Here is a 54406-nt window from a genome sequence, read left to right as displayed (position 1 = left end):
GGGCGGCCGGAGCCGAGCGCGGTCCTTGGCACCGGCGGCTGACGGGCGCTCGATGCCCGGACCACGGATGCACGCCTTAACCCGACGCACGCCCTCGCCGAGCCATCGCTGCCATGCTGGGTTCCGCGGGCAGCGCGCGGGGGACGAGGACGCGCCGGCCCGACCGCACCGCCGACGATGCCGACCCGACCGGGCGCATCGACAGCCCCGATCCGCACCCGTTGCGCCGGGGCGAGAGCGCCCTCCTCATGCGCCTCGCCCTCTAGGCCGGGGATATCGGGATCTGGGACCACGATCCCGTCTCGGATCGGCTGGAATGAGACGGGCGCACGCGTGCCCTGTTCGGCCTGGGGCCGGACGAACCCGTCAGCTATGCGAGCACCTTCCTGCCGCGCCGGCACCCTCAGGACCGCGAAGCGGTGGACGCGGCGCTCCGGACGGCTGTGCAGCCCGGGGGGAGTGGCCTGCTCGAGGCCGAGTAGCGCGTCTGCCTGCCGGCGGCACCGGAGCGCGGGCCGCGCTGGCACGCCGCTCGCGGACGGCTGGTGGTCTCGGACGGCCGCGCGACCCGCTTCGTCGGCACGATCCGCGACATCACGCACCGCATGCGGGCAGCCCGCGCCGAGCAGGCCGTGCGCGAGCGCTACCGCCTCGTCATCCGCGCCACCAAGGACGCGATCTGGGACCGGGACGTCGTCTCCGACGCGGTGGCGTGAAACGAGGCGATGACCACCGCCTACGGTTGGGGGCCGCACCGGATCGAGCCGACGGGCGCGTGGTGGCTCGCCCAAGTCCACCCGGGTGATCGGGATCGGGTGGAGCAGGACATCCGCGCCGTGATTGCCGGACAGGCCGCCGGGTGGGGCCACGAATACCGCTTCGGGCGCGCGGACGGCTCATACGCGGAGGTGCTCGATTGCGGCTACACGGTGCGCGACGCGGACGGGCGCCCGCTACGCATGATCGGCGCGATGCTCGACGTGACCGAGCGCAACCGCAGCGAAGCGCAGTTCGGGGCGATCTTCGAGGGGGGCGAATCCCGGTATCGTCCAGCTCGACCCCCGCGGCCTGATGGTGCTGCACGTCAACCGGAAGCTCTGCGCGATCTGCGCTGCGCCGGCGGAGGCGATCGTCGGCCGCTCCGTAGCCATGTGGACGCCGGAGGAGGACGCGGAGGTCCGCGACCGGTTGCACCGCCGCCTCGCGGATGGCCAGATTCCGCCGGAGGATCTGGAGATGCGCTACAGGCGGGCGGACGGGCGCATCATCTGGGCGCGGGGCAACCTCGTCTCGCATGTGCTCGGCGACGAGGCGCTGACCACCGCGATGATCGAGGACATCACGCAGGAGCGCCTCGACGCGGCGTGCCGGCAGGCGCTGGTCGAGATCAGCGACGCCCTGCGCGAGGCGCGCGGCCGGCCGGCCGTGGTGGCGGCGGTGGCGGTGATCGGCCGGACCCTGCGGGCCCGCTGGGCCGGCTTCGGCGGGTTCGACGGGAGCGTCCTCGCGCCGGCCGCGGCGTTCTGGCACCGACCGGGCGAACCCGGCCTACCCGGCGCCGGGGGCGCGTGCCCCTGCCCCGCCGCTTCCGCGTCTCCTGCGCGCCGGCGCGGGGCTGGCGATCGCCGACGTCGCGCTCGACCCGCGGGTGCCGCGGACGCGGCCCCCTTCGCGGCGCTCGGCACCCGCCCGCCGATCCTGGTGCCGGTGGGCGCGCACGGGCGCGTCGCCAGCGTGCTCTCTGTCCACGAGGCTGCGCTCAGCACCTGGACGCCCGACGAGATCGACTTCGTGCGCGAGGTCGCCGAGCGCGTCCGCGACGACCTCGGCCGGATACAGGCCGAGGACCAGCAATCCTTGCGCAACCGCGAGCTCAGCCACCGGCTGAAGAACACGCTGGCGATAGGCGCTTGCCCGGTCGGGGCCATGGGGCGCGAGAGGCCCGAGAAGGGCCGTTCAGGCCGCCCGAACGGTTGCCAGGAACCCGCCGACCGCGGCCCGGAGGTCGCTTGCCTGCCGGGCGAGGTCGCCGGCCGCGGCCAGCACCTGGGCTGAGCCGGCGCTCGCGGTCGCCGCGGTCTCGCTGACGCCGGCGATGTGTGTGGAGACGGTGCGGCTCCCCTGCGAGGCTTGCGCTGTGGTGCGGGCGATCTCGACGGTCGCCGCGCCCTGCTCCTCCACCGCCGCGGCGATGTCCCCACCGATCCGCGAGAGTCGCTGGATCGCTCCGTTGATGCCGCCGATCGCCGCGACCGAGGCGTTGGTGGAGCTGGTGATCTCCGAGACCTTCGCGCCGATCTCGGCGGTTGCCCGCGTGGTCTGGCCGGCGAGGTTCTTCACCTCCGCCGCCACCACTGCGAAGCCGCGTCCCGCCTCTCCGGCGCGGGCCGCCTCGATGGTGGCGTTCAAAGCCAGCAGGTTGGTCTGGTCGGCGATCTCCGAGATCAGACCGACGATCTGGCCGATGCTGCCGGCCGCCGTTGCGAGGCGCTGGACCTCGCCGGCCATCTCCGCGGCGTCGCGCTCGGCCTCGGCCGAGAGACCGGCCGAGGTCGAGGCCTGCGCGGCGATCTCGCGGACCGAGGCCGACAGCTCCTCGGTCGCCGCCGCGACGGTGTCGGCGGAGAGCGCCGCTTCCTGGGAGACGCTGGCCACCTCGCGGCTCAGGGCCGTCGTGTCCTGTGCGGCCTGCGCCATCGCGGTCGCGGCGCGCTGGAGCTGGCCGGCAGCCTCCGAGACCGCCTCGACGATGCCGCCGACCTGCGCCTCGAAGCCCGCCGCCAGATCGAGCACCGCGCGGCGCTGGGCTGCCGCGGTCTCGGCCGCCGACCGCTCCCGCTCGGCCCGGTGGGCCCGGCTCTCCGCGACGCTCGCCTGGAAGGCCTCCGCGGCCTGCGAGAGGGCGCGGACCTCGCGGGGGCCGCGCTGCGGGATCACCACACCGGCCTCGCCGCGGCCGATGGCGCCGAGCACCTGCGCCATGCGGGTCAGCGGCCGGGCGATGGCACTGCCGAGGCCGAGCGCGAGGCCGACGGAGAGCCCGAAGGTGGCCAGCCCCGCGGCGAGCCACAGCGCGAGCGCCCGGTCGGCCCTGGCCCGGATCGCGGCCGCGGACGACACGAGATCGGCGCTCAGCCGGTCCTCGACGCCCTTCAGCCCGTCGATCCGCTGCGTGGCAAGGTGGAACCACTGGGGCGCGTCGCGGAAGGCGAGCGCCTCGCCCGGCGCCGTATCGAGGGCGAGCCGACGCAGGCGCGCGACCTCGCGCGCTGGCTCGGTCGCCTCTGCGGCGTCGAGGAGCGCCGCCTGCTCGGGGGCAGCGCCGGCCCGGAACTGCGCGTCAGCGCCCGTTTGACCCGCGACGAGCGCGGCGAGCCGCACGAGGCCCGCCTGATCGAGCCGGCCCGCCGCGAAGGCGGCGGAGGCCGCCGCCCGCTCCTGGCCGGCATTCTCCTTCAGGGTGAGGAAGGCTGCGTAGGTCGCCGCGCGACCGGCGATGTCTGCCTCGCTCACCAGACCCGACATACCCCGCACGATGCCGAGGCCGTCGGCGATGACGCCAGTGTAGTAGGCGGTGGCCTGGGGCGGGGCGAGCCCGAGAGAATCGATACGTTGGCGCTGCGCCGCAATCCCGCTCAGGGCCTGCACGAAGCCCCTTCCCCGCCCGGCCAGTGCGGGAGCTTCCGCTGCCTCGGCGAGGCCGCGCAGGGTCGCGTCCGTTCGTTCACGCTGGGCAGCGAGTTCCGCGCCGAACTGGGTCCCCTTCGAGCCGACGAACAGGCTCGACGCGCCCCGCTCCCGCTGAGCCTCGTGCACGAAGGCGCTGATGCGCGTCGCGAGGCCGGTCAGATCTCCCACCCGGACCATCTCGGTCCGCTGCGCCGCGCGCTCGAACACCGTGATCGTCGTCACCGCACCGAATGCGAGGCAGGGCGCCAGCGCCACGGCAACGATGCGTCCGCGCAAGGACCCCAGAAAACCCCCACCCATGGCTCGCCCGTCTTGTTCTCGTTGTCTTGCGCGCAGTGTTGTGGTGTTGCGCCTAAACAAAGAGTTGCCTTTGCCGAGGTTGCTCAACTTCAATGCAGTATGCGCCTTTCATAGTCACTCCTTGCGCCCTTACGGCTAAGGGCGGGGTTGTCGGGGCCTGACGGCGTCCGGTTGCACGGTTCCGGCGGACGGATGCTCTTGAGTCAGGGGACAGGGTTCCACTCCAGCTGTTCCCGGAGCGCGACCTTTTGCTTTGGGCAGAATGGCCGGCACTTCGCTCGTGAATAGGGAGCCCGTGCCTGGGCCGGCACGCGACATCGGCCACCACGGAGCGCCGGCCACTATCAGTCCGTAACCCCGCACTGCGTGAACCCGGTGGCCGTCGGGAATTTGCACGCCGAGGCCGGCCTCGGTCGCAGCGCCGCGGGATTGTGGCTGTACTCTTTTCGTTCTAAGCAAGCCGCTCGGATTCGGGTGAGGGGCTTGCATCGGCCCGTCTTGTCCCGGGCGCGGCGCGTCCGACATGAGCGGTGCGGACCGTTCCGCCGCCTCGCCCGTTACCGCTGCACGAAGACGCTCCGAAAGACTGCCCGCCCATGGCCAAAGCCAACGTCGCCGCGAAGAACACGGCCGGCAAGACCAGCGCCGGCAAGGTGACCCGCAAGACGGGCGATGCGCCGGCCAGGAAGACGGACGCGGACAAGGCGACGAAGACCGCTGCGGCGAAGACGCGGCCCGCAGCCTCCGCGGCGGAGGCGGAGAGCCGGTTCGACCGTCTCTTCGAGGGGGCGCAGGCCGCGCGCGACCAGCGCGTGATCTCGGTGCGCGGCGCGCGCGAGCACAATCTGAAGAACGTCGACCTGACGATCCCGCGCGACAAGCTGGTCGTGTTCACCGGCCTGTCAGGCTCCGGCAAGTCGTCGCTGGCCTTCGACACGATCTATGCCGAGGGGCAGCGCCGCTACGTCGAGTCGCTCTCGGCCTATGCCCGCCAGTTTCTGGAGATGATGGCCAAGCCCGACGTCGATCAGATCGACGGGCTCTCGCCGGCCATCTCGATCGAGCAGAAGACCACCTCGAAGAACCCGCGCTCGACCGTCGGCACCGTCACGGAGATCTACGACTACATGCGCCTGCTCTGGGCGCGGGTCGGCATCCCCTACTCGCCGGCCACCGGCCTGCCGATCGAGAGCCAGACGGTCAGCCAGATGGTCGATCGCGTCCTGGCGCTTCCGGAGAAGACCCGGCTCTACCTGCTCGCCCCCGTGGTGCGCGGACGTAAGGGCGAGTACCGCAAGGAGATCGCCGATTTCCAGAAGAAGGGCTTCCAGCGTCTCAGGATCGACGGCGAGTACTACGCCATCGACGACGTGCCCAAGCTCGACAAGAAGCTCAAGCACGACATCGACGTGGTGGTGGACCGCATCGTCGTGCGCGACGACATCGGCTCGCGGCTGGCCGAGTCCTTCGAGACGGCCCTGGACCTCGCCGACGGCATCGCCGACATCGAGTTCGCGGACGCCCCCGAGGGCGAGGCGCCGCGAAAGATCACCTTCTCGTCGCGCTTCGCCTGCCCGGTCTCGGGCTTCACGATCCCCGAAATCGAACCCCGGCTGTTCTCGTTCAACAACCCGTTCGGCGCCTGCCCGACCTGCGGCGGCATCGGCCACGAGATGCGGATCGACCCCGAACTCGTGATCGGCGACGGGGCTCTGAGCCTCAAGCGCGGCGCGGTCGCGCCCTGGGCCAAGTCCACCTCGCCCTATTACGGGCAGACGCTCGACGCGCTCGCCAAGCATTTCGGTTTCAAGACCACGGTGGCCTGGGACGAGCTTCCGGCCTCGGCCCGCGCCGTCGTCCTCTACGGAACGGGCGAGCAGGCGGTACGCTTCGCCTACGACGACGGCATGCGGGCCTACGGAGTCTCGAAGCCCTTCGAGGGCGTGATCCCGAACCTCGAGCGCCGCTACAAGGAGACCGACAGCGACGCGACCCGCGAGGAGATCGGGCGCTTCATGAGCGAGACGCCCTGCGCTGCCTGCGGCGGCAAGCGGCTGAAGCCCGAGGCGCTCGCCGTGAAGATCGACATGCGCGACATCGCCGAGGTGACCGCGCTCTCGGTCTCGGACGCGCATCGCTGGTTCTCGGAGCTTCCCGAGAAACTCACGCCGAAGCAGAACGAGATCGCCGTCCGCATCCTGAAGGAGATCCGCGACCGCCTGACCTTCCTGGTCGATGTCGGCCTCGAATACCTGACGCTTGCGCGCGGCTCCGGTTCGCTGTCCGGAGGCGAGAGCCAGCGCATCCGTCTCGCCTCGCAGATCGGCTCGGGGCTCACCGGCGTGCTCTACGTGCTCGACGAGCCCTCGATCGGCCTGCACCAGCGCGACAACGAGCGCCTGCTCGGCACGCTGAAGCGCCTGCGCGACCTCGGCAACTCGGTGATCGTGGTCGAGCACGACGAGGACGCGATCCTGCAGGCCGATTACGTGGTCGATGTCGGGCCGGGCGCGGGCATCCATGGCGGGCGGATCATCGCGCAGGGCACGCCGGCGGAGGTGCTGGCGCACCCCGACTCGCTCACCGCCAAGTACCTGACGGGGGAGCTCTCGGTCCGGACGCCGGCCAGCCGCCGGAAGGGCCGCAAGGGCAAGCTCGCTCTCTTCGGAGCCCGCGGCAACAATCTCCAGAACGTCGACGTCGAGATTCCGCTCGGCACCTTCACCTGCATCACGGGGGTGTCCGGCGGCGGCAAGTCGACGCTCATCATCGACACGCTCTACAAGGCGGTGGCGAAGAAGCTGAACGGCGCGCTGGAGCACCCGGCGCCCTACGGGCGGCTGGAGGGGCTGGAGCACCTCGACAAGGTCATCGACATCGACCAGTCGCCGATCGGGCGCACGCCGCGCTCGAATCCGGCGACCTATATCGGCGCCTTCACGCCGATCCGCGACTGGTTCGCGGGTCTGCCCGAGGCCAAGGCCCGCGGCTACCAAGCGGGGCGCTTCTCCTTCAACGTGAAGGGCGGGCGCTGCGAGGCCTGCTCGGGCGACGGCGTCATCAAGATCGAGATGCACTTCCTGCCCGACGTCTACGTCACCTGCGATGTCTGCAAGGGCCGGCGCTACGACCGTGAGACGCTGGAGGTGAAGTACCGCGAACGCTCGATCTCGGACGTCCTCGACATGACGGTCGAGGAGGCGGCCGAGCTGTTCAAGGCCGTGCCGTCGATCCGCGACAAGATGGAGACGCTGAAGCGCGTCGGCCTGCACTATGTCCGGGTCGGCCAGCAGGCGACGACCCTGTCCGGCGGCGAGGCGCAGCGCGTGAAGCTCTCGAAGGAGCTGTCGAAGCGCGCCACCGGCCGCACCCTCTACATCCTGGACGAGCCGACGACGGGCCTGCACTTCCACGACGTCGCCAAGCTCATGGAGGTGCTCCACGAACTCGTCGACCAGGGCAATACCGTGGTGGTGATCGAGCACAACCTCGAGGTGATCAAGACCGCCGACTGGGTGATCGACATGGGCCCCGAGGGCGGCCGCGGCGGCGGCCGGGTCGTCGCGCAGGGCACGCCGGAGCAGATCGCCCGCAGCACGGCGAGCCATACCGGGCGCTTCCTGCGCGAGGTCCTGGCGCGCCGTCCTCTCGCTGCCCGTCGCGACGCGGCCGAGTAGAGGTCTCCGAGCGAGCAGCCTGCGGAGATGATTCTGTCCGCAGGCTCTCCCGGTGGGGCTCGATTCGGCTTTCCTTGTGAGCGTGGAGGCACGCCGCGATCGTCCGACGATGCCCCTCGGGCGGGCAGCGACCCGCGCCGAGCGCTGGCTCGCCTGCCCGGTCCCCGGTCGCCGTTGCCGGATTCTCCTAACCGGTCCCCCACGCAACAGCTTGACCATTCTGCGTTATTTTGCCGGGTGACCCGTTCGGGCTCCGCCAGAACAGGCAAGAACAGGGCTCGCCGCGCTGCAGCAGGAATGCGACTTTTGCGCAACGCTGCTGCGGCTTCTGCCTGCGAGGCAGGCATTCCACTGTCCTTCTGCAGCGTCGTGTAGAATAGTCCCAATCGTTGAGACTTGGGGTGGCGCCGTAAGGGGGCACCTGGCACCGGGCGATTCGGGGGCTGCACGGCAGCGGACCGGAACCGAAGTGCCGGGGCTGCGGGACGGAAGGCCAGGGATCCTTGGGAAGGAACGATAACATGATGAAGAAGTGGCTCGCAGCCGGTGCGTTCGCGCTCACGGCCGCGGCGACGGCGACGCCGGCGCTCGCGCAGACCACCACGGTGCCCGGCGAGCAGGTCGGTCTCGCCACCGGCGCTCCGCTGCCCGAGGGCATCTACGCGCTGAACACCTTCACCTACCGCCGCACCGACGCGCCGTTCTCGCCCGACACGGCCGTGAACATCCCGGTGCTGGTCTGGTCGACCCCGCTGGTTCCGCTCGGCGGCCGCATCGAGCTGCTCGTCGCGCCCCCGACCGTGTTCGCCTTCACCCGCAACCGCGCCGGCGTTGCGAACCGCGACATCTCGATCAACGTCGGCACCTTCGTCGGCGGTATCTGGGCGTTCGATCTCGGCGGCAACTTCGGCGCCAGCTTGCTCGGCGGCGCATACCTGAACGACCTGAACGGCGACCGCGGCTCGCTCGGCATCGGCCTTGCCGGCACGCCCGTCCTGCCGCAGCTCTCCTCGAACACCTACCGCTTCGGCGTGGCCGGCAGCTACACCGGTGACGGCTGGAACATCACCGCGAACCTGACCGCCAACATCTACGACTCGCCCGGCCGCTTCCCCGGCCTGGTCGGCGCCGCCATCGGCCCGATCAACCTCTCCGACTCGCTGAACATCGACCTCACGGCGACGAAGAAGTTCGGCAAGTTCGAGTTCGGCGCCGTCGGTTACGGCACCTTCAACTTCGACATCGGCCCGCTGTCGGCCGCTGCCGGCAACCGCGGCCGGTTCGCCCTCGGCGGCCTCATCGGCTACGATTTCGGGCCCTTCACCGCGCAGCTCTACGTCGCCCGCGACGTTGCCACCGGCGCCCGCTACACGGACGCCCTCGGCCGGAGCCGCGAGAACTACTCGACCGACGGCTGGTTCCGCATCATCGCCCCGCTCTACACCGCGGCGGCCCCGGCGGCTGCGGCCGTGCCGGCCCCGCTCATGCGCAAGTACTGATCGTCGGTTCGGGCGTCTCCGGACGCCCGGCCACGACCATCGTCAGAGCCGCCCGGCACACGCCGGGCGGCTCTCGCGTTTTCCGGACGTATCGCGTCCCGATGTCATCGCGGCGTCATCCATGCGCCATGGCCGGCTGTCGGTGGCGCGGCGGCGTCCTATCTCAGCGCGGATCCCCGGGCCGGGACCGTCCCGGCCGATCCGGGGCGCGGGCGGCGGGTTGAGCGCGGGTGAACGGTATGAGTGGGCAGGGCGACTGGAAGATCCCGGCATCCGTCCAGCCGAAGGCCGCCGATTACCGCTACGATCTGGAGCGGGCCGTCTCGGCCGTGGTGGCGCTCTCGACGCGCATCCCGGAGGGAGCCTTCACCGCGGAGGTGCTGGGCACGGAGCGGGCCGGGAACGGCGTGGTGATCCGCGAGGACGGTCTCGTCCTCACCATCGGTTACCTCGTCACCGAGGCCGAGAGCGTGTGGCTGACCACCCATGACGGCCGGTCGGTGCCGGGCCACGTGATGGGCTTCGACGCGGCTACCGGCTTAGGTCTCGTCCAGGCGCTCGGGCACCTCGACGTGCCGGTCCTGCCGCTGGGCGATTCCCGCACGCTTCAGGTCGGCGACCGCGCCGTGCTGGCCGGGGCCGGCGGACGCACGCGCGCGGTCTCCGTCGAACTCGTCGCCCGCCAGGAATTCGCCGGCTACTGGGAATACGTACTGGACGAGGCGCTCTTCACGGCGCCCTCCCACCCGCACTGGGGTGGCACCGCTCTGATCGGGCCGGCGGGCGATCTCCTAGGTATCGGATCGCTGCAACTGCAGCAGGGCGGCGGCAACAGCCGGGCGATCAACATGGTGGTGCCGATCGAGCTCCTTCCCCCGATCCTCGACGACCTTTCCGCGCGCGGTCGGCCGAACAGGCCGCCCCGCCCCTGGCTCGGCCTCTATGCCACGGAGAGCGAGGAGGGCATCGTGGTGATGGGACTGGCCGATCGCGGGCCCGCCGAGAGTGCCGACCTGCGGGTCGGCGACCTGATCGAGGCGGTGGCGGGCGAGCCGGTCGGCGATCTTGCGGGGCTCTTCCGCAGCGTCTGGGCGCTCGGCGAGGCCGGCGTGCGCGTCCCGCTGACCGTGCGGCGGGATGGCCGTGTCCTCAAGCTCACCCTGGTCTCGGGCGATCGCGAGCGCTTCCTCATCAGCCCGCCCCTGCACTGAGGGTGCTGGACCGAACCCGTCGGACGGTCCCGCGTTGAGGGCCTGGCGGACCGGTTCCTGACGGAACGCTGGCACCGCCTATCAGCGCCGGTTCATCCGGCCGGACGCAGGCTCATCAGCGCCCGTCCGGAGCCGCCGGCCCGGATATGAAGGAGATCCGTCATGACGCATGTGAACGCGCACCGCACGCGCGTGCTCGGTCTGGCCGCGCTCGTCGCGGGCGGCCTCGGTCTGACCAGCTCTGCCAACGCCGCACCGATCACCCCCGCCCCTCTCGCCGGCGAGGCGACGGTGCAGACGGTCGCGGGTGGGTGCGGCCCCGGCTTCCACCCCAATCCCTGGGGCGTGTGCCGCCCGAACTGGGGTCCTCGTCCCTACTGGGGACCGCGTCCGTACTATCGACGCCCGATCGGCTGGGGTCCCTACGGGCGTCCCTATCCCCGTCCGTATCGCCCCTACGGCTTCTACGGCCCGCGCTGGTAGGACGATCCGGGACGGCACGCGCCGAAAGGCACCCTGCGACGCAGGGTGCCTTTTTCTTTGGCAAGCTCAGAGGTGCGGCACCGTTGCGTCCGTACCCGCACGCGGTTTCTGGCGTACGCTTAGCCATCTGTCAGGCTTGCCGAAACCTTAAGCGGAACATGCTCTTGCTGCATATCAGCCGCTCACGAGGCCGACTCCTGCTGCGCTGCGACAGGCCATATATGCGTTGCATCAAAGACAGGCAGCGCTGCCCAAGCGGTGGTCTGCGCTGCCGCAACAGAGGTACGTTTTTCCCATGGCCGCCGCCCGCAGCGTTCTGAACCGTGTCCGCGCCTACCTGCGCTACCGGGACACCGTCACGCAGCTCTCCCGCCTCAGCGACCGCGAGCTCGCCGATCTCGGCATCAGCCGCTACGAGATCCGCGGTCTCGCCCGCCTCTGAGCCGGTTTGTCATCCGCACCGGGCGGGCTTGTTGATCGAGCCCCCCCGCCTCCGGTATGCCGACGCATGACCGAGGCAAGCACCATCCATATCGTCGGCGGCGGGCTCGCGGGCTCCGAGGCCGCTTGGCAGATCGCCGAGGCCGGCCATCGCGCCGTGATCCACGAGATGCGGCCGGTGCGCCGTACCGAGGCTCATCAGACCGAGGGCCTCGCCGAACTCGTCTGCTCGAACTCTTTCCGCTCCGACGATCCGAACGGCAACGCCGTCGGCCTGCTGCACCAGGAGATGCGCACCCTCGGCTCGCTGATCATGCGGGCCGGCGACGCGCATCAGGTGCCGGCCGGCGGCGCGCTCGCGGTCGACCGCGACGGCTTCTCCGAGGCCGTCACGGCGGCGCTCGCGGCGCACCCCAATGTCGAGATCCGGCGCGAGGCGATCGACGAGCTGCCCCCGGAGAGCTGGGGCTCGACCATCGTGGCGACCGGACCGCTCACCGCGCCGGGCCTCGCGGAGGCGATCCGAGGCCTCACCGGCGCCGAGTCGCTCGCCTTCTTCGACGCCATCGCGCCGATCGTGCACCGCGATTCGATCGACATGGACAAGGCGTGGTTCCAGTCCCGCTACGACAAGGCGGGGCCGGGCGGCACGGGCGCGGATTACATCAACTGCCCGCTCGACCGAGAGCAGTACGACGCCTTCATCGCAGCGTTGATCGCGGGCGAGAAGACCAGCTTCAAGGAATGGGAGGCCTCGACCCCCTACTTCGACGGCTGCCTGCCGATCGAGGTGATGGCCGAGCGCGGTCCCGAGACCCTGCGGCACGGCCCGATGAAGCCGGTGGGGCTCACCAACCCGCACAACCCGACCGTCAAGGCCTGCGCCATCGTCCAACTCCGCCAGGACAACGCGCTGGGCACGCTCTACAACATGGTCGGCTTCCAGACGAAGCTGCGCCACGCCGAGCAGGTGCGCATCTTCCGCACCATCCCGGGTTTGGAGAACGCCGAGTTCGCCCGCCTCGGCGGTCTGCATCGCAACACCTACCTCGACAGCCCGCGGCTCCTCGACGCCACGCTCCGCCTGAAGGCGCGCCCCGCGCTGCGTTTCGCCGGCCAGATCACCGGCTGCGAGGGCTATGTCGAGAGCGCCGCGGTCGGGTTGATGGCGGGCCGTTTCGCGGTAGCCGAGGCGGAGGGGCGTCCGCTGGCACCTCTGCCGCAGACGACCGCGCTCGGCGCCCTCATCGCGCACATCACGGGCGGGCATGTGGAGGCCGAGGACGAGGGTGCGCCGCGCTCCTTCCAGCCGATGAACGTGAATTTCGGCCTGTTCCCGCCGCTGGAGCGGATGCCGCGCAACGAGACCGGCCGGCGCCTGCGCGGACCCGAGAAGGCGGCGCTGAAGAAGCGCGCGTTGACCGACCGGGCGCGGGCGGACCTCGCGGCCTGGCTCGGCGGGGACGCGCCGCGCGCGGCGGCCGAGTAGATCGGCGCGCTGCTCGGATCGCCGCCGTTCAACAACGGAGCGCGAGGGGTGGGACCCCCTGCGGTGGGTTCGCGGGGCAGCGCCCCGACGCGCGTCAGCGCAGCGGGATCGCGATCGTTCGCGGCGCTCCCTCCTTCGGCCCGTCGAACAGGACGAGGGCGCGCAGGCCCTCGGCCGTCCGGTCCAGCGGCAGCAGGGCCTCGGGCTTGACCTTCCGTCCGTAGCCGTCGAGGGCGAGCGCCTGGAGCGGGGCCTCCGTGCCGTTCCAGCGGAAGATCGCGTAGTCGCCGGCGGCCACCGCGCCGTCCTTTGGGTCCAGCATCGGCCCGGCAAGGATCAGGAAGCCCTCCGGCACGGCGACAAGGTCGCGTATGCCGCGCGCCGCGCCGGAACTGTCGCGGCCGAGCGGCAGCCGGGTCACCCGGGGCGTGCCCGGCGCCCCCTCGAACAGGCCCGGCAGCGGGACCGAGAGGACCACGGCAGCCTCGCCCTGGAGGACTGGCCCCCGGAAGCCCGCGTGGAGCACGCCGTCCCGCACCGCCACGCCCTCGATCGTCACCCCGCCCTCCTCGAGTGGGCGGTCGTGGAAGGGTTTCAGCACGGGATCCTCCCGGATCAGCCGCGCCAGAGCACGGGTGTCGGCGATCTCCGGTCTGCCCGCGAGCACGCCCGTTTCGGGATCGACCGCGGCCGGATCGAAGCGGATCCGGAAGAGGTGCCGCGTGGCCTCGGCGCGTGCCACGGTCCCGGCCTCGGGCTTGCCCGCCGCGTGGCGGGGGCGGCCGTGCGAGCCGACCACGTAGAAGGCGCCGTCCGCGAAGGCCACGCCCTCCGCGTCGAGTTCGAGCGGCTCGCCCGCGTGCGCGGCGTCCACGAGGCGGATGAAGCTGCCAGCCCGCAAGCCGCCGTCGTCCAGGACCACGATCTGCGCGCCCTGAGACTCGTCGTCCGCCACGAGGCAGACGCGCGGGAAGCCCGATCCCGTCGCGCACGCGATCCCGCTGACGTCGTCGGCCTTCTCGCTCGCGGCCGCGTCCTCCGGACGATGCCTGTCCGGCTCGCCGTAGAGCTTGCCCGAGACCGGCCAGGGCCCGGCGCTCTCCGCCCATGCCCAGGTGCCCGCGGATGCCACGAGCGCGGCGACGAGGCCGGCTGCCGCGAGGCTGCGCCGGGCGGGTATGGGGCCGTACATGACGAAAACCTCGGGAACAGGGTTCGGTGAGCGGGACGAGTGACCGGCGTGGCCTAGCATGCCGGCCGGTCGTGCGGGCATCCGCGCTAGATCGTCTGCCCCCAGACCATCACCCGCCGGCCGGGCCGATGACCGTCATCGCCGGTGTCTCGGAAGCCGAGCTTGGTCAGCAGGCCCCAGGACGCGATGTTCCCGGGCCGGCACTCGGCGACGATGGTGCGGCGGGGGAAGCGCCGCCTCAGAACGGCGAGGATCCCCGAGACCGCCTCCGCCCCGAAGCCGCGCCCCCGCGCGGCGCCGCCGATCCAGTAGCCGATCTCCACCGCGCCCTCGCCCCGAAGATGGGCGCCGACGACGCCGACGAGGGTGTGGTCGGCCCGCACCCAGGCGCCGAGAAAGCGGTCGCGCCCGCGCCGGCCGCTGGCGATCATCGCCTCGGCATCCGCCAGGGTGAACGGGTCGGGCAGGAAATCGACGGCACCGGTGATGGCCGGGTCGTCGGTGAGGCGGCGCAGGGCCTCCGCGTCTCCCGGCGCGAGCGCCGTGATCTCGAGCCGCTCGGTCGTCAGGCCGGGCAGGTCGGCGAGGTTGTCCCGGAAGGGGCGGCGCAGGAACATCCCGGAGGAAGTGGTGCGGCCGCATCGGCCGGGAAGGCACGGTTGCGCAGGGTGCACTAATCCCGGCGCACCACGAAAAAACCCGCCCCGGATGTCCGGGGCGGGTCGCGTTGCTCCGATCGCTCGGGCGGTCAGTTCGGGTGGATCACCATGGCGCTGAACGGATGCACGTAGGCCTGCAGCATCACGAGGCCGCCGACGAGGCAGGCCAGCACGATCGAGTGCCAGAACACGAAGCGCAGGATCTTGCCCTCCTGGCCGAAATAGCCGGTCGCGGTCGAGGCGACGACGATCGACTGCGCGTCGATCATCTTGCCCATCACGCCGCCCGAAGAGTTCGCCGAGGCCATCAGGATACCCGAGAGGCCAAGCTGCTCCGAGGTGATCTTCTGCAGGCCGCCGAAGAGCACGTTGGAGGCGGTGTCGGAGCCGGTCAGCGCCACGCCGAGCCAGCCCAGCAGGGTGCCGAAGAACGGGTAGAGGATGCCCGTGCCGGCGAAGGCGAGGCCGAGCGTCGCGTCGACGCCCGCGTAGCGGGTGAGCACGCCGAGGGCGAGCATGGCCGCGATGGTGATGAGCGAGTAGCGCAGCACCCAGATCGTCTCGAGGTAGGCGGTGACGAGGCGCAGCGGCGAGAAGCGCATGATCATGCCGGAGATGAGCGCTGCGAACAGTACGCCGGTGCCCGTGTAGGACATGTAGGTGAAGGCGAAGACCGCCTTCTCGCGCTCCGGCTTCTCCACCACCGGGGGCACCTTCGAGATCATGTTGTGGAGGCCCGGCACCTCGTAGTTCCAGGTGAAGATCGGGTTGACGATCCCCTTGAACCAGCCCGTGCCCCAGATCGCGACCACGATCGACAGGATGATCCAGGGCACCCACGCCATCATGATCTCCTGCGAGGTGGCGGTACGGCCGAGCGGTCCGACCTTCGGCAGGTCGCCCGGCACGGCAGCGCCGAGCGAGACCGGGCGCGGCGTGCCGTAGCCGATCGACGGATCGTTGCCGCGAAGCGCGGGCGAGGCCCAGATCTCCTTCGGCTGCCAGAATTTCAGGAACAGGACGAGCGCGCCCATCGAGACCAGCGAGGCGCCGATATCGACGATCCACGGATTGACGTAGTTCGATATCAGGAACTGCGCGGCCGCGAAGGACGCGCCGCAGACCAGGATCGGCGGCCAGATCTTGATCATGCCGCGGAAGCCCGCGAACACCCAGATCAGCCAGAACGGCACGATCACCGAGAAGAAGGGCAGCTGCCGGCCGATCATCGCTCCGAGGATGTAGGGATCGTAGCCGGTTACCGAGGCAAGGCCCTGGATCGGAGCGCCGAGGGCGCCGTAGGCCACCGGCGCCGTGTTGGCAATCAGCGAGAGGCCCGAGGCGGCGAGCGGGGAGAAGCCGAGCCCGATCAGGATCGCACCGGTCACGGCGACCGGCGTGCCGAAGCCGCCCGCGCCCTCGAAGAAGGCGCCGAAGGCGAAGGCCACAAGGAGGAGCTGGATGCGCCGGTCCTCGGTGATGCCGGCGACCGATTGCTGCAGGATCGCGAACCAGCCCTTCTCGACGGTCAGGCGGTACAGGAAGATGACGTTGAGGATGATCCAGCCGATCGGGAACAGACCGAGCGCGACGCCGTAGGCGGAGGCGCGCCAGGCGAGGTCGAGCGGCATACCGAAGGCGACCACCGCGACAAGCAGAGCGAGGATGAGCGAGAGAACGGCAGCGATGTGCGCCTGCACTTTGCCGCTCGCGATCATGCCGAGCAGCGCAATCACGGGAAGCGAGGCGGCAAATGTCGAAAGCCACGCGTTCCCGAATGGGTCGTAGACTTGGTTCCAGGTCGTCACGGGGGCCGTATCCTCCAGTCGGGCCGCTTCTCGAGCGGTCCCGTTACTCGGCCTCTAACAGAGCTAAGCTGTCGGCTCAACGCTGCCCGAACACCGAGGGAGAAGGCCGCGGCCGGAGCGAATCGCGCGCCTGCTTAACCCACGCTTCACCGTGGAGGCGTTTGATCGGGCGAAGCTGGCCCGTCTTAGTCCACATGTAACCCGCGCCGTGGATGCTACCTCTGCGGGAGGCAATATCGATGTCGAGACTGGGTAGCTGGGGCGAAGGCGAGCTCTACGAAGCGCTCTGCCTGCTGACGATCGGAGTGTGTCTCTGGATCATCGGCGTGCAGTTCGGCGTGTTCGGGGAACTGCACGCCTTCGTGTCGCAGCACGGCGTTTCGGACCTCTTCATGCTGTTCGCCCTGATGGGGCTCGCGATGTTCGGCGTGAGCGTGCGCAAATCGCTGCTGCTGCGCGGGGCCCTGCGCGAGCGCGACGCGGCGGCCCGAGAGGCAGAGTCCATCGCCCGGCACGACGTGCTGACCGGCTTGGCCAACCGCCGGCTCTTCCTCGAGGCCGTCGAGGCGGAGCGCGCGGGTGCAAGCTCGCTGCCGAGCCACGCCGTGCTGCTGCTCGACCTCGACCGCTTCAAGCCGGTCAACGACATCTACGGCCACGCGGCCGGCAACGCGGTGCTTTGCGCGGTCGCCGAGCGCCTGCGTCGGCTGATCCCGGGCGGCGGCGTGGCGGCGCGGCTCGGCGGGGACGAATTCGCCGTGCTGGTGCCGCTCGATCACGGAAGCGACGGGCTCGTGCGACTCGCCCAGGGGATGATCGCGGCGATCGGCGAGCCGGTGCTGTGGTGCGGCAACGCGCTGAAGGTCGGCGGCACGGTCGGCATCGCGCTGCTCGAGGCCGGCATGGCGGATGCCGACGCGGTGCTGCACGCCGCCGACCTGGCCATGTATCAGGGCAAAAAGGACGGGCGCGGCACCTACAGGGTCTTCAAGAGCACGATGGATCTGGAACTGCGCGCGCGCGCCCAGCTCGAGACCGAGCTGCGCGACGCGATCCAGCGGGGCGAGATCGAGCCCTTCTACCAGCCCGTCGTAGCGCTGCCCGAGAAGACCCTGATCGGCGTCGAGGTGCTCGCCCGGTGGCGCCACCCGATCCGGGGATTGCTCACGCCGAACCATTTCATCGGCATCGCCGAGGAGACGGGCATGATCGGCGATCTCAGCTACCGGCTCCTGCGGCAGGCTTGCCTCGACGCCCGCGACTGGCCCGCGCACCTCCTCCTCGCGGTCAACATCTCGCCGCAGCAGTTCCAGGACCGCTGGCTCTGCGAGCGCGTTCTGTCGATCCTCACCGAGACGGGCTTTCCTCCGTCGCGTCTCGAAGTGGAGATCACCGAGAGCGCCCTGGTGCAGGACCTGGAGGCGGCCCGCACCACGCTGACCTCGCTGCAGAACCTCGGCGTGCGCATCGCGCTGGACGATTTCGGCACCGGCTATTCCAGCCTCTATCACCTGCGCGAACTGAAGTTCGACAAGCTGAAGATCGACCGATCCTACGTCGATACGATCACGATGAGCGACGAGCGGGCGAAGCTCGTGGACGCGATCATCAAGCTCTCGGCCAGCCTCGGCCTCGTGACCACCGCCGAGGGCATCGAGACGGATGCCAGCGTCGACTGGCTCTCGGGCCAGGGTTGCGATTTCGGCCAGGGCTACCTCTTCGGTGCGCCGATGCCGAAGACGGAGCTGACGGCGCTGCTCGCCGCGCCGGACGCGCACGGGATGAGCGCGGCGCTGAAACAGGTAGCTTGAGAGCCGGCTATCGCGCCGCCCGCGCGGCGCGCCACAGCCGCCAGAGCCGGCGCCATCGAGGAACCTCCACCAGGGTGTTGAGCGGGTCGTAGGAGGCCCGGTCCATCACCGCGAGGTAGTCCTCCGTCAGCGCGAGGGGCAGGAAGGCCCGGCGCGCGGCCGGAGCGAGCGCGGCGTTCTGGGCGCGGGCGGCGTCGAGATGCCGCCGCGCCACCCCGCGCAGGTCCGCGCAGGCGCCCTTTAGGCCTGGGCCGCCGCGCCCCGTCACGATGTCCTCGCGGGTGACGCCGTGCCGGCCCAGGATGTCGGCCGGCAGGTAGACCTGGCCTGAGCGAGCGTGCCAGGGCAACGCCCGCAGCAGGCCCGCGATCCCGTAGGCCACGCCCGCATGGCCCGCAGCGGTCGCGCCGCCCGGATCCGTGCCGTCGGCGATGATCAGGCTCGCGATCCGAAAGAGGCTGGAGGCGGTCTCGCCGCAATAGCCCTCCAGGTCGTTCAGGCGCGGCATCGGGTCGTCGTAGAGGTCGAAGACCCGGGCATCGATCAGGTCCACGAAGGGCTGGCGCCCGAGACGGCGGGCGACGATCGCGTCCTCCAGGGCTGCCGCGACGGGGTTCGCCTTCACGTCGCCGCGCGCCTCGCCCTGGAGCGCGTCGCGCCACCATTGCAGGCGGATCTCGCCGGCCATCGGGTTGGTGGCGGCCTCGCGCACGCGGGCGACCGTGAGGCTGAAGGCGTAGAGGGCGAAGAGGTGGGGCCGCACCGCGGCCGGCGCGAAGAGCGTCGCGAAGTAGCGGTCCGGGTCGCCCGCGCGCACCAGCGCCTCGCAGTGGCGGAAGGCGAAGTCGAGGCCGCCCTCCCCCGTCGCCGCCGCGTTCTCGCTCACCCGGTCGGCCATCGTGCTCTTCTTGCGATTTCTCACGCCACCGCGATCAGGGCGGCTGCGACCTTGCGGTTCTCGCCGGCCAGGATGTTGTAGGTCCGGGCCGCCGCGCCCGTCTGCATCACGTCGAGGCCGATCTTCATGTCCTTGAGCCAGACGCGCAGATCCGGGGCCAGGGGCACGATGTCGGCGCCAGTTCCGACGAGCAGGAGCTCGATGGCATCCGCCTCGGCCTGGACCGGGCGCAGCGTCGTCCGGTCGATCCGGCGCGGGTCCGTGACGTCCCAAGCCCGGATGCCGGTGGGCAGAACGAGGATCGAGCCGCGATGCGACATGTCGGCGAAGCGGAAGCCGCCATTCCCGTAGGCGTCGATCGGGAAGCGTCCCGGCAGGAAGCCCGTGCCCTCGAAGCCCGCCAAACCGCTACTCCGCCGCCTGGGGCATGCCGCCCCGGCTCTCCGAGGCGCGCTTCACGCCCGAGAGCATCAGGCCGAGATAGATCAGCACCGGCGTCGAGACAAAGATCGCCGAGTAGGTGCAGATCACGACGCCGCAGAGCATCACCACCGCGAAGCCCTTGATCGCCTCGCCGCCGAACAGCACCAGAGCGAGCAGGGAGAGCGCCGTCGAGATCGAGGTCATCACCGTGCGCGACATGGTCGAGTTGATCGAGAGGTTGAGCAACTCGACGGTCGGGATCGTCTTGTAGCGGCGCATCAGCTCGCGGGTCCGGTCGAACACAACGACCGTCTCGTTCAAGGAATAGCCGACGATCGTCAGGATCGCGGCGATCGAGGTCATGTTGAACTCGATGCGCGTGATGATGAAGATGCCGACCGTCAGCACGATGTCGTGGAGCGTGCCGACGATGGCGCCGAGCGCCAGTTCCCGCTCGAAGCGGAACCAGAGGTAGAGCAGCACCGCCACGACCGAGAGCACGACGCCGAGCGTGCCGGACTGCACGAGCTCGCCCGAGACGCGCGGTCCCACCGTCTCGGTGCGGCGGAAGTCGTAATCGGCGTCGAAGGCGGCGTGCGCCTTGTTCATCACCGCGGTCTGGCCCTGCTCGCCGGCCTGGAGCGGGAAGCGCACCAGGATCTGGCCCTCGCCGCCGAGTTCCTGCACCTCGGACTCGCCGAAGCCGAACCCGTTCGCCGTGTGGCGCACCGCCGCCACGTCCGCCTTTCCGGACTTCGCCTGAAGTTCGACCAGGGTGCCGCCCTTGAAATCGATGCCGAAGTTCAGGCCCACGGTCACGAACAGCACCACGGTCGCCACCGACAGGATCGCCGAGAGCGGGAAGGTGAGGCGCCGGAAGCGCATGAAGTCGAAGTGCGACTCGTCGGGCCAGAGGCGGAGCAGGCGCATGGTCGGTCTCGTGCGGTCTCGTGCTCGGGAAGGTCTTTGGCAGGCTCCCCAGTTGTTACGGGCTCAGAACGGCAGGGCCTTGGGCCGGAAGGTGTTGTACCAGAGCGCGATCATCATCCGGGTCAGCGTCACGGCGGTGATGACCGTCGTCAGGATTCCGAGGATGAAGACGACCGCGAAGCCCTTCACTGGACCGGATCCGAGGAAGAACAGGATCAGGGCGGCGATCGCCATGGTCGAGTTCGAGTCGATGATGGTGGCGAACGCCCGGTCGAAGCCGGCCTGGAGCGCCGAGATCAGCGAGCGCCCGGCGCGGGCCTCCTCGCGCATGCGCTCGTAGATGAGCACGTTCGAATCGACCGCCGTGCCGATCGTGAGCACGATGCCGGCGATGCCGGGCAAGGTCATCGTGGCTTCCAGCACCGACATCAGGCCGAGGATCAAGCCCACGTGGACGATGAGGGCGATGTTGGCGATGAAGCCGAAGGTACCGTAGGTCGCGAACATGAAGGCGATGACGAGGCCCGCCGCCACGAAGGTGGCGAGCTTGCCGGCCTCAATCGAGTCGCGGCCGAGGCCCGGGCCCACCACGCGGCGCTCGACGACCGTGAACTTGGCCGGCAGCGCGCCCGCGCGAAGCAGCACCGATAGGTCGTTGGCCTGCTGCACCGTGAAGTTGCCGGTGATCTGGCCCGAGCCGCCAGTGATGGCAGTGCGGATCACGGGGGCGGAGACCACCTCATTGTCGAGCACGATCGCCATGCGGCGGCCGACGTTCTCGGCAGTGGCGGCGCCGAAGCGCTGGGCGCCCTTCAGGTTGAACTTGAAGCTCACCATCGGCTCGCGCGACTGCTGGTCGAACGAGGGCTGGGCGTCGGTGAGGTCGCCGCCGTCCGCCATCACGCGGCGCTCGACGGGGACGCGGGCGCCCTTCTCGTCGCGGGAGGGCAGCATGTCGACATCGCCCGAGGGCGAGTCGGCGAGCATCCGGAACTCGAGCTTTGCGGTCGAGCCGAGAAGCTTCTCCAGCCGCTCCGGGTTCTGCTCGCCCGGCACCTGGATCAGGATGCGGTCGGCGCCCTGCTGCTGGATCGACGGCTCGGTGGTGCCGGTCGAGTCGAGACGGCGGCGGATGACCTCGATGCCCTGGCTCACGGCGCGGCGGGTGCGGTCGGTGATGCCCGCATCCGTCAGGGTCAGGCGGATCAGGCCGTCCGGCTGCTCGGTGATGTCGAGGGTGCGGGCGCCGGTCTGACCGACGAGCGCGTTGGAGATCGGCTGGGCGAGCTCGCGCAGCTTCGGCATCACCTTGGCGCGGGCGGCGGCGTCGGCGATGCGGACCTGCACGCCGCGCGGCTGGAGGCCGATGCCGCCGTCGGCGCGCACGCCCTCCTGCTGCAGGATGCGGCGCACGTCGTCGCGCAGACCCTTGGCCTGCGAGGCGACGAGCTCGTTCTGGTCGACTTCGAGCAGGAGCTGCGAGCCGCCCTGGAGGTCGAGGCCGAGCACGATGGCGCGCTGGGGGATGATCCAGGTCGGGAACCAGCTGGGCAGTGAGGCCAGGAAGGCCTTCCGGCTGTCCGCCGGCACGAAGCTCGGCACGGCCAAGCTCAGGCCGATCAGGATGACGGCGAGCGTCGCGATGATCTTCGAACGGGAAAAGCGCAACATCCGCCGTCGTCTCTTGTGTTCTCAAGGCCCGCCGCGGAGGCGGGCGTCGCGCGGGAGAAGCCGTCAGGCGGCCTTGACCGGTCCGCCCTTGACGCGGACCTCGGAGATCATCGCCCGGACGATCTTCACCCGCACGTTCGGCGCGATCTCGACCTCGATCTCGGACGCCTCGTCCTGCACCTTCGTCACGCGGCCGACGAGGCCGCCCGTGGTCACGATCGTGTCGTCGCGGCGCACGTTCTTGATCAGCGCCTGATGATCCTTGACCCGCTTCTGCTGGGGTCGCAGGATCAGGAAGTACATGATCACGAAGATGAGGACGAACGGGACCACCTGCAAGGCGATCTCCGCGCCTCCGGCCGGGGCGGATCCTTGCGCGAAGGCGGGGGTGATCAAGCGCGTCTCCTGACAAACGACGGACGGGGCCGGCACGCGGGCGGGGCCCCTCGAAAAGCGCGCGGACTATAGCCGCCGCCGACCCGAAAGCAACGGCGCTCGGCGAGCCTTCCGCCACGGGTCCGTCGCGCCGCGCGGTGGATCGCGGGGCCCAAGCGGGTGTATGCGCCGGGCGTGTTGCCACCCCCGGATGCAGTCCTGATGACCACGACCCTCGACGACCTGATGCCGCTCCTGGAGCGGATCGCCACCGCGCTGGAGCGCGCGGCCCCGCCGCAGCGGGTGCCGACCGACGTCACCCAGGCCGACGCCTTCGTCTGGGGGCCGGAGCGCCGGCTGCAGCCGGTGCCGCAGGTCAACCGGATCGAGATGGGTCTTCTCACCGGCATCGATCGCAACCGCGACATCCTGGCCGACAATACTGCCCGCTTCGCGAAGGGCCTGCCGGCCAACAACGCGCTGCTCTGGGGCGCGCGCGGCATGGGCAAGTCCTCGCTGGTCAAGGCGGTGCAGGCGGAGGTGAACGCGAAGCGCGCGGCCGGCGAGCGGCCGATGAAGCTCGTGGAGATCCACCGCGAGGACATCGAGGCGCTGCCCGACCTGATGGCCCTGCTGCGGCCCGACCCGCACCGCTGGATCGTGTTCTGCGACGACCTGTCGTTCGATGCCGACGACACCTCGTACAAATCGCTGAAGACGGCGCTCGACGGCGGCATCGAGGGCAGGCCCGGCAACGTGCTGTTCTACGCCACCTCGAACCGGCGGCACCTGCTCGCCCGCGAGATGGTGGAGAACGAGCGCTCCACCGCGATCAACCCGGGCGAGGCGGTCGAGGAGAAGGTCTCGCTCTCCGACCGGTTCGGTCTGTGGCTCGGCTTCCACAAGTGCAGCCAGGACGAGTACCTCGCGATGATCCGCGCCTACGTGGCGCATTACGCGCTCGACGTGGAGCCCGACCGGCTGCGGGCCGAGGCGCTGGAATGGTCGACCACCCGCGGCTCGCGCTCCGGCCGCACGGCCTTCCAGTTCATCCAGGATCTGGCCGGCCGGCTCGGCCAGCGGCTGGGCTGAAACGCGAACGGCGGCCGTCACCGGCCGCCGCTCCCAGATCCCGTGTCCCAAAAAGTCAGTTGCTGGCGAGCTGGCTCATCGGGTCGATCGGCGCGCCGCCCTTGCGGATCTCGAAGTGGAGCTGGGGCGAGGTGACGTTGCCCGAGGCGCCCGACTTGGCGATCGTCTGGCCGCGCTTCACCTTCTCGCCGGGCTTCACGTCGATCTCGCCGTTATGGGCGTAGGCCGAGACGTAGCCGTTCTGGTGGCGCACCAGAACCAGCTTGCCGTAGCCCTTCACGTCCGAGCCGGCGTAGGCGACCGTGCCGTCCTCGGCAGCCTTCACGGCGGTGCCCTCCGGGACCGCGATGTTGATGCCCTCGTTGCCCGAGGTGCCGTAGCCGGAGATCACGCGGCCCTTGGCCGGCCAGCGGAAGTTCTGGTCCGGAGCCGCCGGGGCGACGGGCGCCTGGGCGACCGAGCCGGTGCTCGCCGGTTCCGCCTTCTCGGCGGGCCTGGCGGCAGCGGCCTTCTTCTCGGCCGCGGCGGCCTTCTCGGCAGCCAGCTTCTCGGCGGCGGCCTTGTCCGCAGCCGCCTTGGCGGCGTCCTTCGCGGCGTCCTTGGCAGCCTTGGCCTCGGCGAGCTTCTTCGAAGCCTCCTTGGCGGCCTCCGCCTTGGCGAGCTTGGCCTCGGCCTCGGCCTTGCGGGCGGCCTCGGCCTTCGGGTCGGGCTTCGACTCGACCTTGGTCTCGGCCTTGGCGGTCTGGCCGGGGCGGACGTGCTTCTTCTTCTCGGCCTCGAGCGCCGCGGCCTTCTGGGCGGCCTCCTTGGCGGCCTTGGCTTCTGCGAGCTTCTTCGAAGCGTCCTTGGCGGCCTCCTTGGCCGATTCCTTGGCCGCTTCCCTGGCGGCCTCGGCCTTGGCGGCGGCCTCCCGGGCAGCGGCCTCGCGCTTGGTCTCGGCGATGCGCTTCTGCTCGTCCTGACGCTTCACCTCGGCGGCCTTCAGGCGCTCGGCCGGGGCGGCCGGCACGGCGCGGGCGCTCATCGCGGGCGTCGCGGCCGGGTTCATGCCCGAGGCGTTGTAGACCGGGATGACGATCTGGCGGCCGGGGGTGATCTGGCTGGCGCTGGTCAGATTGTTGGCCGAGAGGATCGCCGAGGCCGGCACGCCGAAGCGGGTCGACATCTGGTTCAGGCTGTCGTTCTGCGAGACCGTGATGGTCGTGCCGCCGCTGGCCGACCAACCGGCCGCGCCCGTCGAGGCGACGCGCGTGGCGGGGGCCGCGGGGGCGGGCTTCATCGCGACCGGGGCCGGAGCCGGCAGCGCGCGCGGCGTGATCGGCGCGGACGGGGCACCCAGCGCCTCGGACTGGATCCGGCCCGTGCGGATGGCGGGCGCCGGCGCGAGATCGGTGTCCGGCAGGCTGCCGGTCGCGGCGGGCTCGCTCGCGTGGTTCGAGGCGAACGGATTGGTGAAGGGATCGCCGAGACGCATCGTGTCCGACGAGCAGGCGGCGGCACCGCCACCGATGATCCCGATGAGGGCGACGCGCGACAGCGTCCGCATCCCCCGACCAGCCACGCGAACCCGCATCGACGCACCCGTTTGCCTGACGCAACTTGATGCAGCCATTCAAACCGGATTCAGGTTAAGCAACCGTTCCCGTAAACCATGCTGCGCGACGGGACGGAACTTCCCGAGGTCTCGCCGGCGAGCCCGTTCAGAGGGCCAGCGCCCGACCCGGCACGAGGCCGGCGAGGCGGACCGAAGGACCGGTCTCGCAGCCCTCCGGCGCGTGCCGGTAGAGCGTGAGCCGGCAGCCGCCCGGCGTGCCGAGGCCCGCCACGAGGCGGCCGGCCGGCGCCAGGGCGGCGATCCAGCCGGGGTTCAGCGCGCCGACCGCACCGTTCACCATTACCCGGTCGTAGGTGCCCTCCCCCGCCTCCGCGAGGCCGTCGGCGTGCAGGACGGTGACCGGCGCATCGGGGCTAATCCGCCCGCGGGCCGCCTCCGCCAGCGTGGCGTAGCGCTCCAGGCTCGTCACCGCGGCGCCGAGTTCGGCCAAGAGCGCGGTGACGTAGCCGGAGCCGGTGCCGACCTCCAGAACGCGCTGGCCGGGCTCGACCCGCAACAGGGCCAGCATCCGCGCGACCGTGCCCGGCGCCGTCATCGCGGCGCCGCAGGGCAGCGGCAGGGCGAGGTCGCGCCGGGCGAGGTCGGCGTGCTCCGGCATCGCGAAGCGGGCGCGCGGCACCCGCTCCATGGCGCGCAGAACCGCCCGGTCGCGCAGGCCCCGCCCGAGCAGCGCCAGCACGAAAGCCGCGTTGCCGACCGCCTCCTCGGCGGGACCGTCCGCGAGGCCGGCGTCGGACTCGATGTCCACCCGGGGCTACTCGGCGAAGGCCTGGGCGAAGCGGGTCAGCGTCGGCTCGTCGGTGAGGTCGAGGCGCAGCGGCGTCACCGAGATGCGGTGCTCGGCGATGGCCTTGAGGTCGGAGCCGTTGCCCGGCTCGAACCGCGCCTTGGCGAAGGCCAGCCAGAAATACGGGTTGCCGCGCCCGTCCGTACGGGCGTCGATCGCCAGCAGCGCCTGGTTGCGCTGGCCCTGCGCCGCCACCGCAATGCCCTGGACGGCGCCGGGCTCGCAATCGGGGAAGTTCACGTTGACGAGGATGCCGGGCTCGATGCCGGTCTCCAGGATCTTCGCGATCACCCTCGGCCCGTGCTCCCGGGCGCAGTCCCACTTGAGCGAGCCGCGCCCACCCGGCCCGTAGGCCTGGCTCAGGGCGATCGACTTGATGCCGAGGATCGTGCCCTCCATCGCGGCGGCGATCGTGCCGGAATAGGTCACGTCCTCGGCGACGTTCTGGCCCCGGTTGACCCCCGACAGGACGAGGTCCGGCGGATGGTCGCCCAGGATGTGGCGCACGCCCATGATCACGCAGTCGGACGGCGTGCCCTTGATGGCGAAGCGCTGCTCCGAGACCTGCCGCAGGCGCAGGGGATCGTTCAGCGAGAGCGAGTGCGACACGCCGGATTGGTCGGTCTCGGGCGCGACCACCCAGACGTCGTCCGAGATCTCGCGGGCGATCGCCTCAAGCGTGGCGAGGCCCGGCGCGTGGATGCCGTCGTCGTTGGTGACGAGAATACGCATCAGTTCGCGGGTCCCTCGATCCGGGTGAGGCCGCCCATATAGGGCTGCAGGCAGGACGGCACCGTGACGCTGCCGTCCGGATTCTGGTAATTCTCCATCACGGCGATGAGCGCGCGGCCGACCGCGACGCCCGAGCCGTTGAGCGTGTGCACGAACTGAACGCCCTTCTGGCCGTTCGGGCGGTAGCGCGCGTTCATCCGCCGCGCCTGGAACTCGCCGCAGACCGAGCAGGATGAGATCTCCCGGTAGGTCTCCTGCCCCGGCACCCAGACCTCGATGTCGTAGGTCTTGGCGGACGCGAAGCCCATGTCGCCGGTGCAGAGCGTCATCACCCGATAGGTGAGGTCGAGCTTCTTCAGCACCGCCTCCGCGCAGGCGAGCATGCGCTCGTGCTCCTCGGCGGACTTGTCCGGCGCGGTGATCGAGACGAGTTCCACCTTGTTGAACTGGTGCTGGCGCAGCATCCCGCGGGTGTCGCGGCCCGCGGCACCGGCTTCCGCCCGGAAGCAGGGGGTGAGCGCCGTGAAGCGCAGCGGCAGCTCGTCCTCGGCGAGGATCGACTCGCGCACGAGGTTGGTCAGCGGAACTTCGGCGGTCGGGATGAGCCAGAAATCCTCGCCCGCCGCGAACTGGTCGTCGCGGAACTTCGGCAGCTGCGCGGTGCCGAACATCGCCTCGTCGCGCACCAGCACCGGCGGCGCCACCTCGGTGTAGCCGTGCTCGGTGGTGTGCAGGTCCATCATGAACTGGCCGAGCGCCCGCTCCATCCGGGCGAGCTGGCCCTTCAGCACCACGAAGCGCGAGCCGGAGATCTTCGCGGCCGCCTCGAAATCCATGAGCCGCATGGCCTCGCCGATCTCGAAGTGCTGGCGCCCGGCGCTCAGGCGCTCGCGGCCCGCTTCGTGGCGGCGGTACTCGACGTTGCCGTGCTCGTCGGCGCCCTCCGGAACGTCCGGCTTCGGCCGGTTCGGGATCGCCGCCAAGCGCTCGTCCAGCACCTTGCCGGCCTCGGCTTGAGCGGCCTCCAGGGCCGGCCCCTCCTCCTTGAGCCGGGCGACCTCCGCCATCAGCTCCGCCGCGCGGGCCTCGTCCTTCGCCTTCTTGGCGCCGCCGATCTCCTTGGCCAGCGCGTTGCGGCGCTCTTGGTTGGCCTGCGCCGCCGAGGTCGCGGCCTTGCGGGCATCATCGAGGGCGATCAGCTCGGCCGAGAGCGGCGCGAGGCCGCGGCGCTCGAGGTCGCGGTCGAAGGCGTCCGGGTTCTCGCGGATGGCGCGGATGTCGTGCATGGGCTGGCTCGGTCGGTGACGCGCCCGCTTTGCAGCATCGCGCCGGGCGCGACAAGGTTCGGGGTCCGACAGGGCGCTGGGCGCGACATCCCTCCGGCCTTTCCACCTCGGGCCTTCCGCGCCACATGAGGCGCATTACCGCCCCCGCTCGAGGTAAGGATCCGATGTCGAAGCTCGTCCATGCCATGGTCCGCGTCCGGGACGAGGCACGCTCGGTGGATTACTACGGCACGGCCTTCGGGCTGAAGGTCGCCGAGCGTCTCGACTTCCCGGACTTCACCCTGATCTACCTGAGCAATCCGGAAGCCCCGTTCGAGCTGGAGCTCACGGTCAACAAGGATCGCAGCGAGGCCTACAACCTCGGCGACGGCTACGGGCATCTCGCCGTGACGGTGGACGATGTCGAGGCCGAGCACGCCCGCTTCAAGCAGGCCGGCCTGCCGGCGACCGATCTGAAGACGCTGAAGCACGGCGACCGAGCGCTCGCCACCTTCTTCTTCGCCACCGATCCGGACGGCTACAAGATCGAGGTGATCCAGCGCGGCGGCCGCTTCGCCTGATGCCTTCGCCCCGGCTGGCAAGCCGGGGCGCCCTCCCCTACGATCCCGAGACATGATGAGCAGTCCCACCCGCATCGTCTGCCTTCGCCACGGCGAATCGACCTTCAACGCCGCCCACCGCGCCACCGGCCGCGATCCCGGCCACCGCGATGCCCGTCTGACCGAGCGCGGCCACGCCCAGGCCGAGGCCGCCCGCGCGCGCCTGCGCGACGTGCCCTTCGAGCTCGTGGTGACGTCGCCGCTGACCCGGGCGATCCAGACCAGCGCCATCGTGTTCGGCGAGCATCCGAGCGCGCCGCGGGTGCTGGTCGAGGTGCTGCACCGGGAATGCCAGGAGAGCAGCTGCGACGTCGGCCGCGCGGCCTCCGAGATCGCCGCGGAGTTCCCGCACCTCGATGTCGGCCATCTGCCGGAGGTGTGGTGGCATGCGGAGGAGGGATCGCAGGTCGGGGATTACCCGGTCGAGCCGCGCCACCTGTTCGACGCCCGCGTGGCCGACTTCCGCGAATGGCTGCGGGCCCGGCCGGAGCGCACCATCGCGGTGGTCGGGCACGGGACCTTCTTCTTCCACCTGACCGGTATCTGGCTCGACAACTGCGACTTCACCGAGCTCGATCTCGCGGCCCGGCCGGCCGCGGCCTGAGGTTTCGGGGCGCCGCCCCGTTCCCCGCCGGAGGGCCTGCAGGCCCTCCGGAATCCCCTGGATCCTCAGTCCCGAGCGAGCATCTGTCGGCCGATGGCGAAGACCCGGCCGTCGCCGAGGAGGTGCGCCGTGAAGCCCTCCGGGAAAAGCGGATCGAAGGCCTTGTCGCGCACGTTGAGCCCGCCCGTGAAGGCCCCGAAGGCCGGCATCACGAGACGGGCCCCGTCCGAGACGAAGCAGCGGCGGCGGACCGCGCGGCCCCGCATCGCCACCTTGCCGCAGGGATGGAGGTGGCCCGCGACTTCGCCGGGCGCGGCGCCCGGGACGGGCTCGTGCCGCAGGGTCAGCGCGCCGAGCGTCAGCGTGTCGGCGTAGCGCCCGCCGACGCCCTCCTGAACCGCCGCGTCGTGGTTGCCGGCGATCCAGACCCAGTCGCGCCCCTCCTGCAGGGCCGCCACCATGGCCCGGTCGCCCGGCTCCATGCGCTCGGGCCCGCGGGCATCGTGGAAGGAATCGCCGAGCGCGACGACCCGGGCAGGGTCGTGACGCAGCACCGCCTCGTGCAGGTTCGCCAGCGTCTCACGGGTGTCGTAGGGCGGCAGAAACTGGCCCGAGCGGGCAGCGTAGGCCGAGCCCTTCTCCAAGTGCAGGTCGGAGACCACCAGGGTCCGGTGCGCGGGCAGCCAGAGCGCTCCGGAGAGGTCCAGCACCGCGTCCTCGCCGGCGAGCGTCAGGCCCGCGGGCTTCTGTGTCTTCTCAAGTCTCTGGCCGAGCGCCAAGATCGCATCCTCATCCGGGGGACCGGGGTGCGCCATCGCAAGCCTCCGGGCCTCTAGCCCAGCGCCTCTTCGAGAAGCTGCGCCTCGGCCTCAGCCAGGATCTCGTCCGCGCCCTCGCCGTAGACCTTCTCGCGCCCGATCTCCAGCATCACGGAGACGGAGAGCGGCGAGACGCGGTCGAGCGCCCGGTGGATGATTCGCCCCTGGATGCGCTCTAGCATCATGCCGAGGCGCCTCACGTCGAGGAGTCCGGTTGCCGCATCCTGGCGCGCGGCGCGCAGGAGCAGGTGGTCGGGCTGGTGCTTGCGCAGCACGTCGTAGACGAGATCCGTCGAGATCGTGACCTGCCGGCCGGTCTTCTTCTGGCCCGGATGGCGCCGCTCGATCAGCCCGGCGATCACCGCGCATTGCCGGAAGGTCCGCTTCATCATCGCGGATTCGGCGAGCCAGGCTTCCAGGTCGTCGCCCAGCATGTCCTGGGCGAACAACTCGGCGAGGAAACCGGGCTCGCGGGCGATCGCCTCCGAGATGTCCCGCGTCATCCAGACCGCGAGGCCGTAATCGTTGGCGGCGAAGCCGAGCGGGCGCAGGGAGGCGCGCTCCAGCCGCCGGGTCAGCAGCATGCCGAGCGTCTGGTGAGCGAGCCGCCCCTCGAACGGGAAGGCCGAGAGGTAGTAGCGCTTCGCCCTCGGATACGTCTCCACCAGGAGGTCGCGCGGCCCCGGCAGGACCGAGCGGCTGCGCTGCTGCACGAGGTAGTCGGCCACCTGTTTCGGTAGCCGGTCCCACTCGAACGGGTCGGCAATCAGCGCCCGCACACGGGCGGCCAGAAAGGTCGAGAGCGGGAACTTCGAGCCCGCGTAGCTTGGGATGGCCGGGTCGGTGCCGGGCCCGGCCCGCGTCACCATGGCCTCATCCTCCATCAGCCCCTCGAAGCGCAGGACCTCGCCGGAGAACAGGAAGGTATCGCCGACGGTCAGCGTCTCGGCGAAATCCTCCTCGATCTCGCCGAGCACCCGGCCGGTCTTCGGCAGGATGGTCCCGGGCTTGGCGCGCACGGAGCGGACGAGGCGCACCTTCACCTTCGCGGACTCCACGATGGTGCCGATGTTCATCCGGTACTGCTGCGCAGTCCTGGCGTCGCGCACCCGCCAGAGGCCGTCCGGCCCGCGCAGGATCTTGGCGAAGCGCTCGTAGGCGCGCAGCGCGTAGCCGCCGGTCGCGACGTAATCGACCACCGCCTCGAAATCCTCCCAGGTGAGGCCCGTATAGGGCGCTGCCGAGACGATCTCCTCGTAGAGCTGGAGCGGATCGAACGCGTCGGCGCAGGCCATGCCGAGCACGTGCTGGGCCAGCACGTCGAGGGCGCCGGTGCGCGCGTCCGGCGTATCCTGCGCGGCCGCCTCGACGGCGTCGAGCGCCGCGCGGCACTCGAGGATCTCGAAGCGGTTCGCCGGAACCAGATAGGCTTTCGAGGGCTCGTCCATGCGATGGTTGGCGCGCCCGATCCGCTGCATGATCCGGCTCGCGCCCTTCGGCGCGCCGATATTCACCACCAGATCGACGTCACCCCAGTCGATGCCGAGATCGAGGGTCGCGGTGCAGACGATGGCGCGCAACTGCCCCGCCGCCATCGCGGCCTCCACGCGGCGGCGCTGCTGCGCGTCGAGCGAGCCGTGGTGGAGCGCGATCGGCAGCACGTCGTCGTTGAGCCGCCAGAGTTCCTGGAAGGTGTACTCGGCCTGGAGCCGCGTGTTGACGAAGACCAGCACCGTGCGGTGCTGCCGGATCAGCTCGTAGATCGCCGGCATCGACTGGTGGGCGGTGTGCCCGGCGAGCGGCAGCGGGCGGTTCGATTCGAGCATGCGCAGGTCGGGCGCGGCGCCGCCCTTCACCACGACGAGGTCGGCCATGCCCGCACCTCCCCCTCCCCCCTCTGCGGGGGAGGGTGGCGCGCGAAGCGGGTCGGGAGAGGGGAGCCCGGCTTCAGGTACGGGCGCGGTCTTCACGAAGGCCGCAGCCTCAGTCGGAGCCGTGGGTCCCCTCTCTGCGGGACTTTGTCCCGACCGACCCTCGCTGACGCGAGGACCACCCTTCCCCGCAGAGGGGGGAGGGAGAGGCGCCTGCGGCATCAGATACCGCCTCAGCTCGTCCGGTTCCCGCACCGTCGCCGATAGACCGATCGCGGTGAGCCCCGGGCTCAGCCGATGCAGACGCGCCAGTGCCAGCGAGAGGAGATCGCCCCGCTTCGAGGTGACCAGGGCGTGGAGCTCGTCGAGGATGACGCAGCGGAGGTTCGCGAGCAGGTCCGACGCCTCGCGGTGCGCGATCAGCAGCGCCAGCTGCTCCGGCGTTGTCAGCAGGATGTCGGGCGGCCGCGCGATCTGGCGTGTGCGCTTGTGGGCCGGCGTGTCCCCGGTGCGGGTCTCGACGCGGACCGGCAGCCCCATCTCGGTGACCGGCGCTTCCAGGTTGCGGGCGATGTCGACGGCGAGCGCCTTGAGCGGCGAGACGTAGAGCGTGTGCAGGCCCTTCCGCTGCGACGCCTTCGTCCCGCTCAGGGCGACGAGGCTCGGCAGGAAGCCGGCGAGCGTCTTGCCCGCGCCGGTCGGCGCCACGAGGAGCGCCGAGCGGCCCGCGCCCGCGATGCGCAGCAGGTCGAGCTGGTGCGGGCGCGGGCTCCAGCCGCGACCCGCGAACCAGTCCCGGAACGCGGGGGGAAGCAGATCCGCGCTCAGGCGAGCGCCATCAGGAAGCGGTCGATCAGCTCCAGCGCCCGCTCGCTCATCGGGCCCGGATAGCGCACGAAGATGTGGCAGCCCCCCGCGTAGACCGCGGTGTGGCCGCCATTGCCGGCCGCCGCCCAGCGCGAGGCCATGTAGAGCGTATCGTCGAGGAGCGGGTCGGCCGTGCCGATGGTGAAGAGCGCGGGCGGCAGGCCCTTCAGGTCCGCGTAGATCGGCGAGACGTCGGGCCGGCGCCGGTCGATCCCCTCGCGCACGTAGCCGTCGGCGAAGCGGGTGAGATCCTCCGTGTTCACCACGAGGCGCTCGGAGCCCCAGTTGCGTACGGAGGGGGTCAGGCCGAGATCGTAGAAGCCGGCGTTGAGGTTCGCGCCCCGGAAGGCGCGGGGCAGCTTGTGCCGGTCGCGCAGGCGCAGCAGCACCATCACGGCGAGGTGCGCGCCGACCGACTCGCCGCCGATCGTCAGCGCCGAGACCCCGAACTCCGCCCGGCCGGGCCCTGCGAGCCAGAGCGCCGCGGCCTCGCAGTCGAGGAGCGCTGCCGGATAGGGGTGCTCGGGCGCGAGCCGGTACTCGACCGAGAGGCAGATGAAGCCGCAGGTGTCGGCGATGCGCTCCAGCCAGGGGTCCTGCTCGTCGGCCCCGCCCCAGATCCAGCCGCCGCGGTGGATGTGCAGGTAGGCGCCGCGCAGCTTCACGCCCGGCCGCGGCCGGATCACCCGCAGCGGCAGCGCGCCGCCGGGCCCGTCGATCAGCATGGTCTCGGCGCGGGCGCTGCGCGGCATCGCGGGCGAGGCCTGCGTGCCGGCCCGGCGCCGCGCCCGCACCTCGGCGATGGGCAGGGTCCACGGGTCCGCCTGCGCGGCGTGCGCGGCCACCACCTCGGCGTTGAGGCGCAGGGTTTCCGGATCGATCGTCGCCGGGTCGAACAGGGCGTGGTCGATCATCGTCAGGGTCGTTCCGTGTGTTCGGCCGCACAGGATGGGGCGTGCGGCCCGCGTCTGTCATGCGCGCTGTCTGCGGATATCTTGGCGGCTCAAGCTTGCGTTGCCATCTCGGCCGAGCCCGTGAAAGCGCCCAACGCCCGAGTCGGCGGGGAGTTTCGCCGGGGGTGTGACGCCCGCGTCACGCTTCCGCCGGGTTCGGGGTCTCTTCAGTCGAATGATCCCGAATGGCACCGGATTGGAAACCCAAGGTCGCAGGCAGATGATGGTCGAGCACGACAGGCACCGCGCGGGCGGACCGTACCAGGCCTATCCGGGCGAGCCCCAGCGCGGGCGCGACAACGCCCTGCGCCGCTTCATCGGCGGCTCGCCGACGGCGGTGTTCCTGCGGCTGCTGTTCCTATCGATCCTCGTCGGCGCCTTCATGGCGATGCTCGGGCTGACGCCGGGGCAGCTCTTCTGGCACGCCTACGATTCGGCCCGCCAGTTGATCGACCTCGGCCTCGCGACCTTCCACGATTTCGGCGGCTGGATCCTGGCGGGCGCCGTGGTGGTGGTGCCGCTCTGGTTCATCTCGCGCCTGTTCGCCACGTCGAAGTAGGCGGGCCGCACCTCCCTCTCCCGCGAACGGGGGAGGGCATCCGCATCCGGCATCCGTGAAGCGGCTGGACCGGTCTCCGGCCTATTGCAGGTGCCGCGTATAGGTCTCGCCGGCCGCCGCCTTCAGCGCCGCCCCGGCCTCCCGGCCGATCGCTTCCGCGTCCGACACAGCGCCGCTGCGTGTCACCGCCCAGTGCCGGCTGCCGTCCGGCAGGAAGAGCAGCCCGTCGAGGCTGAGCTGCTCGCCGTCGATCCGCGCGAGCGCCGCGATCGGCGTGCGGCACGAGCCGTCGAGCTCGGCCAGCAGAGCCCGCTCGCAGCCGACCGCGACGGTGGTCCGCGCGCAGGCGACCGGCGCCAGCAATGCCCGCACCGGAGCATCGTCCGCGCGGCACTCGATACCGAGCGCGCCCTGGGCCACCGCCGGCAGCATGTCGTCGGTCTCCAGAACGGAGCGGGCCATACCCTCCAGGCCGAGCCGCTGCAGGCCGGCGATCGCCAGCAGCGTCGCGTCGCACTCGCCCGCCTCGAGCTTGCGCATCCGCGTGTTGGCGTTGCCCCGCAGCGGCACGATCTGCAGATCCGGCCGGCGCATCAGCACCTGTGCCCCGCGCCGGAGCGAGGAGGTGCCGACGCGAGCCCCCGGTTTCAGCCCCGCGAATCCGTCCGCGTGCGGCGACAGGAAAGCGTCGCGCGGGTCATCGCGCTCCAGGATGCAGGCGATCACCAGCCCATCCGGCAGCCAGGTCTCGACGTCCTTCATCGAGTGGACGGCGACGTCCACCTGATCGGCGAAGAGCGCCTGCTCCAACTCCTTCGTGAACAGCCCCTTGCCGCCGATCTCGGAGAGCGGCCGGTCGAGCACCTTGTCGGCGACCGTGGTGATCACGACGATCTCGGTCTCGAGGCCGGGATTGGCCGCGACGATGCGGTCGCGCACCATCCCGGTCTGGGCGAGCGCCATCGGGCTGCCGCGGGTGCCGATGCGCAGGGGGCGGTTCAGCATCCTTGGTCCTCAGAAGGCCTGGAGCACGAGCTCGGTGTGCTCCACGCTCGGCGGCGCCTCGAAGCAGGGCGAGACGATCGCGCGGTAGTCCTTCCAGGCCTGCGAGCCGGTGAAGTCCTGGGTGTGCGCCTCCAGCGTCTCCCACTCGATCAGCAGGCGGTAGCGCTGCGGCTTCTCGACGGAGCGGCGCACGTTGAAGCTGACGCAGCCCTTGGCGGCGCGGAAGATCTCGGAGGCTTGGCGGATGCCGGTCTCGAACTCGGCCTCCATCCCGGGCTTCACGTCGATCTGGGCGATCTCGAGGATCATCGCATTCGTCTCCTATTGCAGCGGGCGGCCGAGCTTGGCCGCCAGGATGCGCTGCGGGCTCTTGGCCGGGTCGGCCTGGGCGGCGACCGGCAGGTAGGCGGTCTGCTCCAGCATGTACTGACCGCCCATCGCCCCGTGCATCACGAGGTCCGAGAAGGTGACCCAGGTCTGGCCGGGCAGGAAGTTCACGTCGGCCTGGGGAGCGCTCGCCTGATAGGCCTCGTCCTGCTTCAGGGCGTCGTGCAGGTGCAACATCAGGTGGTCGTACTCGGAGCGGCGCGCCTTGGTGATGCGGAGCGCCGCCAGCAGCTTGGCCGAGAGCGGCGAGTACCCCGGCAGCCTCGGCAGGAACTTTTCCGCCATCGAGCCGAAATCCTCGCCGACGCGCCAGCGCCGCGGCTGGCCGCTCGGGTTGATGTTGCGGAAGACGCGCAGGATCCGCTTCTCGCCGATCGGGTTCGACGGGAAGGCGTCGACGTGCAGCCGCGTGTCGTCGCGGCGCCAGCTGAGCTTGCGCTTGTCGACGTCGAAGGGCCGGTAGGAGGTGCCGGCGAAGTTCACCCGGCCGATGTAGTCGGGCAGGTAGCGGTTCACGAGGCCCTTCGCGAAGGCGCGGTAGCGCACGAGGAGCCCGCGCAGGGCCTCCTGCTCCTCCGGCGTGCCCGCGGCCCCGCGCAGCTCCGCGTCCGCGCCGCGGATGTTGACGTTCTTGGCCTTTCCGTCCGCGAAGGGGCGCTCGACGAAGCGGCGCTCAAAATCGCTGAACGGGAAGTCGAGGTCGGGGAAGAGCAGGACCGCGCCGTCCTCCAGCGCCGCCGCGAGCGAGCGCGGGGCGTCCGACTGCGAGACGGTGAGGATGGGGCTGATCATGTCCCGGGAGACTCCTGCCGCTTTGACGCCGCGTGAATGGATCCGGGATGTAGCCGAGCCGTTGGCGCGGCGCCAGCGAACCGATTTAGCGGTGGATGACGCAGCGATGCCGCATCAGGCCCGGAGCGGAGGGCCTGTCCCCGGGTTGCGCAACCGGGGCGGGATCCGGCACGTTCGAGGAATGTTCCGGGTGCCCGGCACCCCTTCCGGTGACGCGAGAGTTCGTCGATGGCGACGCTGAAGGAATTCGAGGAGGCCCTGCGCGAGCACGGCATGAACATGGCGCTCGCGCTCCTCGAACGGCTGCGCGAACGCGACCGTGCCACCCGCACCGTGAAGCCCGCCCGGCGCCTCACGGGCCAGAAGATGACGCCGGAGCTCGCCCGCACCATCCTCGACCTCCACGCCACCACGGGCATGACCCAGCAGGAGATCGCCTTCAAGGTCGGCGTCAATCAGGGCCGGGTCAACGAGGTGATCAAGCGCGGCAAGTGGCTCAGCGACGATCCGCAGGCGCCGGAGGCGGTCGCCCGCGACAAGGCGAAGGAGCGGATGGCGAAGTCTCACACGCCGCGCACCGCGGCGGGGGCCGAGGCGAAGCCCCGCAAGGCGGCCGCCGCGAAGGAGCGAAAGGCCCCTGCCCCGCGCCGGGGCAACCAAGGCCAGCTCGCGCTGGGCGATTTCTGAGGTCCGCGGACCGGAAACCTGCAGCCGTGGCGGCGTTCCCCTCCTGCCCGACAGGGAGCGGGATCGCCCATGCGCCACGTCCTCACCGTCCTGTTGCTGACGTCGACCGTGACCGCCGCGCACGCGCAGGGGCGGCCCGAAACGACGACGATGACCTGCGGCCAAGCCCGCGCCACCGTGTTGCGGGCGGGCGGTATCGTCCTGGGCACCGGTGGTCCGACCTACGACCGCTACGTCCGCGACCGCAATTTCTGCGAGCCGACCGAAGTGACGCGCGCAGGCTTCGTGCCGACCCGCGACGCGCAGCGCTGCTTCGTGGGCTACACCTGCTTCGAGCCGGGCGTAGGCGACTGGTTCGGCGATTATTGAGCCCGCACGAAAACGCCCCGGCCGATGGCCGGGGCACCCCCTCACGCGGTCCTGACGGGTCAGGCCGCCTGCTGCACCTCACCCTCGATCGCCTCCGGCTTGCGGCCGGTCGCGATCTGGATCTGGCGCGGCTTCTTCGCCTCCGGGATCTCGCGGACGAGATCAATGTGGAGGAGGCCGTTCTCGAGCGCCGCACCCGTCACCTGAACGTAGTCGGCGAGCTGGAACCGGCGCTCGAAGCCGCGGGCGGCGATGCCCTGATGCAGCACTTCCACCCGGCGGGCCGTGTCGGCCTTGCGCTCGCCCTTCAGGGTCAGCGCGTTCTCCTTGACCTCGATCGAGAGATCGGCCTCGGTGAAGCCGGCGACCGCGACGGTGATCCGGTACGCGTTCTCGCCGGTGCGCTCGATGTTGTAGGGCGGGTAGCTCGGCACGGCGTCGGCGCTGACGAACTGGTCGAGGGCCGAGAACAGCCGGTCGAAGCCGACGGTGGAGCGGTAAAGGGGAGCAAGATCGAACTGACGCATAACATATCCTCCGTGGAGCAACATGCTTCTCTACATTCACGCTGGTCCGCCCGAGGGCCGGACCGTTGTCGTGCCGCCGTCTGGCCGGCACCTCAAGGATATCGGAGCGGCCCGATCTGCCTTCAAGAGCCGCAAGACCGCGGAACCCGCCGTCGCGACGAATTTTTTGCATCCCCTCGCTTGAGCCCGACCCGCCGATGCTGACCCTCGATTCCACGCCCGGCAATCCCGTCCCGCCTGGTGGCACACTGATCGGCGTGCGCACGCCGGACGGTCTGACCCTGCGGGCGGCTTACTGGCGAGCGCCGGCCCGGCGCAGCAAGGGGACGGTCTGCCTGCTCCAGGGTCGGGCCGAGTTCATCGAGAAGTACTACGAGGTCATCCGCGAACTGATCACCCGCGGCTTCAGCGTGGTCGCCTTCGACTGGCGCGGCCAGGGCGAGTCCGGCCGGCAGGTCGGCGACCCGCGTAAGGGTCATGTCGCCCGCTTCGACGATTACCGCCTCGACCTCAAGGCGATCGAGGAGAGCGTCCTCGTGCCGCTGATGCCGGAGCCCTATCACTGCCTCGCCCACTCGATGGGCGGCTGCGTCGCCTTCACGGGCGCGGCGGAGGGCTGGCTGCCCTTCGGCCGCATCGTCACCGTGGCGCCGATGCTGTCGATCCGCATGGTCGCGTATCCGGGTGCAGCCTCGGCGCTCGCCCGTTCGCTTCAGGCGCTCGGGCTCGGCCGAGCGTTCGTGCCGAGACTGTCGCAGGTGCCGGCCATCGGGGCGCTGCCCGGTCTGTGGCGGCGGCTGCGGGGCCGGCCGCACGTGCCCCACGATCCCGGCGCCTCGATCGCCACGATGCCGTTTCCCGGCAACCGGCTCTCGCGCGATCCCGGCCGCTACGCCCGCAACGCCGCGGCCGCGCGGGCGGTCGGTGCCGGGGCGGTGGGCGATCCGACCGTGGCGTGGCTTGCGGGCGCCTTCCGGGCCATGGCGCGGCTGCGCGACCCGCGGCTGCCTGCGCGCATCACGACACCGACCCTGATCCTGGGGTCGGGCGCCGACCCGGTCTGCGGCACGCCCGCCACCGAGCGCTTCGCCGCCCGGATGAAGGCCGGCACGATCCTCGTGCTGCCGGACGCGCGCCACGAGATCCTGCATGAGCGCGACCCGATCCGGGAGGATTTCTGGGCGGCGTTCGATGCCTTCGTGCCGGGGAGCCCCGTACCGCAGATCGAGGGCGAGGCGCGGCGGGCGGTCCTGGCGGTGCAGTAGCGCGCCGGCAGCCGATCCCCGCCGGCCTCCATTCAGTCCTCGTCGTCGCCGCCGAGATCCTTCGGCCTAACGAAGCGCTCCAGCCGCCCCGCGCCGCGGGCGAGGTCGGCCCAGCGCTCGCTCTCGAAATCGATCACCGCGAGGGCCGCCGTGGGGAACTGGGTGGCGAGGCGCTTGCGGTCGGCTTTCGCCCCGCTGCCGACGAGTTCCAGCGCGCAGTCCTGCAGGCCCGGATTGTGGCCGACGACGAGGAGGGTGCCGGCATTGTCCGGCGCGTGACGCACGACCTCGAGGATCCGCGCCGCGCTCGATTCGTAGAGGGCGGGGACCGTCTCGCCGGGATTGCCGTCGAGCGGCACCCGAACGGCGTCCCAGGTTTCCAGGGTGCGCTTCGCGGACGAGACCAGCACATGGTCCGGCCGTAGCCCGGCCTCCGCGATGTAGGCGCCCATCCGCGGCGCGGCCTCCCGTCCGCGCGGATTCAGGGGGCGGTCGTGGTCTTCCACGCCCGGCGGCCGGTCGGACTTGGCGTGGCGCAGGAGAATCAAGCGGCGCATCAACGGAAACCTACGACGGCGTGCGGGACGTAAGGACTTTCGAGCGACGCGATCTCCTCGGGCGTGAGCTTGAGCTCGAGGGCCGCGACCGCGTCGTCGAGATGCTGCGGCTTGGAGGCGCCGACGATCGGGGCGGCGACGTTCGGCTGCGCCAGCACCCAGGCCAGCGCCACCTGCGCACGGGGCACGCCGCGGGCCTCGGCGACGCGGGCCACCGCTTCGACCACCTTCCGGTCGGCCTCCGCCGTCGCGCCGTAGAGGTTCTTGCCGACCTCGTCGGTCTCCTGCCGGGCCGAGGCCGCGTCCCAGTCGCGGGTGAGCCGGCCGCGGGCGAGCGGGCTCCAGGGCAGCAGAGCCACGCCCTGATCGACGCAGAACGGGATCATCTCCCGCTCTTCCTCGCGGTGGAGCAGGTTGAGGTGGTTCTGCATCGTGGCGAAACGCGTCCAACCGTGCCGGTCGGCGGTGAACTGCGCCTTGGCGAACTGCCACGCGTACATCGAGGAGGCGCCAATCGTGCGCGCCTTGCCGGCCTTCACCACGTCGTGCAGCGCTTCCAGCGTCACCTCGATCGGCGTGCCGTAATCCCAGCGGTGGATCTGGTAGAGATCGACGTAGTCGGTGCCGAGCCGCTTCAGCGACGCGTCGATCGCCTGGAAGATCGCCTTACGGGAGAGCCCTCCCGCGTTCGGCGCGTCGGTCAGCGGATAATAGACCTTCGTGGCGAGCACGATGTCGTCGCGGCGGGCGAAATCCTTCAGCGCGCGCCCGACGATCTCCTCCGACGTGCCGTCCGAGTAGTAATTCGCCGTGTCGAAGAAGTTGATTCCGAGATCGAGCGCCCGCCGGATGAGCGGCCGGCTCTCGGCCTCTGGCATGGTCCAGGGATGGGGACCGCGCTCCGGCACGCCGTAGGTCATGCAGCCGAGGCAGATCGGCGACACATCGAGGCCGGTGCGGCCGAGTTTCTTCGTCTTCATGGGCTGGCTCCGGTCGTAACCCCCGCGTCCGGGCCCGTATCTGGGCCGGTCCCTCGCAAATGCGAGGGCTCAGCCGCCGCGGTTCTCGCGGCGCATCATGAAGGCGAGCTTCTCGAACAGGCTGACATCCTGCTCGTTCTTCAGGAGCGCGCCGTGCAGCGGCGGGATCAGCTTGCGGCCGTCGCGCTCGCGGAGCGTCTCAGGGCTGACGTCCTCCGAGACGAGGAGCTTCAGCCAGTCGAGCAGCTCCGATGTCGAGGGCTTCTTGCGCAGGCCCGGCACTTCGCGGGTCTCCAAGAAGACGCGCAGAGCCTCCTCGACCAGCCGGTGCTTGATGCCCGGATAGTGCACCTCGACGATGCGCCGCAGCGTCTCGGCGTCCGGGAACTGGATGTAGTGGAAGAAGCAGCGCCGCAGAAACGCGTCCGGCAGTTCCTTCTCGTTGTTCGAGGTGATGATGACCACAGGGCGCTGGCGGGCCCGCACGGTCTCGCCGGTCTCGTAGACGTGGAACTCCATCCGGTCGAGTTCGGTCAGGAGGTCGTTCGGGAATTCGATATCGGCTTTGTCGATCTCGTCGATCAGCAGCACCGGGCGCTCGTCCGCCGCGAAGGCCTCCCAGAGCTTGCCGCGCCGGATGTAGTTGGCGATGTCGGAGACCCGCGGATCGCCGAGCTGCGAGTCGCGCAGGCGCGAGACCGCGTCGTACTCGTAGAGGCCCTGCTGCGCCTTGGTCGTCGACTTGACGTTCCAAGTCAGCAGCCGGGCGCCGAGCCCTTTCGCGATCTCCTCGGCCAGCACCGTCTTGCCGGTGCCGGGCTCACCCTTCACCAGGAGTGGACGCTCGAGGACGATCGCTGCGTTGACCGCCGCGGTCAGGTCCGGCGTCGCGACGTAGGTCTCGGTTCCGGTGAAGCGCATCCGCCTGTCCCTGCTGTTCTGGTCGTCCGCGTCCGAGTTAGGCGGCGCGCGGACCGGGGGCAAGCGGCGGAGGGGCGGCGGATATTCTCAGGGATGGAAGGTCATCGCACGCAGCGAGGAGACCTTCGGCAGGCGCCAGACGTCGTCCTTGCTCGGATAGGGCTTCAGCATCGCGTCCACCGCGAGCGTGACCGCCATCAGCAGGATCGGCATGCCGACAAGCGCCGCGATCATGATCATCCCCAGCCCTCGTTGCCGCATCGAGCGGTCAATAGAGATGATCCTCCTCGGGTTATGGTTAACAAATCGTTAACGCGGAGCATTCGTCCGTTCATGGCCGGCGCAGCGTCTGCCGTCCGCGAAATCCCGGGGCGAAAGGACTGGTCATCTTCCGAGGCGGGCGGTCACGAGGCCTGAAGCCGGCAGCGGCGCGAGAGTTTGCCGATGCCGTTGCGCCCGTCTCGCCTCAGACCTTCTTCGGGTCGAACCAGATACAGCTCTTCGAGAGCTGCTGCAGGTTGAGCTGTGAACTCGTCTGCGGTGCGACCTGACCGTTTATCGCGATGTTGACCTGAGTCAGCACGTCGCTGCCGAACTTCTGCGGGTGCGAGAAGTAGCAGTATTGCGACTCCGGCACCTTCTCGTCGCCTTTGAACTGCCAGCCGGTGACGATGTTGCCGTCGAGATAGGGCACCGCCTTGAATACCGTGAAGGTGGTGCGCACGGCGGCGTTCCCGTCCTCGCCCTTGGATTGGGCGGCCACCACCTGGGCGATGTCCGGCCGGGTCTGTGGCGGGGCAGCCACGGGCTGGTCCAGCTTCAGAACGTTGTCGGTCAGCGTGACCTCGCCCTTGGTCTTGATCGTGACGTCGGAGAGGGCGGCCTGCATCGCCTGGGCGATCCGCTCGGCGGCCGACTCGTACTGGCTGAGATAGGCCCAGCCATAGGCGCCCGCGCCGACCCCGATGCCGGCGAGCGCCGCGAAGATGCCGGCCCCGGCCGCCCGGAACAGGAAGGCGCGCGCCGCGACGATGCGGGCCTCCGCACGGAGGCGACCGTTGACGTGCTGGGCGAGCACGACGTTCTCAGGTGTGCCCGCGGCGTGGATGGTCATGCACCGGCTCCGGCGCTGGCTGTGACAGGGGGGTGCTGGACAGGGCCTTGCGCACCCGATTGGGCGGGCTGGCGCCGGTCGAGCGGGATCACGGCTCCGGAGGACGCCTCGCGCTGCGGCTTGGCGGACGCGAGCCCGATCTCCTGGCGCAAGCCCTCGGTGAGCTGGTCGATCAGGTAGGGGCTCGCGGCCGGGTCGATCGTCACCCCGAGGTCGTCCTCGTCCATGAAGGTCTTGCGCACCGAGACCGCCGAGAGGGCCAGGATGGTCGAGGCGAAGGCGGCGCAGAGCGCGGGCACGAACACGAAGATGCGCAGGAAGGCGTGGACCTGCGCGTCGCTCACGTCGATCGGATCGACGCCGTAGACCATCGCGGTGAAGGAGTGCAGCTGCGAGCGGTTGACCGCGTTGCGGTAGGCCTGCTCGGCATCGGCGACGCGCCGGTCGGCCTGGCCGCGGTCCAGCGCGGCGCGGGCCCTGCGGGCCTCTTCCAGCTCCTTCGTCAGGGCGGCCCGGTCGGTGCCGGCCTTGGCCACGCTCGCCGCGAGGGTCTGTGTGCGCGGGTCGGTGACGCATTTCAGGTTCTGATAGCGCACGCCGCGGCTGTTGGTGCCGAACACCTTCTCGCAGCGCTGCGCCGGCAGGCTCGCGAGCTGGGCGGCGTTCTCGGTCGAGCGCTTCTCGATCTGGTCGAGCTCGGTCGTGTACTGCTGCACCCGCGCATCGGCCGCGCCGATGCGGTTCTCGAGGCTGTCGCGGTCGGCCTGTGCGTCCTTCAGCGCGGTCTTGGTGCGGGCCGCTTCCATCAGGCGGGGATGGAACATCATCTCGCCGAGCTGCGAGACCGACTTCGTGGTGACGCCTGCTGCGAAGATGATGCCGACGATCGCGAGCCCCCGCACGAACCACGAGCGCTGGGTGCGGGCGAGGATCCCGAGCGGCACGCGGCACAGCTCCACCGCCGCATAGACGAGCGGCGCCAGCAGCATGAAGTAGAAGGCGTGCCAGTCCCCGTCGCTGTAGACGCCCGCGAACAGCCACGCCCCCGCGAGCGAGGCACCGATCACCATGAACTCGACGAGGTAGGCGATCGCGACGTAGCCCCACTTGATCCGGTAGCCCTTCTCGACGTCGCGCTCGTGCTTCCACCGCTGGGACTCGAGCGACCAGGCGCGTCGTTCGCGCTGGACGTCCCGGCTCGGAGGTGACTGCAGCATGACTTTCCCGGGGCTCGAACGACGCGACGAGGGGTTGAGCTTTACCGTTCGTTAACAAGCTTCGGTATGCGCATAATGTGCCGTTTTTGCGCCGCGGTCGGGGGATCCACCGAAAGAGCCGTGCGGCGGTCCATATGCCTCACCCGGGCGCGGGGCAGGCAAGCGGCCCGCTCGGGTTGTCCCGACGCCACGGCCGTGGGATGCGCTGCCGTGTGCCCCGCCGAGACCGGGCCGGATTCCGGTTGCCCGAGCCGGTGGGTCCGCCCATGATCCCGGCCGATCCATCCACCGGACGCGGGGCCGGAACCGGAGCGCCATGCCAGAGGTCCATACCGGTTCCTACAAGGAGGCGATCCTCTTCCTCGTCACGGCGGGGATCGTTGTGCCGCTGTTCCACCGCCTACGGATCAGCCCGGTTCTGGGCTTCATCGGGGCGGGCGCGCTGCTCGGCCCCTTCGGTCTCGGTCGCCTCTCCGAGCAGTACGGCTGGGTCTCCCTCTTCACCATCGGCAACCGCACCGAGATCGCGCATCTCGCCGAGTTCGGCGTGATCTTCCTGATGTTCATGATCGGGATCGAGCTGTCCTGGGAGCGTCTGCGCACCCTCCGCCGGCTCGTCTTCGGTCTCGGCTCGCTCCAGGTCATCTGCTCCGCGTTGGTGATCGGCGCGATTCTGTTCGGGTTGAAGGTGCCGCTCGCGGGCGCCGTCATCGTCGGCATCGGGCTCGCGCTCTCCTCCACCGCGGTCGTCCTGCCGGTGTTGGCCGAGCAGCGGCGCCTCAACACGCCGACCGGTCGGGCGAGCTTCGCGGTCCTGCTGTTCCAGGATCTGGCGGTGGCGCCAGCCCTCTTCGCCATCGCGGTGCTGGGGCGCACCGACGGGGCCAATATGGGCGGGGCGCTCGCTCTGGCCCTCGCCCAGGCAGCGGTGGCCCTGGTGCTGATCGTGGTGGCGGGGCGCTTGGCGCTTCGACCTCTCTTCCAGCTCGTCGCCCGGACCAAATCGACCGAGCTGTTCATGGCGGCCTGCCTGCTCGTCATCGTGGCGACCGCGTTGACCGCGGCGGCCAGCGGCCTCTCCATGACGCTCGGCGCCTTCGTGGCCGGCCTCCTGCTCGCCGAGACCGAGTACCGCCGGGCGATCGAGGCGACGATCGACCCGTTCAAGGGCCTGCTGCTCGGCGTTTTCTTCGTCTCGGTCGGCATGAACCTTGACCCGGCTCAGCTCGTCGCGGCGCCCGGCGCGATCCTCGGCCTCTCGCTGGCGCTTCTCCTGATCAAGGCGGTGGTGGTGCTGATGGCCGCGCCCGCTCTCAAGATCGCGCGGCCGGTCGCCCTGGAGACGGCGCTGCTGCTCGGCCCAGGTGGCGAGTTCGCCTTCGTGCTCATCGGCGGCGCGGTGGCCACGGGGCTCGTGCCGGAGGAGGTCGGCGCGGCGGCGCTCATCGTCACGACCGTCACCATGATCATGATCCCGGGTCTGGCCGCGCTCGGGCGCCGGATCGGCCAGCGGGCGGCGAGCCGGCAACTCGGCCGGGCGCGGGCCGAGCCGCCGCCGGACCGCCAGCAGAACCGGGTGATCGTGGCGGGCTACGGACGCGTCGGCCGGCAGGTCGGCGAGATGCTGGCCCGGCACAAGATCCCCTACCTCGCCCTCGACGCGGACGCGGCCCGCGTCGCCGAGCAGCGCCGGCTCGGCAACCCGGTCTATTTCGGCGACTCGGCCAACGCCGAGCTGCTGCGCCGCTGCGACATCGCCACCGCCCGCGCGCTTGTCGTCACCCTGGACAACCCGCGCGCCGTCGAGGCAGTGGTGGCCGCCGCCCGCGCCGAGCGGCCGGACCTCACCATCGTGGCCCGCGCCCGCGACGCCCGCCACGCCACCGCCCTCTACGACCTAGGCGTGGACGACGCCGTGCCGGAGACGATCGAGGCTTCGCTCCAGCTCTCGGAGGCGGTGCTGGTCGATGTCGGGGTGCCGATGGGGCTGGTCATCGCCTCGATTCACGAGCGCCGCGACGAGTACCGCGCCATGCTGCGCCGGAAGGAGACCGACACCCGGCCCGTCTTCCGGGCGCGCCGCACGGTGGGTAAGCACGCAGAGCCGCGCGAGGCGCCGCGCGACGCGAAGGATGGGAAGGAGACGCCCGTCAGCCGGACGGCGTGACCGGCGCGCGCATCAGGCCGGTGCCGCCTCGAACAGGTCCGCCGGTATGCGCCGCCGCTGCTGCCTCCCCGTGCGCGTCTCCGGCTCGCACCCGTCCGCGTAGCGGCATCGATAGGTCACGGCATCCGGCGGTCCGAGGCCCGTGTCCAGCGGGACCGTTACGGTGTCGCCCTCGAAGCGCCAGCCGCGGGCGCCTTTGTCCCAGTACAGCCAGACCGTCCCGGGATGCCCTTCCAGCCGGAAGATCGCCGCCTTCCGCGACATCGACTGGAGATGGCGGGGCGCCAGCATGCCCTTGGCCCGGTAGGCCTCCTGCGTGGCGGCCGGCTGGCGCTCGACGAAGGTGTTGCGCACGATCTCGATCACGGCGCCGGGCCGACTCAGGAACCGCTTGAAATCGCGCATGTCGCGCAGGACCACAGACATCGCCGATCCTCCGCCGAACGCCGATCCCGAGAAAATCCGGATGTGACGAATGTGGGGATGCCAGCAGCAGCTTTCGTGACCTGGACCGACGCGAATACGCCGCCATCAACAGATCTTCGCCTCTATACACAGGAATCGCGGGGGCGCGGCGACCCGCGTCGCCGCGCAGGCTGCGCTTGACCCGGGCGCCCGGCCCGCGCGTTATCCGGCCATGCTGCTGCAGTTCTTCACCGCGCTCCGCGACGCGAAGGTGCCCGTCTCCCTGCGGGAGTACCTGACCCTCCTCGATGCTCTCGACCGGGACCTCGCCGAAAAGCGGGTCGAGGAGTTCTATTTTCTGGCCCGCACGGCGCTGGTGAAGGATGAGGGGCATCTCGACCGCTTCGACCAGGTCTTCGGGCAGGTCTTCCGGGGGCTGGAGAGCGTCGGCGAGGCGGTGGCGCCGAGCGCCATTCCCGAGGAATGGCTGCGCAAGCTCGTGGAGAAGCACCTGACCGAGGCCGAGAAGGCCGAGATCCGAGCGCTCGGCTGGGACAAGCTGTTCGAGACCCTGAAGCAGCGCCTCGCCGAGCAGAAGGGGCGCCACCAGGGCGGCTCGAAATGGATCGGCACAGGCGGCACCTCGCCCTTCGGCGCCTACGGCTACAATCCCGAAGGCGTCCGCATCGGGCAGGATGGCAACCGAAACTTCCGCGCGGTGAAGGTCTGGGACCGGCGCGATTTCCGCGATCTCGACGACACCGTGGAACTCGGCGCCCGCAACGTCCGGGTCGCGCTCAGGCGGCTGCGGCGCTTCGCCCGCACGGGCGCGGCCGAGGAACTCGATCTCGACGGCACGATCCGCTCCAGCGCGCGCCAGGGCTACCTCGATGTGAAGTTGCGGCCGGAGCGCCGCAACGCCGTGAAGGTGCTGCTCTTCCTCGATGTCGGCGGCTCGATGGACTGGCATATCGCGCTCGCCGAGACGCTGTTCTCGGCCGCGCGCTCCGAGTTCAAGCACCTGGCGCACTACTATTTCCACAACTGCCCCTACGAGGCAGTCTGGACCGAGAACGCCCGGCGCCACGACGACCGTACCCCGCTCCTCGACGTGATCCGCACCTACGGTCCGGACTACCGTCTCGTCTTCGTCGGCGACGCCTCGATGAGCCCCTACGAGATCGCGATGGCGGGCGGCTCGGTCGAGCACTGGAACGAGGAGCCGGGTGCGGCCTGGATGCAGCGCCTCCTCGACCATTTTCCGAAGGCCGCATGGCTCAACCCGGTGCCCGAGGCTCACTGGGGCTACACGCAGTCGGTCGGAATGATGCAGCGCCTGCTCGGCGGGCGGATGTTCCCGCTCACGCCTGAGGGCATCGACCGCGCGACACGGGCGCTCCTGCGGTGATGGCGACTGCAGACGGGGAGCCCGAAGGCGGCTTCGCCCCGCTCGCTCCGGAACTGGACGTCACGGATCTCGACGCGAGCCTGCGCTTCTGGTGCGGGGTGCTGGGATTCCGGGTCAGCTACGCCCGCCCGGAGGACGGCTTCGCGTATCTCGAACGGGCGGGCGCCCAGGTGATGCTGTGCCGCCGCAACGGGAACTGGGATACCGCGCCGCTGGAACGTCCCTTCGGCCGCGGGCTGAACCTACAGATCGCCGTCGCGGCGCTCGATCCTCTGCTCGAGCTCTTGCGGGCGGCGGGCTGGCCGCTGTTCCGCGAACCGCACGCGACGCGCTACCGCGTCGGCGACGGCGCGGTAGTCCTGCGGCAGTTCCTCGTGCAGGACCCTGACGGCTACCTGCTGCGGTTCTCCGAGCGGCTGACGCCTCAGCCCTGACGGGCCGGCGTGTGCACGGTGAGCCCGTCGAGCTCGGGCGCGATCTTGATCTGGCAGCAGAGGCGGGAGGTCGCGCGCACGTCGGAGGCGAAATCGAGCATGTCCTGCTCCATGTCCTCTGCGGGGCCGACCTGCTCGGCCCACTCGTCCGCGACGTAGACGTGGCAGGTGGCGCAGGCGCAGGCGCCGCCGCACTCAGCATCGATGCCCGGCACGTTGTTGCGCAGCGCCGTCTCCATCACGGTCGCGCCGACGCTGCCCTCGACGGTCCGGGCGGTGCCGGCGGCGTCGATGTAGGTGATCTTGGGCATCTCAGGCTCCGGGGTCGTCAGGCGTGTCGCCGAATGTCTGTCGCCAGGGTCCGTCGCACGGCGGCGCGCCTGCTTGGCGGCAGGGACCGCGGAATGCAAGCGCGCGCGGGGTGCAGGCAGGCAGATAGTGTGCCGGAGCCCGGTCTGCCTCCCGGCCGCCTGCGCCCTCACGCCGCGTCCGCGATATCGGCGAGCGCCCGCGCCACGGCCTCGCGCAAATCTGCAGTCCCGGGCTCCGACCCGGTCCGCAGCTTCGTCTCGATCGCCTCGCAGAGCCCGCGGATCTCGTTCGCGCCGACGCCTGCCGCGGACCCCCTCAGGGTGTGGGCGGCATCGGCCCGCACTGCCCGCTCGCCCGCGGTATCGGCGATGACCGGCAGGAGCCGGTCGCACTGGCCGGCGAACAGGCCGAGGAGTTCGGCGGCGAGGTCCGCGTCCCCATCTGTCTGCTCCGCGAGGTGCGCCCGGTCGATACAGGGCGTGTGCTTCGGACGGGTCATCGGAGTGTACTCCTCGGCGCGCGGGGCCCGCTATCCACAGTTGCGGCAGCCGTTCGGTCGCGCCGGCCCGCGCCTTGATGCATCATGGGGTTCTGGCGGCGGACGATGCGCCGGGACGGCGTGGTAACCATTCCGTTAAGGTTTTCCGGGGGCAGCACGGGAGTTCGGGTATCCGGGCTCCGCCGCGGCGTCTAAACTTCTTTGGTAAACGGGTAATCGCGCCCGGAGGCCGGATCTCGGATCTGGCCGCAGGCGCGAGGGCGTAACGGGGCGCGCTGCATGGCGACGGAAAAGAAGCTGAAGGATCCGGCCGAGGCGGCGCTTTCTGCGATCGAGCAGGCGCTGAACCTCGACGCCCTGACGCCCCCCGGAACCGATGCGCGGGCCGAGCCGCGGCTGCCGGATGTGGGCGATTCCGAGCCCCTGATGGATCAGGGCGGTCGGCAGATGCCGCCCCGTCTCGACCTCGACCAGCCCCTGCCCTCCGACCTGCCGCCCCCGGGGCGTGAGCGAGCCCGCCGCGAGGGCGGGCTGCTGCCGCCCGACCGCTCGCTGGTGGCCAACGACGACCGGCGCAACATCGGCATCCTGCAGCAGACGCTGCGCGTCCGCCCCTCGCGCAAGCCCTACCTGTTCGCCGCGATCGGCGCGGCGCTCTGGCTGAACGGGCTCGTGCTGATTGCCTGGAGTCAGGCGGGCGGCGACCTGAAGGGCTTCCTGACGAACCTCACCCCGCTCCAGGCGACGGTCGGAGCCGCCGCGCTCGCGGGGCCGGTTTTCCTGTTCCTCATCGCCGCGATGCTGGCGGTGCGCGCACAGGAGATGCGTCTCGTCGCCCGCGCGGTGGGCGAGGTGGCGATCCGCCTGGCCGAGCCCGAGAGCTTCTCGACGGACGCCGTGCTGACCATGTCGCAGACCGTGCGCCGCGAGGTCGCCGCGGTTGGCGACGGCGTCGAGCGGGCGCTGGCGCGGGCCGGCGAACTGGAGACCTTGGTGCGCGGCGAGATCGCGACCCTTGAGCGCGCTTATTCCGACAACGAGATCCGCATCCGCGCCCTGGTCGACGAGCTCGTCGCCCAGCGCGAGGCGATCGTTGCCAATGCCGAGCGGGTGCGCGGCGCCATCACGGGCTCGCACCAGAGCCTGAGCCAGGAGCTGGAGGGCGCCTCCGATCGCATCGTCGCGGCGATGACCGGTGCGGGCGACCGGGTGACCCAGGCGCTCGACGCGCGCGGTCAGGCGATCACCGCCTCGCTCGGCGAGGCCGGCGAACGCGTCGTCGGCGCGATGACGGGCCGGGGCGACGACCTGATCGAGCGCCTCGTCGCAACGAGCGACGGCGTGCGCGGCAGCCTCGGCGAGGTCGGCGAGACCCTGACCCGCACCTTTGAGACCCGCGCGAACGCGGTCACGCAGGCCTTCGAGACCGCCGGCAGCGGCGTCACCGAGCGGCTGGCCGAGAACGCCGCCCATGTCGCCCGCACGCTGGCCGAGACCGGCGCTGGCGTCGCCGAGGCGCTCGACCGTCAGGGCAGCGCGGTACGCGAGAGCTTCGAGCGCTCGGCCGGCGCCCTGGAGAGCGCGTTCCTCGCCCGCGGCGGCGAGCTGACCGATCGCTTCGCCGCCACTGGCACCGAGCTGACCGAGCGCTTCGCGGCGACCGGCGGGGAGCTCGCCGACCGCTTCGCCTCGACCGGCGGCGCGATCACGGCCCGCTTCGCCGAGACCGGCGCGGCCTTCACGCAGGATCTGGAGACCCGCGGTGCGGCCCTGCACGGGGCGATCGAGGCCGCCGGCAACGGCGTCGCGGAATCCATCGAGAGCCGCGGACGCGAGGCGCAGGCCGCTCTCGCGCTGGCCGCCGGCGCCGTGGTCGAGAGCTTCGCGTCGCGCACCGAGACGCTGCGCGACGACCTCGTGGCCTCCGCCGAGCGGGCGGGCGAGATCGTCGGCGGGCGCGGGGCCGAGATCGCCGCGCGCATGGAGGAGGTCACCACGCGCCTCCACGCCACCATCGCGGTGCAGGGCGCCGATCTGGAGACGCGCCTGGACGCCGCGGGCACCCGCGCGGGCGACCTGATGGCCGCGCGCTCGGACGACGCGGCCCGCACGCTGGAGACCGCCTTCGCCAATCTGGGCCGCTCGTTCGAGACCGGCGCCGACGAGGCGGTGGTCTCGCTGCGCGGCTCGGTCGACGGGCTGAAGGCCGAGCTCGATTCGAGCACGGCCGAGACCGTGGAAGCGATCCGCCGCAACGTCGCCGAGACGGCCGCGGCGCTGGGCAGCGGTGGCGCCGAGGCGGGCGAGGCCCTGCGCCGCGCCGCTGCGGGCACCACGGGTGAGCTGGAGACCCGCACCGTCGAGGTCGTGGAGATCTTCGAGCGGCGCCTCGCCGCCTTCGCGGGCGAGCTCACGACCCGCGCCGACGCCGCGGCCGAGGCTCTGCGCGCCAGCGCCGAGGGGGCCCACGGCGCGACCGCCGCCCGCACGGCCGAGCTCACGGCCGCGATCACCGCGAGCATCGACGCCCTCCGCGGCATCTCGCAGGAGGTCGGCGACACGATCGAGGCGCGCGCGACCGGCACGCTGCGTCAGCTCGGCGAGGCCGAGGCCCGCACCGGCCACGCCTTCGGCAGCCACGCGGACGCCGCCGTCGCGGCGCTCCGCGCCGCGATGGAGCGCCTCGAAGCCGAGATGGCGAGCCGCACCGAGACGGCCTCCGGCACGCTCGCGCGCGCTGCCGAGCAGGTCGGCGGCGAGCTCGCCGACCGCATGGAGGCGATCGAGACGGCCCTCGGCAATCACGGGCGCGGCGTCGTCGAGCTGCTCTCCAGCCACGCCGAGGAGACGCACAACCGCATCGCCGGCACCGGCCGCGACATCGTGCTGGCGGTCGCCACCCAGGGCGCGCGCATCGCCGAAAGCCTGGGCCAGAGCGGCGCGACCTTCGCGGAGACCGCCGACGGCCGCGTCCGCGCGATCGAGGAGACCCTCGGGAGCCGTCTCGCCGCCCTGCAGGAGACCATCGCGAAGGGCGACATCCTGGCGGACCGGATCGGTCGCGACACCGCGGGCTTCGGCGAGACCGTCGGCGCCAGGCTCGCCGAGATCGACCGGATCGTGACCGTCGCGGGCCCGGCGCTCGCCGACCGCATCGCCGAGCGGACCCGCGACGCCCAGGCCGCCGTCGACACGCATCTGGCCGCCCTGGAGGAGCGCTCGACCAAGCGGACGACCGAGATCGGCGAGACCTTCGCCAATCTCGTCAACCACATCGACGGTCATCTCGGTGCCCGCGCCACCGCCCTCAACGAGGCGCTTATCGTGCGCACCGGCGAGATGGCGCGCATCATGACCGAGGGCGGGCGTGACCTCGTCCAGACGCTCGACGGCCGCATGGGCAGCCTCGCCGACGCGGTCGCCGACAGCAGCCAGCGGGTCGGCGAGATGCTCTCGGCTCGTGCCGAGGAGATCGCCGGGCGGCTCGACCGCCAGACCACCGAGCTGGCCCGACAGCTGGAGGACGGCGCCGACCGCTTCGACACCGGAGTGCTCGGCCGCCTGGAGGCGATCGGCTCGGCCCTCGAGGAGCGCGGTCGCCTGCTGGACGAGCGCTTCGGCGCCCAGGCCTTCGAAGCGATCCGTCTGATCGAGAGCCGCACCGGCGCGGTGGACGAGAATCTCTCGGCCCGCACCCGCGAGCTCGTGGAGCTGATCGAGAGCCGCACCGGCGGCCTCAACGAGGCGCTCGCCGAGCGCGTCACCGGCCTGACCCAGGCCCTCGCCGAGCGCACCGAGAGCGCGGATGCCGCCATGGCGGCGCGCGTGCGCGAACTGGTGGCGCTCGTCGAGGAGCGCACCCGCGCCGCCGACGCCGACCTCGCCGCCCGCACCGAGGCGGTGCGCCTCGCCTTCGCCGAGCGCGCGGAGCAGCTCGGCCGGCTCGTCGACGAGCGCGTCGCCGCCATGGCGGGCGAGCTCGACGAGAAGGGCCGCACCGTGTTCGGCGCCGTCGGCAGCCGCATCACGGAACTCGGCCGCCTGTTCGACGGTGGCGGCAGCGCGCTCGCCAGCCTGATCGACCAGCGCGGCGAGAGCGTGCTCGCCCGCCTGCAGCAGACCATCGCGGATGCCGAGCGCATGCTGGAAGACGGCGAGGGCCGTCTCGGGCGCACGCTCACCACCCGCACCTCCGACATCAGCAGCCTGCTCGACGAGGGCGTGCGCACGGTGCACGACCTCCTGGACGACCGCACCGGCCAGATCCGCGGGCTGCTCGGCGAGCACGCCACCACCCTGGCGCGGAGCTTCGACGGGCAGATCGGCCCCCTGCGCGAGGCACTGGACAATCGCGGCCGCGAGGTCGTCACCACGATCGAGGCGTCGGTGGGCACCGCTGCCGAGGCGCTGGAGGCCCGCACCCGCGATCTCGCCGCCCTGTTCGAGCAGCGCCTGGGCGACCTTGAGGCCCTGGTCGACGGCCGCGGCGAGCAGCTCGGCCAATCGATGGAGGCCCGCACCCGCTATCTCGAGACGCTGTTCGAGCGGGCGCATGCCGCCCTCGACAGCACGGTCGGCGAGCATAGCCGGACCCTGTTCGGCTCGGTCGACGAGCGGATGCAGGCCATGCGCGCCCTGCTGGAGGAGGCGCCTGCCGCCATCGCGGGCCTGCTGGAGACGCGCGAGCGCGACCTCGCCCGCAGCCTTGAGCAGCGCATGGAGCGGCTGCACGCCCTGTTCGAGGACGCGCGCGGCGCACTCGACAGTGCGCTCTCCGAGCAGGGCACGCGCCTCGCCGGCACGGTCGAGAACCGTGTCCAGGCGCTGCGGACGCTGGTGGAAGAGGCGCCCGCCGCCATTGCGGGTCTGCTGGAGACGCGCGAACGCGATCTGCGCCAGAGCCTCGACCGCCGCGCCGAGCGGCTCCAGGCCCTGTTCGAGGAGGCGCGCGGCGCCCTCGATGCTGCGACCGACCGGCAGGGCGAGCACCTCGCCGGAGCGATCGAGGAGCGCATCCACG

General features: G+C 70.9%; 50 protein-coding genes and 1 pseudogene. 22 read left to right on the top strand and 29 right to left on the bottom strand.

The features are described from left to right. Positions 1-113: 113 nt before the first annotated feature. The 4 genes and pseudogenes from MFF54_RS02735 to MFF54_RS02725 all read left to right on the top strand — a co-directional run bounded on the left by MFF54_RS02735 (position 114) and on the right by MFF54_RS02725 (position 2055). A complete protein-coding gene (locus MFF54_RS02735) occupies positions 114-266 on the top strand; it encodes a hypothetical protein (RefSeq protein WP_238301104.1) in 153 nt (50 codons plus the stop codon). A 279-nt stretch (positions 267-545) separates the two neighbouring features. Continuing rightward, positions 546-716, top strand: coding sequence for a hypothetical protein (locus MFF54_RS02730; protein ID WP_238301103.1), 171 nt, complete (start codon positions 546-548; stop codon positions 714-716). A gap of 9 nt (positions 717-725) precedes the next feature. Then, positions 726-998: pseudogene (locus tag MFF54_RS27760) on the top strand (PAS domain-containing protein); the annotation flags it as partial. Between the two features lie 46 nt (positions 999-1044). Beyond that, entirely contained in the window at positions 1045-2055 is a 1011-nt protein-coding gene (locus MFF54_RS02725) for a PAS domain S-box protein (protein ID WP_283206243.1), read from the top strand. On the opposite strand, the gene MFF54_RS02720 is transcribed toward MFF54_RS02725, so the two are convergent. Next, positions 1957-3990: a methyl-accepting chemotaxis protein gene (locus MFF54_RS02720; RefSeq protein ID WP_238301101.1), complete on the bottom strand. Its 2034-nt coding sequence runs from the start codon at positions 3988-3990 to the stop codon at positions 1957-1959. The two genes, MFF54_RS02725 and MFF54_RS02720, sit on opposite strands and share 99 nt — an antisense overlap. Before the next feature lie 596 nt (positions 3991-4586). Here MFF54_RS02720 and uvrA point away from each other — a divergent pair. The 6 genes from uvrA to trmFO all read left to right on the top strand — a co-directional run bounded on the left by uvrA (position 4587) and on the right by trmFO (position 12790). Then, positions 4587-7667, top strand: coding sequence for an excinuclease ABC subunit UvrA (uvrA, locus tag MFF54_RS02715; RefSeq protein ID WP_238301100.1), 3081 nt, complete (start codon positions 4587-4589; stop codon positions 7665-7667). 521 nt (positions 7668-8188) lie between these two features. After that, positions 8189-9166 (top strand): transporter, encoded by a 978-nt coding sequence (locus MFF54_RS02710; protein ID WP_238301099.1) that lies wholly within the window; start codon positions 8189-8191, stop codon positions 9164-9166. Positions 9167-9405: 239 nt separating this feature from the next. Continuing rightward, a complete protein-coding gene (locus MFF54_RS02705; RefSeq protein WP_238301114.1) occupies positions 9406-10377 on the top strand; it encodes a S1C family serine protease in 972 nt (323 codons plus the stop codon). Positions 10378-10539: 162 nt separating this feature from the next. Continuing rightward, positions 10540-10860 carry a GCG_CRPN prefix-to-repeats domain-containing protein gene (locus MFF54_RS02700; protein ID WP_238301098.1) on the top strand — a complete coding sequence of 107 codons (321 nt, stop codon included), beginning with the start codon at positions 10540-10542 and terminating at the stop codon, positions 10858-10860. Positions 10861-11155: 295 nt separating this feature from the next. After that, on the top strand, positions 11156-11302 hold the full coding sequence (locus MFF54_RS02695) for a DUF1127 domain-containing protein (protein WP_238301097.1): 147 nt from the start codon (positions 11156-11158) through the stop codon (positions 11300-11302). A 66-nt stretch (positions 11303-11368) separates the two neighbouring features. Next, positions 11369-12790, top strand: a complete 1422-nt coding sequence (gene trmFO, locus MFF54_RS02690) for a methylenetetrahydrofolate--tRNA-(uracil(54)-C(5))-methyltransferase (FADH(2)-oxidizing) TrmFO (protein WP_238301095.1) — start codon at positions 11369-11371, stop codon at positions 12788-12790. A gap of 94 nt (positions 12791-12884) precedes the next feature. Here the strand turns inward: trmFO and MFF54_RS02685 are convergent, their stop codons facing one another. From MFF54_RS02685 to MFF54_RS02675, 3 genes are all read right to left on the bottom strand, one after another. After that, complete coding sequence (locus MFF54_RS02685; RefSeq protein ID WP_238301093.1) at positions 12885-13982, bottom strand: DUF3616 domain-containing protein; 1098 nt, start codon at positions 13980-13982, stop codon at positions 12885-12887. A gap of 86 nt (positions 13983-14068) precedes the next feature. Next, on the bottom strand, positions 14069-14599 hold the full coding sequence (locus MFF54_RS02680) for a GNAT family N-acetyltransferase (RefSeq protein ID WP_238301091.1): 531 nt from the start codon (positions 14597-14599) through the stop codon (positions 14069-14071). 131 nt (positions 14600-14730) lie between these two features. Beyond that, entirely contained in the window at positions 14731-16449 is a 1719-nt protein-coding gene (locus MFF54_RS02675; protein WP_238301089.1) for an L-lactate permease, read from the bottom strand. Positions 16450-16688: 239 nt separating this feature from the next. Between MFF54_RS02675 and MFF54_RS02670 the strand changes: the two genes are divergently transcribed. Next, on the top strand, positions 16689-18260 hold the full coding sequence (locus tag MFF54_RS02670) for a putative bifunctional diguanylate cyclase/phosphodiesterase (RefSeq protein ID WP_238301087.1): 1572 nt from the start codon (positions 16689-16691) through the stop codon (positions 18258-18260). A 7-nt stretch (positions 18261-18267) separates the two neighbouring features. On the opposite strand, the gene MFF54_RS02665 is transcribed toward MFF54_RS02670, so the two are convergent. From MFF54_RS02665 to yajC, 5 genes are all read right to left on the bottom strand, one after another. After that, complete coding sequence (locus MFF54_RS02665) at positions 18268-19158, bottom strand: phytoene/squalene synthase family protein (protein ID WP_238301113.1); 891 nt, start codon at positions 19156-19158, stop codon at positions 18268-18270. Between the two features lie 20 nt (positions 19159-19178). Next, entirely contained in the window at positions 19179-19562 is a 384-nt protein-coding gene (locus MFF54_RS02660; protein ID WP_238301084.1) for an Mth938-like domain-containing protein, read from the bottom strand. Between the two features lie 4 nt (positions 19563-19566). Further along, the gene (gene secF / locus MFF54_RS02655) at positions 19567-20511 is read right to left on the bottom strand and encodes a protein translocase subunit SecF (protein WP_238301083.1); all 945 of its coding nucleotides are present in this window, start codon (positions 20509-20511) and stop codon (positions 19567-19569) included. Positions 20512-20574: 63 nt separating this feature from the next. After that, entirely contained in the window at positions 20575-22182 is a 1608-nt protein-coding gene (gene secD / locus MFF54_RS02650) for a protein translocase subunit SecD (RefSeq protein ID WP_238301081.1), read from the bottom strand. Between the two features lie 63 nt (positions 22183-22245). Further along, entirely contained in the window at positions 22246-22578 is a 333-nt protein-coding gene (yajC, locus tag MFF54_RS02645; RefSeq protein ID WP_238301079.1) for a preprotein translocase subunit YajC, read from the bottom strand. A 201-nt stretch (positions 22579-22779) separates the two neighbouring features. Between yajC and MFF54_RS02640 the strand changes: the two genes are divergently transcribed. Continuing rightward, a complete protein-coding gene (locus tag MFF54_RS02640) occupies positions 22780-23649 on the top strand; it encodes an ATP-binding protein (RefSeq protein ID WP_238301077.1) in 870 nt (289 codons plus the stop codon). 55 nt (positions 23650-23704) lie between these two features. On the opposite strand, the gene MFF54_RS02635 is transcribed toward MFF54_RS02640, so the two are convergent. The 4 genes from MFF54_RS02635 to serS all read right to left on the bottom strand — a co-directional run bounded on the left by MFF54_RS02635 (position 23705) and on the right by serS (position 28069). Further along, on the bottom strand, positions 23705-25195 hold the full coding sequence (locus tag MFF54_RS02635) for a peptidoglycan DD-metalloendopeptidase family protein (RefSeq protein ID WP_238301075.1): 1491 nt from the start codon (positions 25193-25195) through the stop codon (positions 23705-23707). 154 nt (positions 25196-25349) lie between these two features. Continuing rightward, positions 25350-26006, bottom strand: a complete 657-nt coding sequence (locus tag MFF54_RS02630) for a protein-L-isoaspartate O-methyltransferase family protein (RefSeq protein WP_238301111.1) — start codon at positions 26004-26006, stop codon at positions 25350-25352. A 12-nt stretch (positions 26007-26018) separates the two neighbouring features. Further along, positions 26019-26783, bottom strand: a complete 765-nt coding sequence (gene surE / locus MFF54_RS02625; protein WP_238301073.1) for a 5'/3'-nucleotidase SurE — start codon at positions 26781-26783, stop codon at positions 26019-26021. Continuing rightward, on the bottom strand, positions 26783-28069 hold the full coding sequence (gene serS, locus MFF54_RS02620) for a serine--tRNA ligase (RefSeq protein ID WP_238301071.1): 1287 nt from the start codon (positions 28067-28069) through the stop codon (positions 26783-26785). The genes surE and serS overlap by 1 nt, the downstream gene beginning before the upstream one ends. 164 nt (positions 28070-28233) lie before the next feature. On the opposite strand from serS, the gene MFF54_RS02615 reads away from it, so the two are divergent. Both MFF54_RS02615 and MFF54_RS02610 read left to right on the top strand, forming a co-directional pair. Continuing rightward, positions 28234-28629, top strand: coding sequence for a VOC family protein (locus MFF54_RS02615; RefSeq protein ID WP_238301069.1), 396 nt, complete (start codon positions 28234-28236; stop codon positions 28627-28629). A 55-nt stretch (positions 28630-28684) separates the two neighbouring features. Next, the gene (locus MFF54_RS02610; protein WP_238301109.1) at positions 28685-29272 is read left to right on the top strand and encodes a histidine phosphatase family protein; all 588 of its coding nucleotides are present in this window, start codon (positions 28685-28687) and stop codon (positions 29270-29272) included. 65 nt (positions 29273-29337) lie between these two features. Here MFF54_RS02610 and pdeM read toward each other — a convergent pair whose 3' ends face one another. Genes pdeM through MFF54_RS02595 form a run of 3 tightly spaced genes read right to left on the bottom strand, consistent with a single transcriptional unit; the run spans position 29338 to position 33742 of the window. Then, a complete protein-coding gene (gene pdeM, locus MFF54_RS02605) occupies positions 29338-30051 on the bottom strand; it encodes a ligase-associated DNA damage response endonuclease PdeM (protein ID WP_238301107.1) in 714 nt (237 codons plus the stop codon). A 53-nt stretch (positions 30052-30104) separates the two neighbouring features. After that, positions 30105-32789: a ligase-associated DNA damage response DEXH box helicase gene (locus MFF54_RS02600; protein ID WP_238301105.1), complete on the bottom strand. Its 2685-nt coding sequence runs from the start codon at positions 32787-32789 to the stop codon at positions 30105-30107. Beyond that, entirely contained in the window at positions 32786-33742 is a 957-nt protein-coding gene (locus MFF54_RS02595; RefSeq protein WP_238301066.1) for an alpha/beta hydrolase, read from the bottom strand. Before MFF54_RS02595 ends, MFF54_RS02600 begins: the two co-directional genes overlap by 4 nt. 259 nt (positions 33743-34001) lie before the next feature. Between MFF54_RS02595 and MFF54_RS02590 the strand changes: the two genes are divergently transcribed. Then, positions 34002-34340: a DUF6460 domain-containing protein gene (locus MFF54_RS02590; protein ID WP_238301065.1), complete on the top strand. Its 339-nt coding sequence runs from the start codon at positions 34002-34004 to the stop codon at positions 34338-34340. Positions 34341-34421: 81 nt separating this feature from the next. On the opposite strand, the gene hemC is transcribed toward MFF54_RS02590, so the two are convergent. From hemC to kdoO, 3 genes are read right to left on the bottom strand one after another with little or no spacing between them, the layout of a single operon-like run. After that, positions 34422-35345 (bottom strand): hydroxymethylbilane synthase, encoded by a 924-nt coding sequence (hemC, locus tag MFF54_RS02585; RefSeq protein WP_238301063.1) that lies wholly within the window; start codon positions 35343-35345, stop codon positions 34422-34424. Positions 35346-35354: 9 nt separating this feature from the next. Beyond that, positions 35355-35654, bottom strand: a complete 300-nt coding sequence (locus MFF54_RS02580; protein ID WP_238301061.1) for an antibiotic biosynthesis monooxygenase family protein — start codon at positions 35652-35654, stop codon at positions 35355-35357. Positions 35655-35666: 12 nt separating this feature from the next. Then, a complete protein-coding gene (gene kdoO / locus MFF54_RS02575; protein ID WP_238301060.1) occupies positions 35667-36524 on the bottom strand; it encodes a Kdo hydroxylase KdoO in 858 nt (285 codons plus the stop codon). A gap of 228 nt (positions 36525-36752) precedes the next feature. Here kdoO and MFF54_RS02570 point away from each other — a divergent pair, with 228 nt between their 5' ends. Continuing rightward, a complete protein-coding gene (locus tag MFF54_RS02570) occupies positions 36753-37211 on the top strand; it encodes an RNA polymerase subunit sigma-70 (protein ID WP_238301058.1) in 459 nt (152 codons plus the stop codon). Positions 37212-37280: 69 nt separating this feature from the next. After that, on the top strand, positions 37281-37580 hold the full coding sequence (locus tag MFF54_RS02565; RefSeq protein ID WP_238301055.1) for a hypothetical protein: 300 nt from the start codon (positions 37281-37283) through the stop codon (positions 37578-37580). A 59-nt stretch (positions 37581-37639) separates the two neighbouring features. Here MFF54_RS02565 and MFF54_RS02560 read toward each other — a convergent pair whose 3' ends face one another. Further along, positions 37640-38107, bottom strand: a complete 468-nt coding sequence (locus MFF54_RS02560; RefSeq protein ID WP_238301053.1) for an Hsp20 family protein — start codon at positions 38105-38107, stop codon at positions 37640-37642. Between the two features lie 197 nt (positions 38108-38304). On the opposite strand from MFF54_RS02560, the gene MFF54_RS02555 reads away from it, so the two are divergent. Further along, positions 38305-39372 (top strand): alpha/beta fold hydrolase, encoded by a 1068-nt coding sequence (locus tag MFF54_RS02555; protein ID WP_238301052.1) that lies wholly within the window; start codon positions 38305-38307, stop codon positions 39370-39372. 32 nt (positions 39373-39404) lie between these two features. Here the strand turns inward: MFF54_RS02555 and MFF54_RS02550 are convergent, their stop codons facing one another. From MFF54_RS02550 to MFF54_RS02525, 6 genes are all read right to left on the bottom strand, one after another. After that, positions 39405-39929, bottom strand: a complete 525-nt coding sequence (locus tag MFF54_RS02550) for a SixA phosphatase family protein (RefSeq protein WP_238301050.1) — start codon at positions 39927-39929, stop codon at positions 39405-39407. Then, a complete protein-coding gene (locus MFF54_RS02545) occupies positions 39929-40909 on the bottom strand; it encodes an aldo/keto reductase (RefSeq protein WP_238301048.1) in 981 nt (326 codons plus the stop codon). The genes MFF54_RS02550 and MFF54_RS02545 overlap by 1 nt, the downstream gene beginning before the upstream one ends. A 69-nt stretch (positions 40910-40978) precedes the next feature. Beyond that, positions 40979-41830 carry an AAA family ATPase gene (locus MFF54_RS02540; protein ID WP_238301046.1) on the bottom strand — a complete coding sequence of 284 codons (852 nt, stop codon included), beginning with the start codon at positions 41828-41830 and terminating at the stop codon, positions 40979-40981. A gap of 87 nt (positions 41831-41917) precedes the next feature. Beyond that, complete coding sequence (locus MFF54_RS02535) at positions 41918-42070, bottom strand: hypothetical protein (protein ID WP_238301044.1); 153 nt, start codon at positions 42068-42070, stop codon at positions 41918-41920. Between the two features lie 226 nt (positions 42071-42296). Next, a complete protein-coding gene (locus MFF54_RS02530) occupies positions 42297-42944 on the bottom strand; it encodes a hypothetical protein (RefSeq protein WP_238301043.1) in 648 nt (215 codons plus the stop codon). Then, complete coding sequence (locus MFF54_RS02525) at positions 42941-44161, bottom strand: ATPase (RefSeq protein ID WP_238301041.1); 1221 nt, start codon at positions 44159-44161, stop codon at positions 42941-42943. The genes MFF54_RS02530 and MFF54_RS02525 overlap by 4 nt, the downstream gene beginning before the upstream one ends. Before the next feature lie 316 nt (positions 44162-44477). Between MFF54_RS02525 and MFF54_RS02520 the strand changes: the two genes are divergently transcribed. Continuing rightward, positions 44478-46328: a cation:proton antiporter domain-containing protein gene (locus tag MFF54_RS02520; protein ID WP_238301040.1), complete on the top strand. Its 1851-nt coding sequence runs from the start codon at positions 44478-44480 to the stop codon at positions 46326-46328. Between the two features lie 12 nt (positions 46329-46340). Here the strand turns inward: MFF54_RS02520 and MFF54_RS02515 are convergent, their stop codons facing one another. Next, positions 46341-46754 carry a hypothetical protein gene (locus MFF54_RS02515; protein ID WP_238301039.1) on the bottom strand — a complete coding sequence of 138 codons (414 nt, stop codon included), beginning with the start codon at positions 46752-46754 and terminating at the stop codon, positions 46341-46343. Positions 46755-46965: 211 nt separating this feature from the next. On the opposite strand from MFF54_RS02515, the gene MFF54_RS02510 reads away from it, so the two are divergent. After that, positions 46966-48141, top strand: a complete 1176-nt coding sequence (locus MFF54_RS02510) for a vWA domain-containing protein (RefSeq protein ID WP_238301038.1) — start codon at positions 46966-46968, stop codon at positions 48139-48141. Further along, positions 48141-48575 (top strand): bleomycin resistance protein, encoded by a 435-nt coding sequence (locus MFF54_RS02505; RefSeq protein ID WP_238301037.1) that lies wholly within the window; start codon positions 48141-48143, stop codon positions 48573-48575. The genes MFF54_RS02510 and MFF54_RS02505 overlap by 1 nt, the downstream gene beginning before the upstream one ends. On the opposite strand, the gene MFF54_RS02500 is transcribed toward MFF54_RS02505, so the two are convergent. Both MFF54_RS02500 and MFF54_RS02495 read right to left on the bottom strand, forming a co-directional pair. Further along, the gene (locus MFF54_RS02500; RefSeq protein ID WP_238301036.1) at positions 48566-48886 is read right to left on the bottom strand and encodes a 2Fe-2S iron-sulfur cluster-binding protein; all 321 of its coding nucleotides are present in this window, start codon (positions 48884-48886) and stop codon (positions 48566-48568) included. The genes MFF54_RS02505 and MFF54_RS02500 overlap by 10 nt on opposite strands. 167 nt (positions 48887-49053) lie before the next feature. Further along, positions 49054-49386 (bottom strand): Hpt domain-containing protein, encoded by a 333-nt coding sequence (locus MFF54_RS02495; RefSeq protein WP_238301035.1) that lies wholly within the window; start codon positions 49384-49386, stop codon positions 49054-49056. Positions 49387-49665: 279 nt separating this feature from the next. Here MFF54_RS02495 and MFF54_RS02490 point away from each other — a divergent pair. Next, the coding region (locus MFF54_RS02490) for an apolipoprotein A-IV repeat region-like domain-containing protein (protein ID WP_506289937.1) at positions 49666-54406 on the top strand (4741 nt) is incomplete at its 3' end.

This window comes from Methylobacterium gregans (assembly GCF_022179245.1).
GTDB classification, from domain to species: Bacteria; Pseudomonadota; Alphaproteobacteria; order Rhizobiales; family Beijerinckiaceae; genus Methylobacterium; species Methylobacterium gregans.
Note: the sequence above shows the minus strand (reverse complement) of the source record. Positions and strands in the feature narration are given on the sequence as shown.

Coding starts and splice junctions, on each gene's coding strand:
- MFF54_RS02705 (WP_238301114.1), top strand. CDS start 9,406: ATGAGTGGGCAGGGCGACTGGAAGATCCCGGCATCCGTCCAGCCGAAG.
- MFF54_RS02670 (WP_238301087.1), top strand. CDS start 16,689: ATGTCGAGACTGGGTAGCTGGGGCGAAGGCGAGCTCTACGAAGCGCTC.
- MFF54_RS02685 (WP_238301093.1), bottom strand. CDS start 13,982: ATGTACGGCCCCATACCCGCCCGGCGCAGCCTCGCGGCAGCCGGCCTC.
- uvrA (WP_238301100.1), top strand. CDS start 4,587: ATGGCCAAAGCCAACGTCGCCGCGAAGAACACGGCCGGCAAGACCAGC.
- kdoO (WP_238301060.1), bottom strand. CDS start 36,524: ATGATCAGCCCCATCCTCACCGTCTCGCAGTCGGACGCCCCGCGCTCG.
- MFF54_RS02505 (WP_238301037.1), top strand. CDS start 48,141: ATGGCGACTGCAGACGGGGAGCCCGAAGGCGGCTTCGCCCCGCTCGCT.
- MFF54_RS02535 (WP_238301044.1), bottom strand. CDS start 42,070: ATGATCATGATCGCGGCGCTTGTCGGCATGCCGATCCTGCTGATGGCG.
- MFF54_RS02545 (WP_238301048.1), bottom strand. CDS start 40,909: ATGAAGACGAAGAAACTCGGCCGCACCGGCCTCGATGTGTCGCCGATC.
- surE (WP_238301073.1), bottom strand. CDS start 26,783: ATGCGTATTCTCGTCACCAACGACGACGGCATCCACGCGCCGGGCCTC.
- MFF54_RS02710 (WP_238301099.1), top strand. CDS start 8,189: ATGATGAAGAAGTGGCTCGCAGCCGGTGCGTTCGCGCTCACGGCCGCG.
- MFF54_RS02550 (WP_238301050.1), bottom strand. CDS start 39,929: ATGCGCCGCTTGATTCTCCTGCGCCACGCCAAGTCCGACCGGCCGCCG.
- MFF54_RS02700 (WP_238301098.1), top strand. CDS start 10,540: ATGACGCATGTGAACGCGCACCGCACGCGCGTGCTCGGTCTGGCCGCG.
- MFF54_RS02495 (WP_238301035.1), bottom strand. CDS start 49,386: ATGACCCGTCCGAAGCACACGCCCTGTATCGACCGGGCGCACCTCGCG.
- MFF54_RS02500 (WP_238301036.1), bottom strand. CDS start 48,886: ATGCCCAAGATCACCTACATCGACGCCGCCGGCACCGCCCGGACCGTC.
- MFF54_RS02555 (WP_238301052.1), top strand. CDS start 38,305: ATGCTGACCCTCGATTCCACGCCCGGCAATCCCGTCCCGCCTGGTGGC.
- MFF54_RS02595 (WP_238301066.1), bottom strand. CDS start 33,742: ATGATCGACCACGCCCTGTTCGACCCGGCGACGATCGATCCGGAAACC.
- MFF54_RS02665 (WP_238301113.1), bottom strand. CDS start 19,158: ATGGCCGACCGGGTGAGCGAGAACGCGGCGGCGACGGGGGAGGGCGGC.
- MFF54_RS02680 (WP_238301091.1), bottom strand. CDS start 14,599: ATGTTCCTGCGCCGCCCCTTCCGGGACAACCTCGCCGACCTGCCCGGC.
- MFF54_RS02515 (WP_238301039.1), bottom strand. CDS start 46,754: ATGTCTGTGGTCCTGCGCGACATGCGCGATTTCAAGCGGTTCCTGAGT.
- secD (WP_238301081.1), bottom strand. CDS start 22,182: ATGTTGCGCTTTTCCCGTTCGAAGATCATCGCGACGCTCGCCGTCATC.
- MFF54_RS02565 (WP_238301055.1), top strand. CDS start 37,281: ATGCGCCACGTCCTCACCGTCCTGTTGCTGACGTCGACCGTGACCGCC.
- MFF54_RS02695 (WP_238301097.1), top strand. CDS start 11,156: ATGGCCGCCGCCCGCAGCGTTCTGAACCGTGTCCGCGCCTACCTGCGC.
- MFF54_RS02590 (WP_238301065.1), top strand. CDS start 34,002: ATGATGGTCGAGCACGACAGGCACCGCGCGGGCGGACCGTACCAGGCC.
- MFF54_RS02540 (WP_238301046.1), bottom strand. CDS start 41,830: ATGCGCTTCACCGGAACCGAGACCTACGTCGCGACGCCGGACCTGACC.
- MFF54_RS02720 (WP_238301101.1), bottom strand. CDS start 3,990: ATGGGTGGGGGTTTTCTGGGGTCCTTGCGCGGACGCATCGTTGCCGTG.
- MFF54_RS02735 (WP_238301104.1), top strand. CDS start 114: ATGCTGGGTTCCGCGGGCAGCGCGCGGGGGACGAGGACGCGCCGGCCC.
- MFF54_RS02615 (WP_238301069.1), top strand. CDS start 28,234: ATGTCGAAGCTCGTCCATGCCATGGTCCGCGTCCGGGACGAGGCACGC.
- MFF54_RS02570 (WP_238301058.1), top strand. CDS start 36,753: ATGGCGACGCTGAAGGAATTCGAGGAGGCCCTGCGCGAGCACGGCATG.
- MFF54_RS02530 (WP_238301043.1), bottom strand. CDS start 42,944: ATGACCATCCACGCCGCGGGCACACCTGAGAACGTCGTGCTCGCCCAG.
- trmFO (WP_238301095.1), top strand. CDS start 11,369: ATGACCGAGGCAAGCACCATCCATATCGTCGGCGGCGGGCTCGCGGGC.
- serS (WP_238301071.1), bottom strand. CDS start 28,069: ATGCACGACATCCGCGCCATCCGCGAGAACCCGGACGCCTTCGACCGC.
- MFF54_RS02640 (WP_238301077.1), top strand. CDS start 22,780: ATGACCACGACCCTCGACGACCTGATGCCGCTCCTGGAGCGGATCGCC.
- MFF54_RS02610 (WP_238301109.1), top strand. CDS start 28,685: ATGAGCAGTCCCACCCGCATCGTCTGCCTTCGCCACGGCGAATCGACC.
- MFF54_RS02520 (WP_238301040.1), top strand. CDS start 44,478: ATGCCAGAGGTCCATACCGGTTCCTACAAGGAGGCGATCCTCTTCCTC.
- MFF54_RS02560 (WP_238301053.1), bottom strand. CDS start 38,107: ATGCGTCAGTTCGATCTTGCTCCCCTTTACCGCTCCACCGTCGGCTTC.
- MFF54_RS02635 (WP_238301075.1), bottom strand. CDS start 25,195: ATGCGGACGCTGTCGCGCGTCGCCCTCATCGGGATCATCGGTGGCGGT.
- MFF54_RS02525 (WP_238301041.1), bottom strand. CDS start 44,161: ATGCTGCAGTCACCTCCGAGCCGGGACGTCCAGCGCGAACGACGCGCC.
- MFF54_RS02510 (WP_238301038.1), top strand. CDS start 46,966: ATGCTGCTGCAGTTCTTCACCGCGCTCCGCGACGCGAAGGTGCCCGTC.
- secF (WP_238301083.1), bottom strand. CDS start 20,511: ATGCGCCTGCTCCGCCTCTGGCCCGACGAGTCGCACTTCGACTTCATG.
- MFF54_RS02580 (WP_238301061.1), bottom strand. CDS start 35,654: ATGATCCTCGAGATCGCCCAGATCGACGTGAAGCCCGGGATGGAGGCC.
- hemC (WP_238301063.1), bottom strand. CDS start 35,345: ATGCTGAACCGCCCCCTGCGCATCGGCACCCGCGGCAGCCCGATGGCG.